Below are 57,163 nucleotides of genomic sequence, written 5' to 3'. Positions count from 1 at the left end.
AGCACGCGCGGCGCCCACTCGTGCGTGCGAAACACGCCGACGGGCTTGCCCGACTGCACGAGAAGAGTCTCGTCCGCCTCGAGATCTTCGAGCGTGCGGCAGATGGCGTCGAACGCCTCCCAGCTGCGCGCCGCCCGCCCGGTGCCGCCGTAGACGACGAGGTCGTCTGGCCGCTCGGCGACGTCGGGGTCGAGGTTGTTCATGAGCATTCGAAGCGGCGCCTCGGTCTGCCAGCTCTTGGCGGTGAGCGTCGTGCCCCGCGCCGCACGAACCACGCGTGGAGCGTGCTGTGCGTGCTGTGCGTGCTGGGTGTGCTGCGCGCTGTCTGCCGTGTCGTGCGTCATTGCAGTTCTCCTGTCTCGTTCTCGGCTGCGGCGACAATGCGGCCCGTGCGCACCAGTTCGACAACTGCCTCGATCTCGTCTGAAACCACGCGGTCGGGCCCCGGCCCGGAGGCGTGCTCGCGCACGCACGCGAGAACGGCGCCCGTCGCGGCACCCGGCTGCAGCGGCGTGCGAAGGTCGAGCGAGCGGCATCCGGTCATCACCTCGATGGCGAGCACCCTGGTGAGGCCGTCGACTGCGCGCCGCAGCTTTCGCGCGGCGGCCCAGCCCATCGACACGTGGTCTTCCTGCATCGCCGACGAGGGAATCGAATCGACGGATGCCGGAACAGCGAGTCGCTTCAGTTCGCTCACAATGCCCGCTGCGGTGTACTGCGCGATCATGAGCCCGGAGTCGACGCCGGCATCGTGCGCGAGAAAGGCCGGGAGCCCTCTGCTGCGGCTCGGGTCGAGGTGGCGGTCGGTGCGACGCTCCGACATCGAGGCGACATCGGCGGCGGCGATCGCGAGAAAGTCGAGAACGTAGCCGACGGGGGCGCCGTGGAAGTTTCCATTTGACTCGACGCGGCCGTCGAGCGTCACCACAGGGTTGTCGACGGCGCTCGCGAGCTCGGCCTCGGCGACGGATGCTGCGTGGGTGGCGGTGTCTCGGGCGGCGCCGTGCACCTGCGGCGCGCAGCGCAGCGAGTACGCGTCTTGCACACTGGGGTCGTCTGGGCCGCGGTGCGAGGCGACGATGGGTGAGCCGCCCAGCAGCGCGCGCAGATTTGCGGCAGAGCGCCCCTGCCCCTCCTGAGGGCGCAGCCGCTGCAGGTCGTCGGCGAACACGCGATCCGTGCCCAGCAGCGACTCGACGCTGAGCGCCGCCGCGATGTCTGCGGTGCGCAGCAGCATCCGGATGTCATGAAGTGCGAGCAGCAGCATCCCGAGCATGCCGTCCGTGCCGTTGATGAGCGCGAGGCCCTCCTTCTCGGCGAGAACGACGGGCTCGAGCCCAGCATCTTTGAGTGCGTCAGCAGCGTCGCGAAGCCGTCCCTCGGCATCGCGCACACGCCCTTCGCCCATCACGGCGAGGGCGCAGTGCGACAGCGGCGCAAGATCGCCCGAACATCCGAGTGAGCCGTATTCGCGCACAACGGGTGTGATGCCGGCGTTCAGAACGTTGGCGTAGGCCTGCGCGGTCTCGAGGCGAACGCCGGTGCGGCCGGTGGCGAGGGTCTTCAGCCGCAGAAGCATGAGCGCACGAATCACCTCGCGCTCCACCTCGGGGCCGGAACCCGCGGCGTGCGAGCGGATGAGGCCCTGCTGCAGCTGTGTGCGCTGTTCCGGGTCGATGAACGTGGTAGCCAGGGCGCCGAAGCCCGTGGAGATTCCATAGTGGGGCTCGCCGGTCTGCGCGAGATTCTCGATGGTGCGACGTGAGCTGGCGATGGCCTCTGCGGCGTCGGGCGAGAGTTCGACGCGAGCACCGTCGCGGGCGACCCGCACCACCTGTTCGGGAGCGAGTAGGGCGGAGATGTCAGGGTCGGCGCCGAGCGTGACGGCGCCATCGCGGGTGAGAGTTGTGCTCATATCTCGATTCCACATCACGGCGGGGCACGCGAGAACAGGAATCATTGCGGCACTGTCCGGTATGCCGGACACGTTCCCTGTATCGTGGTTAGCGCACGGAGTGGAGGATGCCGCATGAGCAAAGCTCCCGCAGCCGACCAGACGCTGCGCATTCTGACCTACCTTGCGAGGCAGCGTGGGCCCGTCGCCGCGGCCCGCATCGCGTCGAGTGTGGGGCTGCCGCGCTCCAGCGTCTACCAGCTGCTCGCCGAGATGCAGAGGCAGGGTTACGTCGTGCACCTTCCTGAAGAGCGTCGCTGGGGCCTCGGCGTCGCGGCATTCGAGTTGTCGAGCGGCTACGCACGGCACGAGCCGCTAAGTCGGCTCGGCCGGCCCTTGCTTGCGGCGCTCGTCGATGACATCGGCGAGAACGCACACCTCGCCGTGCTGCACGGCCGTGACGTGCTGTACATCGTGGAAGAGCGCGCGCCGCGCCGGCCGCACCTCGTGAGCGATGTCGGTGTGCGTCTTCCCGCTCATCTCGCGGCAACGGGTCGTGCCATGCTCGCTCAGCTGCCCAAGCACCAGGTGCGCGCTCTCTTTCCCGACGCGGCGGCGTTTGTCGATCGCACCGGGCTCGGCCCGCGCCGCTATTCGGAGCTGCGGCGGCTGCTCGACGAGACGCAGCGCAGCGGCTTTGCCTCCGAAGACGGTGAGATCACGCGCGGCCTTGCCTCGATCGGAGTGGTTGTCACAGACCACGTCGGCTGGCCAGCGGCATCCATCGCCGTTACCGTCGAGCGAGGCAGGGTCGAACCGCGAGACCACGTCGAGCGAATCGCAGCTGTTGCGCGAGAGCTGTCACGGCGCATCCGCGGGAACCCGGGCGGGCTCCCGCGCGGCGTCGAGCTCGGGTGAGAGCCCTCGCAGCTCACGGCGCTTGCGTCGAGCAGAGGCGACGCGGTCGATCACGAAGCCGATCAGCAGGGCAAGCACAATGCCGATCAGCGCACCGAGCAGCGGATTGTCCTTCACGAGATTGCCGGCGATCAGTCCGATGCACGCGGAGTACGCGGCCCACATCGCTCCGGCGACAACGCTCACGGGAATGAAGCGGCGACGCGGGTAGCGCAGCGCTCCCGCGGTCATGTTGACCGCAACCCGGCCGACCGGAATGTAGCGCGCGCCGAGGATCAGCCCGGCTCCCGACCGATCGAGCGTGCGGCTTGCCCAGTCGAACGAGGCAGCGATCCGTGGGCGGCGCATCCACCTGAAGCGACGAGTGCCGAGGCTCCGGCCGATCGCGAACGCGATATTGTCGCCGATCGCTGCGCCGATGGCGGCAACGGCACAGAGCAATACGAGATTCGTCCCGCCCGTCGACGCCGCGACGGCAGCCGCAGCGACAAGCACTGTCTCGCTTGGAATCGGCGGGAAGAAGCCGTCGATAACGGCTACAGCAAACATCACTGCATACAGCCATGGCGAGGAGATTGCCTGCATGATGAAGTCGTTCACGATGTCCACTCTTGAAAGCTATGCGGTTGGCAGGTGTGCGGGCATCACCCTCTGGTATCGCTCGCGTCCACCCAGAGGAGGGTTTGTGGCGTTGCTCAGCGCGACGCGCATCAGCAGCACGCTGACGATCGCCGTCACAACGGTGATGCCGCTGACCAGCAGAACAACAGCGCCGAGAACCCCGGCGATGCTTGCGACGACGGCACGACGAGTGGATGCTGTTGGAGTCGGCATTGCTCGTCGCTCCCAGCGCCCGGTGAGCTGCGAGACGATGGCCGTGACCGCGAAGGCAATCGCGATCCAGAGCGGTCGCGTGGCCCACCAGGCGCCCGTACCCGGGTCTGGGAGGGGGAGCACTCCATTGATAGCTCCAACGAGTCCGATCGCGGCGAGCACGATGAGCACGGGCATGTGCCAGAGATAGATCGTCATCGAGCGCCCGTTGATCCACGACGCCACCTCGCGTACGAGCTCGCGCTCGGCGACGCGTCGCAGCCATGGCCGTGCAAGCGACAGGGCGGCAAGCTGCGTGATGCCGAGCAGCACGAGTGCCGCAGACGGCGGGTTCAGGCCGGCGTACATGTTGGCCGGGTAGATTCCGGCCGCGGTGACGGCGAGCAGCACGGCGAGAGCGCCGATGCCGATGAATGCTCGAGCGCCAACGCTCAGCGAATCGATGCTGCCGTCGGCGAGCCAGAAGCCGAGCTGCTGTACGAGAAGCCAGACGAAGCCCAGGTTCAGAAGAGCAATCCCGCCGATGCCCGTCGTCGCCGCTGCGACGTCCACGCCGACGACGGAGAGCGCAAGGAGGCCGAGCATCAGGCGCGGTGCCCGCTCGTGCCCGGCGATCATCGCCGGAGCGAGCGCCTGGATGCCCAGGTACACGCCGAGGAACCACAGGGGCTGGCTGATGCGGAAGCCGGCTTCGGCGACCATGTCTGAGGGAATGCCGGCGATCGTCATGACGAGGAGAGAGGCGCCGACGACGGCTATCATGACGATGGCGGGTCCGAGCAGACGTTGTACGCGACCGGCGATGAATGCCGCGGGTCCCGTGCCACGCGACCGTGCCGAGCGGTAGGCGAGACGCGTTGAGAAGCCCCCAACGATGAAGAAGAGGGGCATCACCTGCACGAAGAAGGACACGGGAACGAACCACGCGTGCCCTTCGGCGGCGTTCTCGAAGACGGCACCGTTCGGCCCGAGGCTGATGCCGACCATCAGAGAATGCAGCGCAACAACGACGGCGAGGCTCGCGGCACGCACCAGGTCGATTCCGGCATCGCGAGACGATCGCTGGCGTCCGGTGCTGATGGCCTGGAGCGGTGCAAGCGTGGTCATGAGAGCCTCCTCGTAGATGAGCTACTGAGGAGACTATGGAGCAGATGCCCACGAGGGCATCGGACGGCGGGGTGAAAAACAACGCTGCCTCACCCCTACGAGGGGATGAGGCAGCGAGAAGTTCGAGAGACTCAGACGGTCTGCTGGTTGCCGATCGAGAAGCTCACGGCACCTTCGGCGTTGACTTCGGCGTCGAGTACCTTGTCATCAAGGGCGACGGCTGCGCCCTCCTCGAGGAAGACCCTCGCGCCAGCGGCCTCAACCACCTGATCGTCGGTTTCCGGAGACGCGGCCACGTCGACGGCGAAATCGCCGCTGCCTGGCTCCGTCTGGCTGCTGATTCGCAGTCCTGCATCGTCTTCGCCTGTCGCCTGAGAGGCAATCGTCTTGACGATGGTGCTTGCATTGTCGGTGAGGGTGAGCACAAGCTCTCCTTCCGGTTGCGGGTATGTCCGTGCCACGATTCCTCAGCGAGCGCCGCAGTTCAAGCCATGCCCAGCCATTGTCAGGCCATTCACACTCAGCTTGCGGGCGCGACCAATCCGGCGTCGTACGCGAAGATCACCGCGTGCACGCGATCACGCAGCTGGAGCTTCTGCAGAATCTTTCCGACGTGGGTTTTCACCGTCTGCTCTGAGATGAACAGATCGGCGGAAATCTCGCCGTTTGACCGCCCGGATCCGATGAGCGTGAGCACCTCGCGTTCGCGCGCCGTGAGGGCATTCAACTCGAGGTTCGCTCGCGGCGTCGTCGGTCGACTCTGCCCGAACTGCTCGATGAGCCGCCTGGTGATGCTCGGCGCGAGCAAGGCGTCACCTGCGGCGACGACGCGCACGGCCTGCACCAGCTCGTCTGGCAGCGAGTCTTTCAGCAGAAAGCCGCTCGCTCCCGACTGGAGAGCCTCGTAGACGTAGTCATCGATGTCGAAGGTCGTGAGCATGATCACACGCGGCACGTGGGGCAGAGGATGCGCAGGGGAGAGAATGCGCCGGGTCGCCTCGAGGCCGTCGAGCTCGGGCATCCTGACGTCCATGAGGACGACATCCGGCTTCTCGCGGCGGACAAGGTCGACGGCCTCCGCGCCGTCTGCTGCCTGGCCGACGACCTGAATGCCGTTTTGCGCGTCGAGAAGCGCGGCAAATCCTGCGCGCACCATTGTCTGGTCATCAGCGATGACAACGGAGATGGTCATGCGTTCCCTTCAGCACGGACAGAAGCACCTGCATCCGCGTCGAACGGTAGCACGGCGTGCACGATCCATCCTCCCTCAGGCGTCGCGTGAGTTTCGAGCTGACCGCCGAGCATCGACGTGCGTTCGCGCATCCCGATGATCCCGTGACCGCCTCCCGCGGCATCGACGGGGGTCGATTGTGGTGCGGAATTGATGACGGAGACGACGACGCCAGACGTGTTGCTCTGGGCGATCCCGACGCTCACACGAGAGCCGGGGGCGTGCCGCAATGCATTGCTGATCGCCTCCTGCACGATGCGGAAGACAGCTACCTGAGCCGAAAGCGGAGCTCCGCGCAGGTCATCATCGATGCTGAGATCGATGGGAACTCCCGCGCGTCTGGCGCTTTCGATGAGACCGGGAACATCGCCGATCGTTCGCTGCGGCATTCTCTCGGCCTCCTCGCCGTCCGGGCGGAGCGTGCCGAGCAATCGACGCATTTCGGCAAGGGCAGAGCGGGCGGATGCGGCGATGTCGTCGAACTCCGCGATGGCGGGGTCGCCGAGGTCGCTCACGCGGTACTTTGCCGTCGACGCCTGCACCTGAATGACCGACATGCTGTGAGCGACGACGTCGTGCAGCTCTCTGGCGATGCGCGAACGCTCCTCGATGAGCTGTCGGCGCGCTTGCTCCTCGGCGGACACCTCCTTTTCGCGAGCAAGTTCGTCTCTGATCTGGTTTCGGCCGACGACAAGAAAAGCGAACCCCAGTGCGGCGGCGGCAATCGAGAACGTCACGATCAGGTCGGCAAGAATCGCTCCGAATGACACGGCCGGAGTGCCGCCGGAGAGCGGGGGGATGGCGAGGGCGACGGCAAGCGCAAGCGACCAGGTGACCACACCGAGCATCCATCCTTGTCGATAGACGACGAGGGCAATCAGAAGAGCAAGCGTGATGATCTCGGTGACAGGGATCGGCCACGGCCAGAAGGGGTCGCGCCCGCTCCCGGCGAGAATTCCGTTGCCAAGCAAACCGACGAGGAAGAGTCCGATCGCCAGGCGCGGCTTGAGCAGCGCAAGAGGGAGCGCGCCGCAAATGAGTGCCGAGAAGGCGAAAGCGACGGCAACGGGCACCTGATAGAGAGCGGAGCTGACGGGAACGGCAATGGAATACAGCGCAACGGAGACGCTGCCAACTGTTATCCACAGCCAGAGGGGGAAAGTGCGCTGCTGAACCATGCAAGCATCCTGTCACGCGGCGTGTTCGCTCGACATCGCCCGGTGGTATGAACGTGACGACATAAAGCGACCCCCGGGTGTGAGCCCGGGGGTCGCAATCAGCGTGGGTGAGCGGGGATTATGCGGTTTTGCTCTTTCGGCCGAAGATGAGGCCCCAGATCAGCAGCACGATAATGGCGCCGCCGATGGCGAGCAGCCAGCTCGAGATGCTCCAGAACTCGTCAACGCCGACCCCGAAGATCACGTTGCCGAGCCAGCCTCCGAGGAAGGCACCAACAACCCCGAGGAGGAGGGTGACGATCCAGCCGCCGCCCTGCTTGCCGGGCAGGATCATCTTTGCGATGGCACCGGCGATGAGTCCGAGAATGAGAAATGCAATGAAATTCATGGTGACGCCCTTCTCTCAGGGGCAGACTTGTGACCCGCCCAACCTGTCTATAAGGACCGGTTGCGAGTCACCATACGCGTACATTCGGCGCGGAGGTAGTAGGCGCGTTCGATTTTTGTTTTTTGTGCCCGTTCTCAGGTCTTTCCCTCTAATGTTGAAAGGTCGGCTCTGGACACCGCGCTGTGTGCGGATGGGTTTGTAAGTCTGTTGGGCCGGATTGCTCTCGAGAACGAGATGCGAACACACACGATGTGAACGGTCCCGGCCACTGAACGCCCGGGTTATGAATGCCGCGCCTATGCAGCGCGCGGTTCTGTACGTTTCATGCATGAGAACAACCCGGAAAGCACACGATGCCGAAGAACAAGAAGCCCGCAGGCGGTCGCCCCGCCCGCAATTTCGACCCTGACTACATGGCAAACCGCCGCGCGCACCAGGCGAAGAAGGGCGGCCCGAGACCGGGCAGCCGCAGCCCGGGGCATCGCGGATACCGTGCGCCGGAAGAAGCCCCGAAGAAAAATCGTTGGGATGCCGCCGAGCGCGCCGAGCGCGCCGAACAGCGTCGAGCTGGTGACCGTCGTGACGAGCGTCGCTCATCCGAGCGCGACGACCGCCCGCAGCGTCGCTTCGATCGAGACGATCGGCCGCAGAAGCGTCAGTTCGACAGAGACGACCGCCCCCGCCGTGATGACCGGCCGCAGCGTCGGTTCGAGCGGGATGACCGGACCCAGCGTCGCAACGTCGCGCGTGACGATCGCCCGCAGCGTCGCAACCACAACCGTGACGAGCGGCCGCAGCGCCGCGATTCATTCGACTCGCACAAGGCACAGCAGCACTTCACCCCGCAGGATGACGTCGTGCTCGAGCGCCTCGAGGCTGACGCGATCCAAGCGTCAGACGTTGAGGGCGTGAGCTTCGGCGATCTCGGTCTCGGCCAGAACATTGTTCGCACGCTCGGCGAGCTGGGCGCAGCATCCCCGTTCCCGATTCAAGCAGCAACGATCCCCGACGTTCTCGCGGGCAAAGACGTTCTCGGCCGTGGACGCACAGGCAGCGGCAAGACAATCGCGTTCGGCGCCCCCCTTGTCGAGCGGCTGCTCGAGAACCGTGGTGGAACAAAGCGTGACATGGGCCGTAAGCCCCGCGCGCTCATTCTCGCCCCGACGCGAGAGCTTGCTCTGCAGCTCGATCGCACGGTGCAGCCGATCGCTCGCAGCGTCGGCCTGTTCACCACGCAGATCTACGGCGGCGTTCCCCAGGGCCGGCAGGTCGGCGCGCTGAAGCGCGGCGTCGACATTGTGATCGGCACACCGGGTCGCATCGAAGACCTTATCGAGCAGGGTCGCCTTGACCTCTCTGATGTGAAGGTCTCCGTTCTTGATGAGGCCGACCACATGTGCGACCTCGGGTTCCTCGAGCCCGTGCAGCGCATTCTGCGGCGCACGGCGCCCAAGGGGCAGAAGCTGCTGTTCTCGGCAACGCTCGACACCGGCGTCGCCGCGCTCGTGACCGAATTTCTCGTCAACCCGGTAGTGCACGAAGTCGCCGGCGAAGACCAGGACTCAGGCAGCATCGACCACCGCGTGCTCGTTGCCTTGCGCGAAGACAAGGTGCAGCTGCTCTCAGAACTCGCGAACCGCGACGAGAAGACACTGATCTTCACACGCACCCGCGCCTATGCCGAGCAGCTCGTCGACGAGCTCGAAGACACGGGAGTGCGAGCCGTCGCCCTTCACGGTGACCTCAGCCAGGGTCGCCGTCAGCGCAACCTCGAACGACTCACCTCTGGTCGGGTGAAGGTGCTCGTCGCCACGGACGTTGCCGCACGCGGCATCCATGTCGACGACATCACCCTCGTGATTCAGGCAGACATGCCCGATGAGTACAAGACGTACCTGCACCGCTCGGGCCGCACGGGGCGCGCGGGCAAGACCGGACGCGTGGTCACAGTGATCCCGCGTAACCGTCGTCGTCGTATGGAAGACCTGCTGAGCCGGGCTGAGATCGACGCCCCGATCGTCGATGCATTCCCCGGAGACGACGTGATCGACGAGATCGCCGGACGCCCGACGATCGCCGACCTGACCTCGTAGGACGGACACGACAGCGGCACCCGTCACCGCGACGGGTGCCGCTCTCGTGTCACACGAAGGCCAGCGTCGCGTTGTCGATGAGGCGCGTCGCGCCCACGCGGGCAGCGAGCACGAGAACGGCCTCGCCGCGAAAGTCGGGTGGGCACTCGGTGAACGTCGCCCGCTCGACGAGCGTCGCGTAATCGAGCGAGAACTCCGGATGCCGGTGCTCGGCGTCCGTGAGGGTTCGCCGCGCAGCATCCTGAGCCTGCTGCGCTGTGGGCTCTGCCCGAGCGGCGTCGAGGGCACGGGGGAGCAGGAGGGCGATCTCGCGTTCGGTGGTGCTGAGGTAGCGATTGCGGCTCGACAGGGCGAGGCCGTCGTCATCGCGCACGATGGGGACGCTCTCGATGCGCACCCCGAGGTCGAGGTCGGCGACGAGTCGCTCGACGAGGGCGAGCTGCTGAACATCTTTCTGCCCGAAGACCGCTACGTCTGGCTGCACGCGCTGAAACAGCTTGGCGACGACGGTGAGCACGCCGTCGAAGTGCCCGGGGCGGGCAGCGCCCTCGAAGACGGCGCCCATGCGCCCTGCGCTGACCGTCACCTCGGGCTCTCGCGGGTACATTTCGTGCAGCTCGGGCGCGAAAATGGCGTCGACGCCGTCTGCACGACAGATCGCACGATCCGCCTCGAGATCGCGCGGGTAGCGCTCGAAGTCCTCGCCCGGCCCGAACTGCAGCGGGTTGACGAAGATGCTTACCGCGACAGCATCCGCCATCTCATGCGCGCGGGCGATGAGCCGACGATGCCCGTCGTGCAGCGCGCCCATTGTCGGAACGAGCGCGACGGTTCCACGCTCGGCTGCCCGCCACGCGTCGATGCCGCGCGAATCGAGAACCTCGGTCACGAAAAGTCGCGCTCGGGCTCGGGGAAGGATCCGGATGCCACGTCGTCGACGTAGGCGCGCACGGCACCGCCGAGCACCTCGTCGAGGTTCGCGTAGCGCTTGACGAATCGCGGCACAGGCCCCGTGCGCAGCCCCGCCATGTCTTGCCACACGAGCACCTGCGCGTCGCAGCCGGAGCCCGCGCCGATGCCGACTGTGGGAATCTGCAGCTCGCGTGTGACCTCGGCGGCCAGCTCGGCTGGAACCATCTCGAGCACGACAGCGAACGCGCCGGCCTCGGCGACGGCGCGGGCATCATCGAGCAGCAGCTGCTGCGCCGCATCGCCTCTGCCCTGCACCTTGTAGCCGCCCAAAGCGTGCTCGCTCTGCGGGGTGAAGCCGATGTGTGCCATCACGGGGATGCCGGCGTCGACGACGGCCCGCACGCGGTCTGCCATACGTACTCCGCCTTCGAGTTTGACAGCGTGAACCCCGGCCTCTTTCATGAAGCGGATCGCCGTTGTCGCCGCCTGCTCGGCAGACACCTCGTAACTGCCAAACGGAAGGTCGGCGATGACGAGAGCGTGCGACGTCGCCGATGACACAGCGCGGGCGAGCGGAATCAGCTCGTCGACGGTGACCGGAAGGGTGGTCTCGTGCCCGTACACGTTGTTGGCGGCAGAGTCTCCAACGAGCAGCGCCTCGACACCGGACCGTTCGAAGAGCGCGGCCGTGTACTGGTCGTAGCTCGTGAGCATCGCCCAACGGCGGCCCTCGCTCTTCGCCTTCTGCAGGTCGAGCGTGCGAACGCGGCGTGCAGGACGTGCGGCGGGAGCATCCGGTGTCTCTGTGCGCTCAGACATGCGCTGCTGCTTCTGAGCGCACACTGCCCGGCGCGGGTTCAGACGCATCCGATCCGAGCCCCGTGATGCGGTTGAGCTCGTCGACGTGCACGATCTTCGGGCGGTGGCTCTGCAGCTCGGTATCGTTGACGAGGCCGTACGCGACGATGATCACGAGATCGCCTGGCTTCACGAGGTGGGCGGCGGCTCCGTTGATCTCGATGTCGCCTCCGCCCGGGCGCCCGGTGATGACGTAGGTCTCGAGGCGAGCACCATTGGTGATGTCGAGAACGGCTACCTTTTCGCCGTCGACGAGTCCCGCCGCATCCATGAGCTCGCTGTCGATCGTGATCGACCCCACATAGTCGAGGTCGGCCGCGGTGATGGTGGCGCGATGGATCTTCGAGGTAAGCATGGTTCGAAGCATGATTGCCATGGTACCGATGCAAACCGGGATGCTGCCGAGAGTGACGTGCGTAGGATGAACCACATGAGAATCGTCGTGGGAGTCTGCGGTGGCATCGCCGCGTACAAGGTCGTCGGAGTCATCCGCACACTCGTGCTGCAGGGGCACGATGTGCACGTGATCCCCACGGACGAGGCGCTGAGATTCATCGGCGCCCCGACGCTCGAAGCGATCAGCCGCAATCCGATCGCCACAGACCTGTTCGACGGCGTCGCCGAGGTGAAGCATGTTGCCCTCGGCCAGAGCGCCGACGTGATTCTCATCGCCCCCGCCACGGCAAACACCATCGCCAAGCTCGCGACGGGCCTGAGCGACAACCTGCTGACAAACAGTGTGCTCGCCTCGACGGCGCCGCTCGTGATCGCTCCTGCGATGCACACCGAGATGTGGCAGAACCCCGCAACGCAGCACAACGTTGCCACCCTCGTTGATCGTGGTGCACACATCGTCTGGCCCGAATCGGGTCAGCTGACGGGAAGCGACGTCGGCGTTGGCCGGCTCGCCGAACCCGAGGTCATCGTCGACGCGGTCACCGCGGCAACGGGGCCCAAGGACCTCGCGGGGAAGACCGTCGTCGTGACGGCGGGTGGAACACGCGAGCCGATCGATCCCGTGCGCTTTATCGGAAACCGCTCGAGCGGCAGGCAGGGCGTCGCGCTCGCCGAAGCAGCTCGCGACCGCGGAGCAGATGTCGTGCTCATCGGGGCGAACCTCGAGGTGCCGCCCCCGATTGGCATTGAGTTTGCGCCGGTGTCGACGGTGGCCGAACTTCGTGATGCTGTGGTTTCGCGCGCGACAGGCGCCGACATCATCGTGATGGCCGCAGCGGTGTCTGACTATCGGCCCGTGAACGTTGCCGAGACGAAGATGAAGAAGGACGCCGTCGGCGACGCCGTGTCGATCGACCTCACGGCCAACCCCGACATTCTCGCGGAACTGGGTGCGCAGCAGCATCCGAGACCCGTTCTCGTGGGCTTCGCCGCCGAGACCGAGGCGGATGCTGACGCGCTCGCCGCCCTCGGAGCGGGCAAACTCGAACGAAAGAATGCCGACCTCATCGCCGTGAACCGCGTGGATGAGGGGCGCGGGTTCGGCGCCGCCGACAATGAGGCGCTCATCGTTGCCTCCGGCGGGCGAATCGTCGCCACGGTCGACGGCTCGAAGCGCGTCGTCGCCGATGCGATTCTCGATGCGGCACTCGAGGTGCAGCGCTGACGACTCGCGTGCTGCGTGCCCCTAGCGTGCCTTCGCGGCGAGTTCGCGCGTTGCCTCGACGAGGGCGTCGAAGAGCGGGAGTCGGTGTGGAAGCGCGTCGGCAACCGCGGCGCGCTGCCGCTGCACCGTCGTGTTGTCTCCGCGCGCGATCGGTCCAGTGAGCGCGGCTTCAGCGCCGTGCTGCGCCCAGTTCTCGATCGTGGCACGAACGAGCGGGGTGAGTGCACGGCGATCCAGCCCGACTGTCTCGGCGAGCTCTTCTGCGAACCCTTCAATCGTCACGGCGAAGTTCGAGGCGATGGATGCCGCGGCGTGGTACGCGGCGCGGTCGGCATCGTCGACGGTGATCGGTGCCATTCCGAGTGTGACCGCCAGCTCTTGAGCACCATCGAGCGCTCGCTCCGTCGTTCCCGCTATTGCGGCGTGTGCCCCAGCGAAGCTGTCGCCCGCGCCGGTCACGGTGAGCAGCGGGTGCAGGCTGAACGACTCGTGCGGGGCCAGCGCAGCGAGAGTCGTCGCACCCGAGAGGTGCCCGACGAGACGCCCAGGTTGCACGCGCCCCGCGACGTCGGCGATGGCGGCATCCGACACAGCGAGAAGCACGATGTCGGCATCGATTCCGAGGGCACCGTCGTCGGCGGCATCCGCCTGACCATGAGTGAGCGGACCGCGCACATCGATGCCCTCGGCGCGCAGCGCAGCGGCAAGCGCCGTTCCCATTCTTCCGGCTCCCACGATCATCACTGCCGAGTGTGCGAGAGCATCCGGTGCCATCTCCGGTGTCATTGCCCCATTGAAGCACGCGGACCGCGGGAACACGTTGGAACGGTTCGCCCGCGAGAGCCAGATGCGCTTAGAACCAGTGGTCAGCAAGCAGCTGCATCGACCGGTTGCGAACCGCCGGATCATACGCGTACGTGGCGGTGATGAGTTCATCGGCATCGGTACGCTCCACAAACTCTCGGAGCTGCGCAATCGCTGTCTCTGGGGCCCCGACGGCTTTGATCCTCAGCATGGGGTTGCGCCCACCGTGCGTTTCGAGCTCGGCCGGATCGACAGGCGGCTGGAGCATGCGGCGCTCGCCCTTCAGCACGTCGAGAAACATCTGCTCGACGACGGTGAACTGGCGCGCCGCTTCGTCGTCGGTGTGGGCGATCATGACGTTGACGCCCGCCATCACGTAGGGTTCGGCGATCTGAGCGGTGGGCGCGTCGGGGGTGAAGGAGTCCCGGTACACGCGGATGGCGTCATCGAGCTGCTCCGGTGCGAAGTGCGACGCGACAGAGAACGGCAATCCCAGCTGGCCCGCGATCGAGGCGCCGTTCACCGTCGACCCGAGCACCCAGATCGGCACGTGGGTTCCCGCCGATACCGCCGAGAGAATCGGCGCACTGTGTGCGGTGCCGGCATCGCTGAACCAGCCCTGCATGTCGAAGATGCTGCGGGCAAATGCCTGGGGTTCCGCAGAGGAGCGGTTCAGCGCCTGCGCCGTCAATCCATCGGTGCCTGGCGCGCGACCAAGGCCAAGATCGATGCGGTCACCATGGATGTTGGCGAGGGTTCCGTACTGCTCGGCCACCATAAGCGGGGCGTGATTGGGAAGCATCACGCCACCGGCGCCCACTCGGATTCGCTCGGTGACCGAGGCAGCCTGCGAGATGAGAAGCGCGGTGGCACTCGCCGCGAAGTTGGGTGTGTTGTGATGTTCTGCGAACCACAGCCGACGGTACCCCAGCCGATCTGCGAGACGGGCCGACTCCATTGAGGCAGCGATGCTGTCTCGCACAGTGGACCTTTCGGGGATGGAGACCAGATCAAGGATGCTCAGCGGCACAGACCTCAGTGGCACAGACACAGTTCGTGGGTTCCTCACGTTTGTAGGGGAGAGTCAGCAACGAGCCTAGCTGTGGCCGATACAGTGGAGACACTGTGACGACCCGTGAGACCGCCGGCACGCCCGGAGCCGATGAGAAGCGCGCGCATTTCCCGCGCCTGCGAGTCGGGCGACGCTGGCTCAACCTCATCTGGACGATTCCCGCCGCGATCGTCGTGCTGCTGGCTCTCGTGGCGATCGGCATCGCCGTGCGGCAGCTTCCGGGCGTTGACGCTTTCATCGCGCGTTACCCGGGCACTGTCGACCGCGCGGAGCCTCAGGGGTTTCCCTGGTGGCTCCGCTGGCAGCACTTTCTCAACATCATCTTCCTGCTGCCGATCATGCGTTCGGGGCTGCAGATTCTGGCCGGTCGACCCCGGCTGTTCTGGAAGGTCGGGCAGCGCCCAGGCGGCGAGTGGCTGCGACTCAACGAGACTGTCGAGCCAGGCGCCCGGGTTTCGCCGCGGCACGATGCCGTCGGCCTGCCGACGCAGCTCGGTCTGCCGGGAACGCGACGCTCAACAGCATCCGCTCGCTGGTGGCATCTCACCGTCACGATGCTGTGGCTGCTGAACGGCGTCGTCTTCTACATCGTGCTGTTCGCGACGGGGCAGTGGGCGCGCGTCATCCCCACGAGCCTCGACGTCTTTCCGAACGCGCTGAGCGCTGTGCTGCAGTATGCATCGCTCGACTTTCCGGATCAGCGCTCATGGGTGGCGTACAACGGAATTCAACTGCTCACCTACTTTGTCACCGTGTTCATTGCCGCGCCGCTTGCCGTCATCACGGGGATGCTGCAGTCGCCACGCATCAGCAAAGCCGTCGGCGCCGCGCGATCGACAGTGTTCGGTGCGGAAGCAGCGCGGAGTGTGCACGCGATTGTTCTCGGTTGGTTCATCGTCTTCACGATCGTGCATGTTGCGCTGGTTCTCACGACCGGAGCGGCAGAGAACCTCAACCACATCACGCTCGGCCACACGGGAACGGGGCCGGCCGGGATCGTTCTCTTCGCGATCGGTGTCGTGGTGATCGCCGTGCTGTGGGTGGTCGCGTCTCCCGTGACAAATCGGTGGCCAGACGTCGTGCAGTCGGTCGCCGTGCGCATGCTCGGTCCGCTCGCCACATGGTTCTGAGACAGGGTCGCTGAGTCCTCGCGCGTTCCGCGGCTGCGGCGCCGGGCACGGACGGCGTGTCAGGCGATGCGGCGCGCGTGCTCCCTGCGGGTGAGCGTCACCCAGCATCCCTTTTCTGGATCTCGAGCGTGCAGATCGGATGCTTCGAGGGGGCCGTCGGTGAGGGTGAGCGCCGTTCCCAGCATGCCGAAGTGCACGTCGCACACGTGGGGATGCCTGCCAGCGAGATCGTAGTACGGGCAATGGTGCACGGTGATGCGCGTCGCGTCCGGGTCGTCGTCTCGCTCGACAATCGCATCGAATCCGCAGGTGTCAAGCTGGTCTTCCAAAACATCGAGCTGACGGTCGCTTGTTGAGGGCTGCGGGCTCACGCTCTTCGGGGCGACGATGCTGCGCACAAGATCGGCACGTTCGTAGGCGTCGCGCACGCGCTGCGCCGTCGCGCTGTCGGCCAGGGTGTCGGCGATGCTGTACAGCATGCGAGGCCGCCCGCGCGACGCGCGTCGGATCGACTCCGAACGCACGAACCCCGCGTCGATCAGACGATGCAGGTGCTCTCGCGTGGTGTTCGTGTGCAGGTCACAGATTTCAGCGAGTTGCTCAATGCTCTGCGAGCCTCGCGTCTGCAGCGCATAGAGCAGCTCGATGCGGCTCGGCGAGGCAAGAACTCGGTACTGCTCCGGCAGCGTACGTCCCATGGAATCATCATAGTTCTACAGTATGTAGAACTCTAGCTCTGACTTTTCGCCCACTCGGCAACGCGCTCCGCCGACTCTGCGGGTGAGAGGTCTTCGACGCGCGTCATGATCGTCCAGCGAACGCCGAACGGATCAAGAATCGAGCTGAAGCGGTCGCCGGAGACGAACGATGTCGGCTCTTCGCGAATCGTCGCTCCGGCCGCCTTCGCCGCAGCGGTCACCGCATCGACGTTCGGGCAGTACAGCGCCATGGAGTAATCGTGGCCGCGTTGCGGCTCGGGCGCCACGAGTGCGTTCGCCTCCATGGGATCGCTGAATGTCAGCATCCCGTTGCCGAAGTCGACGACCGCGTGCGCGACGATGTCGCCAAATCGTGTGACGTCGACGATGTGCGCGCCGAAGACGGACGCATAGAAGTTCACTGCCTGCTCTGCTGGTGAGACGACGATGTGCGGGGTCAGCGAGGTGCTTCCGTGCGGAATGCCGTTTGTCGTGTGTGTTCCGTGTGCGGCCTGCGTCTGTGTCGTTGAGCTCATGGGGCCAGAATATGAAGCGAATGTCTGCGGCGTCTTGTATTTTTGCGACATGACCGATGCTGCGCCGCGCTCTCGCGGTCATCTCACTCCCGGAGCCGTCGGAGTGCGCTTCGACAGGTTTGAACTGGGGCCCGGGCTGAGCCAGCTCGTACGCCACGTCTGGCTCGTCACGTGGTCGCTTGCCGACGGCGTTGTTGTGCCGCAGCGGGTGCTCAGCTACCCCGCCGTGAACATCGTGTTTGAGCCGCACGGCGTCGCACTGTACGGCCCCGACTCGCGCGTTGACACACGGGTGCTCCAGGGTGAGTCGTGGGCTGTCGGCATTCTGTTTCGACCCGCGGCCGGGGTGCTTCTTACTCAAACGACGCCGAGCGACCTTGCGAGAATGGCACCTGACGGCGAGTCCGTCGCCTGTGCCCCTCGCGACGCCGTGCGGGCGCAGCTTGCCGAAAGCGACAGTTCGCGTCTCGTGGGCACGCTGCGGTCGTGGCTCACCCCGGCCGCCGACGGCATCGACGAGAGCGGGCTGCTGCTGAACCGCGTGTGCGCGATCGCCGAGGGCGACGAGGCGATGCTGCGGGTCGACGAGCTCGCGGCATCCGTTGGCGTGTCTGTTCGAACGCTCGAGCGTCTCGTGCATTCGCGACTCGGTGTCTCACCCAAGTGGCTCATCGAATGCCGGCGCATGCAGAACGCGGCAACGCGGCTGTATTCGGAGAGCGACGTCGAGCTGTCTGCGCTCGCCGCAGAACTGGGTTTCGTCGACTACGCGCACCTGTCGCGCCGGTACGTGAGCATTCTGCACGAGACCCCAGACCAGACGCGCCGCGCGGGCGAGCGGGCGCGAGCGGCTGCCTCCGCGGTCTAAACGTGTGTCACTTTGTGCTATTTCTGCCCAGGGCAAAGCAGCACAAAGTGGCACACATTTGCGGCGGGCTGAGTGGGCAGGGCGGCGGGCCCCTGCTAGAAGAGCGGCAGCGCGGCGGTTGCGGACGACGCCGGCTGCGAGGTCGCGCGGGGCTCCGGCTCGAAGCGCACGGCGCGGCGACGCTCGAGCCCGTATGCGCGCAGCAGAGGTCGCACCCGCTCGGCGAGATCGGCCCGGTACTCGGCTGATGCATACGTGCCGCGCGCATACAGCCTGTTGTAGACGCTCAGCAGCTCGGGACGCTCGCGCTGAAGCCACATCATGAACCAGGGCTTCACTCCTGGCTTGAGGTGCAGGGAGGAGAACAGCGCATAGCTCGCGCCCGACGCCTTCACGCGACGAAGCGCGTCGTCGAGCTGTTCTGTGGAGTCGGTGAGGTAGGGGAGGATCGGCATGAGGAAGACGCCGCACTCGAGCCCCGCCTCGCGAACGGCCTTCACCGTGGCAAGGCGCGCCGTCGCCGTCGGAGTTCCCGGCTCGACGGATGCCTGCAGCTCGTCGTCGTAGACCGCGATGGACATCGCGACATCGACGCTCACGTGTCGTGCGGCATCCGCCAGCTTCGGAATGTCCCGCCGCAGCAGGGTGCCCTTCGTGAGCACCGAGAACGGAGTGCGTGACGCCGCGAGCGCCTCGATGATGCCGGGCATGAGCTGATAGCGTCCCTCGGCCCGCTGGTATGGATCGGTGTTCGTGCCGAGGGCAACGAGCTCGTGTTCCCACGACGGCCGCGCCAGCTCACGTGCGAGAACCTCGGCAACGTTCGTCTTCACAACGACCTGCTTATCAAAGTCCTCCCCGGCATTCAGCTCGAGGTACGCGTGCGTCGGCCGTGCGAAGCAATAGGTGCACGCGTGTGAACACCCGCGATACGGGTTGATCGTCCAGGTGAACGGCATGTCCGAGCTGGCATGAACGTGATTGAGCGCCGATTTGGCGAGCACTTCGTGAAACGTCATTCCCGCAAACTCGGGAGTCTGCACCGAGCGCACGAGCCCGGCGGGCTTGGCGAGCCCTGGCAGCGCGTTGCCGTCGCCCGCCGTCAGCTTCTGAGCATCCCATCGCATCCGTTAAGTAGAACATAGATGCGCATGTTTCTGAACAGCATACTCAGAAGATTCGAATACTCACGATGATGATCGCTGAGAGCAGCCAGAACGCGATGATGAACACCGTGTCGCGCGCGCGGAACGGCACATCGTGGCGCTCGGTTCGGGAGGGGTGCGCACCGAAAGCGCGGGCGTCCATCGAGAGCGAGACGCGCTCGGCGTGCCTGATTGCGCTCGCGAGCAGCGGCACAATGTAGCCGACGGTGCGTCGCACAGCGACGATCGGGCCGCGGCCGCCCCGTGTGCCGCGCACGCGGTGCGCCTTGCGGATCACGTCGAGCTCATAGCGAAAGCGCGGAACGAAACGGTACGACGCGAGGGCGGCATAACCCACTCGATACGGCACGCGCAGGTGCGCGACCGCGGAGCGAACCATGTCTGGCCCCGTCGAGGCGAGCCCGGTGAGCAGGGCAAGGGCGACGATGCTCATGAGACGCAGCGCCGTTGCGGCGCCCACCTCGACCGCACTGAGATACAGACTGTAGTCGCCGATGGTCAGCAGCACGGAACTGTGATCGAGGGCGCTGGCGTCGGTCCACAGGCTGAACCCGAGCCCGAGAACGACGGCGGCGAGCGGCAGAGCGAGAAGAAGCAAGATGAGGCGACGGGCAGTCAAACGGGCGCCCGTCAGCAGAAGCAGGTACGCGAGGGCGATGAACGCGGCGGGTGTCGCGATGTCGCGGGTGAAAACGAGAACGAGAATCGCGGGGATCGGCCCGGCGATCGTCGCCAGCGGATTGAGCGCGTGCAGAAAGTGGGGCGACGCAGCGCTCGCGTCGGCAGTCGCCGTCATGCGCGAACCCCCGGCAGATCGGCGAACCGTGTGACGCCGTTCCACGACGGGTCGTCAAGGCCTCTCATGACGCGGGCGAGCGGCGGCTGGCGCAGACTGTTGCGTCGCAGAAGGGCGTCATCAGAGAGGATGCTGGCGGCAGAGCCGTCTGCAGCGACGGTGCCGTCGGAGAGCACGACGACACGTGACGCGTACTCGGCGACAAGCTGCATGTCGTGCGAAACGACGATGATCGTCGTTCCCTCGGCACGCAGCAGCTGAAGCATGGCCATCAGCTCGTCGGCGCGTTCGCGATCTTGCCCGAATGTGGGCTCGTCGAGAGCGAGGATTGGTGCTCCGACGATGAGCGCTGTTCCCACAGACAACCGGCGCTTCTGCCCTCCGGACAGAAGAAACGGGTGCACGTCTCGGTGTGCCGAGAGCCCGAGCCGCGCGAGCATGCGGTCGACGCGGTCGCTGATCTCGTCTGGTTCGAGACGCCTGCCCGATGAATCGCCGTGCACACGCAGTCCAGAGGCGAGCTCGTCTGCCACCGAGTTTGCAACGAACTGATGCTCGGGGTTCTGAAAGACAAAGCCCACACGCTGGGCGAGTGCGTGGGCGTCGCGCGTTGCGGCATCCATTCCGGCGAGGGTGACGTGCCGTTTCGGCGGCCGTGCAACCCCCGTCATCGCCTGAATGAGCGTTGTCTTGCCCGCCCCGTTCGCGCCGACGATGGCGAGAAAATCGCCCTCGTGCACGTCGAGACTCACGCGATCGAGAAGAACAGCGTCTCCGCTGGCGATGGTGAGATCACGCACACGAATGAGCGGCTCGCCACGGGGCTGCTCTGTGACCGGCAGGTGCAGGGCAGGAAGCTGAACGTTCGTGAGCGCTTCGCTGAGATCTCTCGTTGAGAGGGGAGTCGGGTCGAGCTCGACGCCGACCGACGCGAGATGCTGCGCGACCATCGTCGCCGTCGGCAGCCAGATGCCGAGTGAGGCGATCTCCCGTGCATGGCCGGCGATCACCTCGCGGGGAGTGCCCGTGAACGCCGTGCGACCGTCGCGATCGAGAACGACAACGCGGTCGACGATGGGCAGAGCGGCATCCACGTCATGCTCAATGAGAACGACAGACCGGTCGCCCTCTGCAGTGACCCGGCGCAGCACGGCATAGACGTCGTCGCTTCCGCTCGGATCGAGATTTGCCGTTGGTTCGTCGAGAACGAGAATGGGGGTGTGCATGGCCAGCGCGCTCGCGATTGCCAACCTCTGCAGCGCACCTCCAGAGAGGATGTCGGGAGAGTCATGTCGGCGCTCCCACAGTCCCACCGTGCGCAGAGCATCCTTGGCGCGGCGCAGAATCTCGGCGACGGGGAGCAGCATGTTCTCGAGCGCGAAGCACACCTCATCGAGCACAGATGCGGTGACGATCTGCGCGTCGGGATCTTGAAAGACCATCGCCACGTGCTCCGAGAGCCGGGCCGTTGTCGACGTCGAGACGTCGATGCCGCAGGCGGTGACGGTACCCTCGAGCTCGGCGGGAATGGACTGCGGCACCAGGCCGTTGATGGCGAGCGCCGCCGTCGACTTTCCACATCCGCTTGGCCCCAGAAGCAGAACGACTTCCCCCGTGTCGACGCTGAGGGTCACCCCCGCGGGAACATGAGTGGCTCGATCCGCGTGGCGGACTCGGACGTCGTCGAGTGTGAGCGCTCGCGCCGGCATCGCGGCGTCAGGCTGCCGACATCGGCTGCGTATGCGCGTGCTTCGTCGCCGAACTGCGCGGTCTGCTGTCGATCTCGTGTTGGATGCCTCGCGCGACACCCGTCTTGTTGATTCCCGCGGCGATGACCCGACCGAGCCAGGTGAAGAGCACGGGGCTCACGGCGAAGAGGCCGAAGTAGACGAGGTTCGCCCAGCCGACGAAGTGCTCCATGCCGACGGCGATGAAAACCGCGCCGCCGAAAATCGTTCCCATGATCGCCGCCGCGACGTAGAACACCCACGGCTTCCAGTAGTGGTACCGACGAAGAGCGAAGGGAATCTCCTGCAACAGGCCGACGGCGAGCCCTGTCGCGAGGTAGCGCATGATGAATGCGGGGTTCACAGCCGAGCCGACGAGGCCGGCGATCAGGCTCGTGATGAGCGCGACGCCGGGGAGCCGCAGAAGCGACTGGGCGATGACGCCGGGAAGAAAATACACGCCGATCGCGAGGCCGTAGACGATGGGCGCTGCGGCAGCGACGATGCCGTTGACGAACCCCGCAACGGTGAAGATGATCCCGCTGCCAACGCCGATCGCGGCGCAGGTCATGAGGAGGCGGGTGCTGAACATGCGTATCCCTTGGGGACTCGGGTGTGTGGAGAACTCCACTCTCTCAAACTTAGCTGAGGCTTGCCTATATAGGCAATCACGGGAACCGTGACAAATGCGCTCAGCGGCGGCGCCGTCGCGGGGTGAGGGTGACCGTCGGCAGCGGTGGTGCGGGAATGCGCTCGGCCCCATGGCCCGGAACGTTCCCAAAGCGGGATGCTCGGGCCTCCCAGTCCTCGCGCGCTCTCACGATGTCGTCGTGCGCTCTGCCGACGAAGTTCCACCACATCACGAGATCTTCACCAAAGGGCTCGCCTCCAATGAAGATCACGTGCGCCGCGGCATCCGCAACGATCTCGACGGACGGGCACCCGTCGCCGATGTAGAGAAGCTGTCGCTCCGTCACCCGCACATCGTCGACGGTGACCTCGCCGTCGAGAACGAAGACGGCATGCTCAAACGTGCGGTCGACGGGGATCGATTCGGCTGTGCCTGCCGCGAGCCTCATCTCGGCGCCGAGCAGGGGTGTGAAGGTCGTGGCGGGGGATGTCGCAGAACCGAGCGTTCCGACGAACACGCGGGCGCTCACGCCGCCCTGCTGCCAGACCGGAAGGTCGGAATGCTGCTCGAAGAACGGCTCGTGATCGGCCGCGCCAGAGGGAAGCGCTACCCAGAGCTGCACACCGCGCAGCGCGGCAGACGCGGCGTCTGGCTCCGTCGAGAACTCTGAGTGAGCGATGCCGTAGCCGCTCGTCATGATGTTCAGCTGGCCCGGCTGAATCATGACGTCGCTCAGCACGGTGTCGCGGTGTCTGATCTCGCCATTGAGGGGCCACGTGACGGTTTGCAGCCCGATGTGCGGGTGCGGCAGAACCCGCATCGGAACGCCAGCCTCGTCAAAGTAGTCGAGAAAGCACCACGCGCCGACGGTCGGCAGCCCGCGCTGCGGAAGTGAGCGGTGCACCGTGATTCCGCGGATTCCGCCGAGCGGAACCTCGCGGGACTCGAGCAGCAGTGTCATCGGCCCGGGCGAGGCGACCTCCCGAACAAGCAGTTCCTCGGTTGGGGCATCGAATCGCGTCATGGCGCGCTCACTTCTTCTCGTGTTTGGGCGTCGGCCAGGCCACGTGCGCGTCGTATTCGTGGTGTCGCTTCAGATATGCCTGAATGAACGGGCAATACGGCACAATGATCTCGTCACGCTCAACGGTGTCGTCGAGGGCGAACTTGGCGAGTACGCTACCGAACCCGCGGCCCTCGTACGCCGTGTCGACGACGGTGTGCACGAACGCGGTTCCGCTCTCTTCGTACGCGAATTGGGCGTGCCCGACGAGGGTGTCATCGATCCACAGCTCATAGCGGTTCTCCGCGTCATTGCGCGTGACGTGCGGTGTGATGTCTGCCATGTCGTCCCCCTTGCGTCGTTTGCCATAACCGTACCCGCGACTCTCACGAGTGGCCAGGCACCGCCTATGCTTGAACCGGAGGGTGACGGTATGAATCAACGCGCGAGCCGCGCATTGCGCGGCACGGCAGCCGCTGTCATCTCCACGGTCATCGCTGCGACATCGCACGGTCTCGCCGATGGTCGCGCGCCGAGCGTCGTCGCTGTGAGCGTCGCGCTCACGGCATCCGTATTCGTCTGCATTGCGCTCGCCGGAAAGACGGTGTCTCGCGCACGTCTCGCCGTCGCCGTGGCATTCAGCCAGCTTGCCTACCACGGCATGTTCGCGTTCGCGCCGTCGGGCGGCAGCGTCTCGTCGACATCGCTCGGGGCCCACGCCCAGCACACGCTGGGATCGATAGACGTTCACGCGGGCGCCGTCGCGCACGGCCACAGCCCCGCGATGTGGTGTGCGCACATTCTCGCCGGCGTGGTCACTACGATTCTGCTTGCCACGGGCGAGAACGTCGTGCACGGCCTCTTCGTCACGGTGCGACTTGCCGTCTCCACGCTGTTCACGCATCCGGAGCCCGTGCCGATTCCGAGGTTGCAATCGCTGTTGCCGGATGCCGTCGCGCCACGTCGGGCGCCCGTCGTCGACTCGTCACGCTCTCAGCGCGGACCACCCGCGCTTTCCCTCGGCTAGCTCGCTGTCGCCTCTGCGCGGTCGAGCTGCCATGACGACCACGTGATTTTCCTGCCTCGGTGAGGCATGTGAAACGGGCGCCCGTCTGCGGGTTCTCCGCTGTGCCCGAACACAACGACAGAAAGACAGAAGAGATATGAAGAGAACAACACGACGACGTGCCGGTATCGGAGTAGTGGCGGGAGCTGCGCTCGCCCTCGCCCTGCCCGTCGCGGCCAGCGCCCACGTGCACGTCGTGCCAGACGAGGCGGCGGCAGGGTCAAGCACCGTGCTCACGTTCACCATCGGGCACGGCTGTGACGGCTCGTCAACGACGGCGGTCAGCATTCTGATGCCAGACGAGGTCATCTCGGCGAAACCCGTCGTCAACGCCGGATGGACGGCGAAGACGCAGACGGAGCCCGTCGACGGCGTCAGCGATCAGAACGGCGACCCCGTGAGCGAGCGCACGAGCGCCGTGGAGTTTACGGCGAAGACGCCACTTGCCGACTCCCAGATCGACACGCTCTCTGTGCAGGTTTCGCTCCCCGAAGAAACCGCGGGCGAGACCCTTGCGTTCCCCGTCGAGCAGACGTGCGAAGAGGGATCGACCTCGTGGGATCAGGTTGCCGAGTCCGAGGGCGATGAGCCCGAGCATCCGGCTCCGACGATTGCCGTCGGAGCTGTCGACGTCTCGGGCCACGGCCATGGAGGGGGAGAGGATGCTGCCGAGCACGGCACGGCAGACGCACAGGCCTCGTCGCAGACTGATAACGACAATGACCTGATCGCACGTATAATCGGAATTGCAGGGCTCGCTGTCGGTGCCGCCGGAATCGTCCTCGCGATCACGGCCCGTCGGCCTCGCGCGAAGGAGAGAAAGTGACACGCAGAGGGACTCGCACATCGATCACAGGAGCGCGAGCCCCTCGAGCGGTGGCTGTCGCGTTTGCCGTCGGGCTCGCCGCGGCCCTCGCTGTCGGAGCTCCCGCCTCGGCGCACACGCAGGTGGCGCCGGCCTCACCTGAACCCGGATCGACGGTGACGACGGGCCCCGTGACCGTCGCGCTGAACACAACGGAGCCGGTGCTCGAGAGCGGGCAGAAGAGCATTGTCGTGAGAGGGCCGGGCGACGAGGAGCGCTACTTCGGTGATGGCTGCGCCACGGTCTCGAACGGCATGACCCTCAGCGCCGACGTGACGCTCGGAGAGCCGGGCGAGTACACGGTGATCTGGACGCTCGTTGCCGAAGATGGGCACACGCAGAGCTCTGACGACTTTGAGCCGTTCACCTTCACATGGCAGCCCGAGGAAGGGCAGCAGGCCGCCGAGGGAGCGTCATCGGTTCCGACCTGCGGGGAGGAACTTCCCGCTGAGGCACCAGACGACAGCGGCAGCTCAAGCGACGAGCCCTCCGAGTCGAGCAGTCAGGGCAGTCAGGGCAGTCAGAATGGTCAGGACAACCAGGCAGCGGATGCGCCGGCGAGCGAGCCCGACAGCTCTGACATCGGCTGGCTGATTGCCGCGGGCGGAATCGTGTTCATCGCGGCCGCCGCCGTTGTGATGATTCTGGTGCGGCGCCGCATGCTGGCCGATGATGCCGAAGATGAGGATGCCGCCGCAAGCGACGCCCAGGGCGCCCAGGGCAACCACGGCAACCACGGCAACACGGACAGCTCGTCTGACGCGTCTGAGTCGTCTGGCTCGTCTGGCGGTTCGGCTGGCGACGGGCCGTCGACCTCGTCCTGACGCCGGCCTCAACGCGCGTGACGGTGCCACCGACTACGGTGGAGTCGATGACTTCTCCTGCCGGTGGCACCGCACTCGAGGTTCTGAGCCACGTCTTCGGATACGACGCCTTCCGCGGCGACCAGGGAGAGATCGTCGACCAGGTCACCGCGGGCGGAGACGCCGTCGTGCTCATGCCGACGGGCGGCGGAAAGAGCCTGTGCTACCAGATTCCGGCTCTGCTGCGCGAGGGAACGGGCGTCGTCGTGTCTCCGTTGATCGCCCTCATGCACGACCAGGTGCAGGCGCTCCAGGCCGTTGGCGTGCGGGCAGAGTTTCTCAATTCGACGCAGTCTGCTGCCGAACGCTCTCGCGTCGAACGCGACTATCGCGCGGGAGACCTCGACATTCTCTATGTCGCTCCCGAGCGCTTGAGCAACCAGGCGACGCGGTCACTGCTCGCGGAGGGCACCATCGCCCTCTTCGCGATCGACGAAGCCCACTGCGTGTCGCAGTGGGGGCACGACTTTCGGCCCGACTACCTCGCGCTGTCCGAGCTTGCCGAGCTGTGGCCCAACGTGCCGCGCATCGCCCTCACGGCCACAGCGACCGAGGCGACGCACGCCGAGATCACGCAGCGACTGAGCCTTGGCAACGCCCGGCATTTCGTTGCGAGCTTCGATCGCCCCAACATCCAGTACCGCATCGTGCCGAAGCGGGATCCCCGGGCGCAGCTTGTCGAGTTCATTCGTGCCGAAGGGCAGGATGCCGCGGGCATCGTGTATGCCCTGAGCCGAGTGAGCGTCGAGCGAACGGCCGACTACCTGCGCCAGCGCGGCATCACGGCGCTTGCCTACCATGCGGGGCTCGATGCAGACGTGCGTGCCGACGCCCAGTCGCGGTTTCTGCGCGAAGACGGCGTCGTCATTGTGGCGACGATCGCTTTTGGCATGGGCATCGACAAGCCAGACGTGCGATTCGTCGCCCACATTGATCTTCCCAAGTCCGTTGAGGGCTACTACCAAGAGACCGGGCGAGCAGGGCGTGATGGTGAGCCCGCTGTTGCCTGGCTCGCCTATGGGCTGCAGGACGTCGTGCAGCAGAGACGCATGATCGACGACGGCGCGGCCGACATCGCCCATAAGCGACGTTCGATGCAGCACCTCGACGCCATGCTCGCGCTGTGCGAGACAGTGCAGTGTCGACGCGTCAATCTGCTGCGGTACTTCGGCCAAGAGAGCTCGCCGTGCGGCAACTGCGACACTTGCCTGAACCCGCCGGCTGTCGTCGACGGCACCCTTGCGGCGCAGAAGCTGCTCTCGACAGTCGTTCGCCTCGACAGGGAACGCAATCAGCGCTTCGGCGCCGGCCAGGTGATCGACATTCTGCGAGGCAAAGAGACACCGCGCACGCGGCAGCATGGGCACGAGGCACTGAGCACATGGGGCATCGGCGCCGATCTCTCTGACCAGCGCTGGCGGGGCGTCGTGCGGCAGCTTCTCGCGCAGGGGCTGCTCGCCACACGTGGTGAGTACGGCGTGCTCGGGCTGACCGAGTCGAGCGGCGAGGTGCTGCGCGGTGACCGTGCGGTGCAGCTGCGCGACGAGCCCGAGAAGGCACAGCGCTCCCGGTCGGCACGCCGATCTGCGGCGCAGCAGCTTGAGCCGGCAGCAGCCGAGCTCTTCGAGAAGCTGCGCGAGTGGCGTGCGAGCGTAGCGAGGGAACAGGGAGCGCCGGCCTACATCGTGTTCGCCGACGCGACGCTGCGCGACATTGCGGCGGCGAAGCCGACAGACGAAGCGGCACTGGGAGCGATCAGCGGCGTTGGCGACAAGAAGCTCGCACGCTATGGCGCCGCTGTGATCGAGGTCGTTCGCGGCTAGGCGTGGCTCGGCGTGCCGTTCGTCTGCGGCCCGCTCTCGCACGCGGTCGACTCGGCAGGCGGCAGTGACCGATTCAGCCAGTCTTGCCACGTCGTCGAGCCGCGTCTCGAATCGGCAACGATGTTTGCCCCCGAGCGCAAGTACCGTCCGATTGCCGTAATGAGCGGAACGGGCACAAGAGCGGCTCGGCGTCCGGTGTGCGTCAGCCATTGCTGCGAAAACGAGCGGACGGAGGCGATCTCTGGCCCACCGTACGATTTAATCTCGTCAGGGCCGGTATCGGCTGTCGTGTCGACAATCACCTCGGCCATATCGGCGACGTCGATGGGCTGAATCTGGGCTCGACTAGACGTCGGCACAACGCGAAATCGGGAGGCCTTCTCGATGATCTGCAGCATCTGCTCGAACACGACGGTGAATCGCACGACGGTTGTGGCGACAGGCGAGTCGAGGTAGACCCCCTCTTGGTCGGTCTTCGCCTCGTAGTACGCGAAGTCGCTCTGGTCGCAGCCGACGTCAGACACGACGACGATGCGAGTGATGCCGACGCGGGCGGCAGCATCCGTGATCTGCACGGCACCAACGCGAAACACCGCCTGAGCAACGTGCGAAACGCCATTGAGGCAGTCGATCACAACATCGGCGCCCCGCAGATGCTCGTCGAGCTCTGCCTGAGTCGAATGGTAGAGATTGCAGACGCGGTAATCGACTCCGATGACGAAGTTCGCGGCATCAGGTGCCGGAATCTCGCGCGAGAGCGAACGCACGGCGTGCCCGCGAGCGCGCGCGGCAGCGGCAACGGCGCTTCCGACGAGCCCCGTCCCCCCGACGACGAGAATGGTGTCCATGCCCGTGACTTCCTTTTTTGAGAACCGCTCTGGCGACAAAAGATTCCCCACACAACAGTTGACCCTGTTTCCCCTGCGGGCGATAGGTCCCCATCCGGGGGAGATTTCTGTGTGAAACTGCAGTGAATTCCCGAGGATGCTGTGGAGCAGCCACAACTGCAGGCACGCACCTGCCCTCCGCTTTGTAGCCGGGTGACGGGAGCTTTCTGCCTGGCTGTGGCATCGACCTATGGTGAGCATAACGAAAGAACGAGTGAACGATCGTGAAGGGTGAGGGGCGAGAAGTGGCGCAAGATGTGGAAACTCCCGACGACGTGGCAGAGGTCGCAAACGTGCACGAGACCGTTGACACGGGGCCTGTGGGGATTGCGGGCTCTGCGTCTCTGAACACGGATGAGGTGCAGCGCGCGCTTTTGGGCCGCTGGAGTGAGATTCGCCGGAGGTCACGTGCGCTCGCCGCGCGACCCGAGATGCAGCGCATCGAGGGGCAGCCGATGGAGGAGCACCGCGCCCGCGTGCTCGAGCAGATGCATCTGCTCGTAGAAGACGGCCAAGTGCTGCGCGCGTTCCCCGAACGTCTCGGAGGAGACAACGATGCGGGCGGCAACATCGCCGGCTTCGAAGAGCTCGTGCTCGCCGACCCGTCGCTGCAGATCAAATCGGGAGTGCAGTGGGGGCTGTTCGGCTCTGCCGTGCTGCACCTCGGCACGCAGAAGCACCACGATCGCTTTCTTCCCGACATCATGACGCTCGACGTGCCTGGCGCATTCGCGATGACGGAGATCGGCCATGGTTCTGATGTCGCGTCGATCGGCACGACGGCGACATACGACGAGAGCACGCAGGAGTTTGTGATCCACACGCCGTTTAAGGGTGCGTGGAAGGAATTTCTCGGCAACGCCGCGCGCGACGGCGTCGCCGCCACCGTGTTCGCCCAGCTCATCACCAAGGGTGTGAACCACGGCGTGCACTGCTTCTACGTGCCCATCCGCGATGAGAACGGTGAGTTTCTTCCCGGCGTCGGGGGCGAAGATGACGGGCTCAAGGGCGGGCTCAACGGCATCGACAACGGTCGCCTTCACTTCACGAACGTGCGCATTCCGCGCGACAACCTGCTCAACCGGTACGGCGACGTCGCCGAAGACGGCAGCTACACGTCGTCGATCGCGAGCCCGGGGCGTCGTTTCTTCACGATGCTCGGAACGCTCGTTCAAGGAAGGGTCTCGCTCGACGGCGCCGCGACGACGGCATCCGCCCTCGCTCTCACCATCGCCATACGCTACGGCGACCAGCGCCGCCAGTTCAACGCAGCCTCGGACACGAACGAAGAGGTGCTGCTTGACTACCAGAAGCACCAGAGACGGCTGCTGCCGCGCTTGGCCGAGACCTACGCGCACACCTTCGCGCACGAAACGCTGCTTACCAAGTTTGACGAGGTATTCAGCGGCCGCGCCGACACAGATGACGACAGGCAAGATCTCGAGACCCTCGCCGCAGCACTCAAGCCGCTGTCGACCTGGCACGCGCTCGACACGCTGCAAGAGAGCCGCGAAGCATGCGGTGGCGCGGGCTTCATGAATGCAAACCGCTTCACGAGCCTGTATGCCGACCTCGACGTCTACGTCACGTTCGAGGGCGACAACAACGTGCTGCTTCAGCTGGTTGCCAAGCGGCTGCTCACGGACTTCTCGAGCAAGTTCCGCAAGGCCGATTCGGGAGCTCTCGCCCGCTACGTCGTCGCTCAGGCCGCCGATCGCGCCTACCACGGCAGCGGGCTGCGCACCCTCGGGCAGACCCTCGGTGACTTCGGTTCGACGGCGCGCTCCGTCGGCCAGCTGCGCGAGACGGCGGTTCAACGCGAGCTGCTCACAGACCGTGTCGAGACGATGATCGAGAACATTGCGGGGGAGCTGCGGCCCGCGTCGAAGCGGTCGAAGAAAGAGGCGGCCGATCTGTTCAATTCGCAGCAGACCGCGCTGATCGAGGCGGCACGGGCACACGGCGAGCTGCTGCAGTGGGAGGCATTCACCGCCGGCATCGAGAAGATTCAGGATGCCTCGACACGCACCGTTCTCACCTGGCTGCGCGACCTGTTCGGGCTCAGCCTCATCGAGAAGCATCTCGCCTGGTACCTCATGAACGGGCGGCTGTCGACGCAGCGCGCGGAGGCAGTGAGCGCCTACATCAACCGGCTCGTGGCGCGGCTGCGTCCCTATGCCGTGCAGCTTGTCGATGCGTTCGGCTTCGAGGAGGCTCACCTGCGGGCACCAATCGCCACGGACGGCGAGCGGACGCGGCAGGACGAAGCGCGCGCGTACTACGCGGCGCTGCGTGAATCAGGCGACGCGCCGATCGATGAGAAAGTGCTTCGTGCCCGAGAGAAGGCCGCGCAGAAGCAGAAGCGCTGACGCCCGAGAGACGAACTGACACGGCGGATGCTGCGACGGGCAGCATCCGCCGTGTTTCTGCGTGAGTGGGGTCAGCTCGTCACGCGGGACGTTCGGTCGGGGTGTCCGTCTTGGAGGGGTCGCGCTCGGCGATGTCGCCGACGACGGCGTCGATGCGATCGAGCACGTCCTGGTCGAGTGTGGTTCCCGACGCCACGACGTTATCAGCGATCTGTTCGGGGCGTGAGGCTCCGATGATCGCCGAGGCGATGTTGGGGTTGCTCAGAACCCACGCGATCGCCAGCTGCGGCATGGTGAGACCTGCCTCGTCGGCAATGGGCTTGAGGCCCTGCACGGCGGTCAGCACGTCGTCGCGCAGGTAACGGGCAACGGTCTTCGAACCGGTCTCGTCCGTCGCGCGGCTTCCCGCGGGAGCATCCTTTCCCGGCTCGTACTTGCCGGTCAGCACCCCCTGCGCGATCGGCGACCAGACGATCTGCGAGACACCGAGATCCTCGGACGCTGGAACGACCTCTTCTTCGATCACACGCCACAGCATGTTGTACTGCGGCTGGTTCGACACGAGGTGAATGCCGAGTTCGCTCGCGAGCGCGTGGCCCGCGCGCAGCTGGTCTGCCGTCCATTCGCTCACACCGATGTACAGCGCCTTTCCCTGGCGCACGACGTCGGCGAAGGCGAGCATTGTCTCTTCGAGGGGCGTCTCGGGGTCGTACCTGTGCGCCTGATAGAGATCGACGTAGTCGGTGCCGAGTCGCTGCAGCGAGCCGTTGATGGACTCCATGATGTGCTTGCGGCTGAGCCCCGAGTCATTGGGCCCTTTCGGGCCAGTCGGCCCCCACACCTTCGTGAAGATCTCGAGCGATTCGCGCCGCTGCCCGGCGAGGGCATCGCCCAGCACCTGCTCGGCAACGGTGTTCGCGTAGACATCTGCCGTGTCAAACGTTGTGATTCCGTGATCAAGCGCGGCGTGAACGCATTTCGTCGCCGTGTCGTTCTCAATCTGACCACCATGCGTCAGCCAGTTGCCGTACGTGATGTCAGAGATTTTCAGTCCGCTGCGTCCAAGATATCGATATGCCATAGACCAACGCTACGGGATGCGCGCCGCCATTCAACCTGAAGGGCGAAAACTCCGATGCAGAGTTGTTCCTGCCGATCCGGCGTCAGTTTCACGCTATCGTCGGTACATGCGAGAGATGTACCCGAACATCGAACCGTACATGACGGGCCTGCTTGACGTGGGGGACGGCCAGCGCGTCTTCTGGGAGACGAGCGGCAATCCAGACGGCAAGCCCGTCGTCTTTGTGCACGGCGGCCCAGGCGGCGCGACGAACCCCGAGCAGCGCCGCGTCTTCGATCCGGAGAAGTACCGCATCGTGCTGTTCGATCAGCGCGGCTGCGGCAAGAGCACGCCGCACATGAGTGAGCCCGAAGCCGATCTCACCCACAACACCACGTGGAAGCTCGTCTCTGACATGGAAGCGCTGCGAGACACGCTCGAGATCGAGAAATGGCAGGTCTTCGGCGGCTCGTGGGGGAGCACCCTTGCGCTCGCGTATGCCGAGACGCATCCGGACCGCGTCAGCGAGCTCGTTCTGCGCGGCATCTTCACGCTGCGGCGGCAGGAGATCGATTGGTTCTATGAAGGAGGGGCTGCGGCGATCTTCCCCGACCTGTGGGAGCAGTTCGTCGAGCCGGTTGCCCAGCAGGATCGCAACCACATGGTGCAGGCGTATGCCGAGCTGCTCGCCGACCCCGACCCCGAAGTGCACGTTCCGGCAGCGCAGGCGTGGTCAGAGTGGGAGTCGTCAACAATTACGCTGACGCGCGACGAGAGCACGATCGCCTTGTTCACCGAGCCGGCCTTCGCGACGGCCTTCGCACGGATCGAGAACCATTACTTCGTGAACCGAGGCTGGCTCGAGGAGGGGCAGCTGATTCGGGATGCCGTCAGACTGCGCGATATCCCCGGCGTCATCGTGCAGGGTCGCTACGATGTCTGCACGCCGCCCATGACGGCGTGGGATCTGCATAGGGCATGGCCGGAGGCCGACCTGCAGATCATTCCGGATGCCGGGCACGCGTTCGACGAGCCGGGCATTCTCTCGGCGCTGATCGAAGCGACAGACCGCTTCGCCCGGTAGCCACGACGTCGTGCATCGCCCCTAAACTGGGGTGAAGGCAAAACATGAGGATCCCTCTAGTATTAGAGAACTTGAGGGATGCTCAGATTTAACGATGCGTGCTGAAGCTCGTTCACGCGGGTGCTGACGGCGCGTATGACGGCACAGCGCTGAGCTCCGGAATTCTGACGAGACGGAGGGCAGGCGATGAGTCGAATCGATGCCAGGTTCACCGCCCCAGCGTCAGTATTTCGTCCGGCGTTCGATGTCGGCTCCGAGATTGCCCGCGCCGTCGCGCCCGCTGTCTCCTGGACGCGGCGACTCAAGATTCGACTGCTCGTGACCGACGCACTCGTCATCGCCCTCGCGATGGCGGTGGCCGTGGCTGTGGCGACAGAAGCAAGCTTCAGCGCAGCGGCACTCGTCGAAAGTCGCGTCGCAGGCCCGGTGCTCATGAGCGTTGGCTGGCTCCTCGCGCTCGCGGCCTTCCGCACGCGAAGCACACCGCTCCTGGGAATCGGCACGCGCGAGTACAAGCGAGTTCTGAACGCATCGGTGATGTACTTCGGCGCCGCCGCAACGGCCTTCGTTCTGGTTCCGGTCGCCCCACCGCGCGCCATGTTCCTCGTGGCCCTGCCCGCCGGAACCGTCGGACTGCTCGCCAGCCGGTGGAGTTGGCGACGCTGGCTCAACCATCAGCGCACATACGGAAACTACCTCTCTCGCACGATCGTTGTGGGGGATCGCGCCGATGTCTCCTACGTCGCTCGCGAGCTTGAACGGTCGAGCAGCGCAGCGTTCAGCGTGGTCGGCGCCGCGGTGTTCGATGATGCCGAGGTCCCTGTTTCCGGACTCAGCGGAACCGTGCCGATCGTGTCGCACCCCGATCGCGTTGCCGATGCGGTCGGGCGCCTTGATGCCGACTCGGTCATCGTGGCGAGCACGAGCAGAGACAACACCGATTACATGCGAGATCTGAGCTGGAAGCTGGAGGCGCAGGGCACATCGCTTGTCGTCGCCCCGAGATTGACGAACGTCGCCGGCAGCCGCATCCAATTTCGCCCCGTCGACGGGCTGCCCCTTCTTCACGTCGATCTCGCCCGGTACGCGGGTGTGCGCTTCGTCATGAAGCGGGCATTCGACATCGTGGTGTCCGCAGGTGCCGTTGCTGTGCTCGCACCGGTGATGCTCGTCATCGCGCTCGCCGTTCGCATGGACAGCGCCGGCCCGGCGTTCTTCAAACAAGAACGCGTCGGCAAAGACGGGCAGACCTTCTCAATGCTCAAGTTTCGCTCGATGGTGAACACAGCAGAGGAAGACCTCGAGAATCTGCTCGCACACAGCGAGGGAAACGGCGTGCTGTTCAAGCTGAAACAAGACCCGCGGGTGACGCGCGTCGGCGCGTTCCTTCGCGCGCACTCTCTCGACGAGCTTCCTCAGTTCATCAACGTCTTGCGCGGCGAGATGAGCGTTGTCGGGCCACGACCGCCGCTGCAGCGCGAGGTGCAGAAGTACGAGCGGCACGTTCACCGTCGACTGTACATTCGGCCGGGAATCACCGGGATGTGGCAAGTGAACGGTCGCTCCGATCTGGACTGGGACGAGAGCGTTCGCCTCGACCTCTATTACGTCGAGAACTGGACGCTGTACACAGACCTGTCGATTGTCTGGCGAACGATTCGAGTGCTGTTCCGGCCCGTCGGCGCCTACTGAGCCGACAGCCTGATGAACGGTACGACGAGACGCCAGCGAAAGCCGTCACGCAGACGTGCGGCATACATTGTCGGCGCGATCGTTCTGACACTTGCCGTGACGGGCGCGGTCGCTGTCGCCTTCGTCGACGACGAGCAGCCCGGCTCGCGCGCTGTCGCATCGCTTGACCTTGATCCCGCCGTCGAGGTCTGCGGCATGCCCGGCGACAAGCTGGCCGCCGTCGTCGCCGATCGTCCGAAATCGGATGATCCCGTTTCGATCGGAGTCGACGTGCGGGCGCCGTCACCGGAGTCGACGTATCTCGTCGGCCTGCATGCAATCGATGGCGGACTGCTCGTCGAGTCGCAGAAGCAGGATGGCACACGTGTTTTCACACGATTGAACGACAGCGGCGACACGAGCGGCGAGTTTGTCGTTGACGTCGACCGCGCGACGCGCGAACCGCACAACAACGGCTCTGTCGCTGTGTCGCCCGACGGGCTGATCTACGCGATTGACTCGTACAAGCACCGACGGGACATTGCGGTATTCGACGCAGAGGGCACGCAGATCTCGAGCTTTCCCGTGCCCGAGAGCTCAGTGACGCAAGGGCATCCACTCGACCTTCACGGAGTCACCTGGGTTCCCGATCTCGATGGTGAGCCCGCTCTGCTGGTTGGCGAGCGTGGGTCGGTGGTGCACGTCTTTCGAGAGGACGGCACGTCGCTCGGGGTGAATCGCGATCTGCCGAGCGTGATCTTCGGAGCATCCGGAAGCCTGGTGACGGGGTTGGAGCCGATTGACGATGCAACTGTTCGGCTGACGGTCGACGACCTCGCGTCGCAGAAGACGGTGATGAGCGTGCCGTATGCCATGGCCGAGAGCGACGGCGACAGCGCGGCGCAGACACCGGCGCTCACCCGACCGAGCACCGTGGTTCCCGCGCCAGGCGGCGATGGCTATCTCGTGTATGAGGCGGGCGAGGGGCTCACCTGGATCGATCAGATCGGGGTTCAACGGGGAGTCTGGCTCGGCGACAGTCAGGCGTCGCCAAGCATGACCGGCGCGATCGTCCATGACGACGGCAGCTACTGGCTCTCTGTCTCCGTTGATGGTGAGGAGCATGTGAGGAAGCTCACGGACGACGATATGGCCGCGATGCTGGCAATGCCGATCAGCTACAAGGCGCTGAACGATCCCGTCATCGCCCGGCTCGGCATCGGCGTTGGCGTTGTCAGTGATGCCGTGTTCAATCACGCTGACTGGGGCGAGACTCTTGGCGTGCACCTGCGCTTTGAATCCGGGTGGGGGATGCTTGACGGCGAACAGGCGGCAGAGGATGTTAGCGTGCGCTACAGCGTTCGGGGAGATCCTCTTCTCGCCGACCCCATTCGGCAGACCGAGCGCTCGGTCGAACCGAAGATCGGGGGAGGCGAGACGCCGTTGGAGGTTCCGACGAGCGTCCCCGGACCGTACGAAGTGAGCGTCAGACTTGTCGACAGCAGCAGCGGCGAGACTCTCTCTGCGACATGCTTTCGGTACAGCGTCGGGGCCGAGGGCGCCGACCTGAACCTCGATGACCTCGAGCCGGGAGCAGGGTGGGGCGGGCCGGAGCCAATGCGCGGCGTGCAGCTCGCTGACCGACTGGGAATCGGCAGCTTCCGTCTGCAGCTCGATGTTTCGCGGCTCATCGCCGACCCGAGCGGAAAACCGAGCAGCGACGCAATCGACTGGTCTGGCCTTCCGGGGGCGCCAGACGGCGAACCCACGCCGACCGAGGCGTTCGAGCAGGTGCGCGCGGCCGCCGAGTACGCGGCCGATCACGACGTGGATCTGATCGTTCAGGTGGGCCAGAACGGCGACGCCGAGCGCGCTGCAGTTGAGGCGGAGACCTGGGGCGGATGGGCACGATTCATCGTCGCGGAGTTTGCCGAGCAGGCATCGGCGATCACGCTGTGGTCGCCGTGGAATGAGCCGAACATCAGCTTCGACTCGGGGGCCGACTTCTCGAAACGCGTCGATATTCCCTTTGCGCATGCCGCTCATGAGGCAAATTCTCACGCCCGGGTGATTGCCGGAAACACCCTCGGCTTCGCCGAAGACTGGTGGGCGGATTCGGCGTCGACACAGCTCTGCGAGGCCGTCGACGCCCTCGGCGTTCACCCGTACACGGGGTGGAACCGGTCGTGGGAAGAGGAGGGCTTCGCTGCCTCCGGTTCCGGGTACGACAGCTTCAGAAACGTGGTCGGGCATGGATGCGGCGAGCTGCCGATCTGGGACACGGAGACGGGGTGGACGTCGGACGGGACTCTGCCGTATTGGTCGCAGGGGGCCAAAGTCGCGCGCAAGCTGCTCTGGTACCAGCACGAGCACATTGCCGGATGGACGTACTTCTTCAGCGAGGGCGGCTGGGGCGAGAACAATCTCAGTTGGTCGCTCATTCAATATCAGTCGCATGTGAAGCCCGGGGCCCTGGCGTTCGCCGTCGTTTCGCACAAACTGGCGGCTCTGGGCGAGCCGAGCGTCGTTGAAACCGGCATCCCCTTCACCTACGCTTTCCGCTTCGCAGACGATGCCGGCGTCACTGCGGCATGGACCGATGAGGCACGCGTGCGCGCGAATCTCTCAAGCGAGGCTCCCGCTGTGACGGTTACCGATCAGTACGGCGCGCAGAGCGTGATTGAGCTTGAGGACGGGCGCTCGGAGGTGACGATCACGGGAAGTCCCCAATTCTTCGCGTCATCGGAGGGTGAACCGGTGTCGATCACGCCGGTGGAGGCGTTCGGCGGTGACGTTCTCGCGGGAGCCGAGGTGACGGCAACCTCGACGGCGGAGGGTAGCGACGCGCAGATCATCACCTCGGGCACGGTAAACCCCTCTCTGCCCTGGCGCTCTGGCGTCGTTGACGGTGAGCTCGATGAGAAGCCGTCGGCAACGGTGACGCTCGCTGAGGCGACAACGATCAACCGCGTAGCGGTGGCAAGCGGCAGCATGGAATGCTGCGAGACCGCACTGCGCACCTATGAGGTCTCGGTGCGCACAGAGAGTGGCGAGTGGCACACAGTGGCGTCCGTGGAAGACCAGTTCTGGCACCGAGTGCGTTTCGTCGAGTTCGACGCGGTCTCCGTCACCGCTGTGCGCATCACCATTCCCTGGACGACCGTGCGCGGCACCCGGGTGCTCGACGTCAACTATTCGGGAATCGTCGGGGGGCTTCCGCCGCCGTTCATGGGCGTGCAGACGGCATCAGACGAGGTCGTTTCTGTCGCGGCGATATCGGCGTGGGCGCCTGAGTGACGCCGGGTGCCGCGACGACAACGACACCGATGAGGACAGTGAGGGAAAGAATGATGACACAGACGATTTCTCAGCAACGAACGATGCAGTTGGAGATCGCGACGATCGCGACATCCGTTCCGATGGGAGCCCAGGTATACCAGGAGGCTGTCACGTCGCGCGCGGCAGAGGCACTCGGGTCTATGTCCGATGTGCCGTGGGATGTCACACGGATCATCGCTCGCTCCCTGCGTTCGGAGCTCGACGGCAACAGGAGAATTCCGGTCGGCGCGCTCTCGCACATCGGGCCGACAGGTCGTCGGGTCGCAGGGCGTCTGCTTTACTCTCGGGACGCCCTCGTGCACCGCATGGATCTCACGCTTCCTCCGGCGCCGAACGAGGTGCTCACCATTCACGACACCGTTGCCTGGATGTATCCCGATGAGGGAAACCCCAACCCGGCGGTCGTCGATGAGATCAGGCGGGCGACGGCAGTGGTCTGCGTGTCGAGGAACACCGCAGAGGACGTCTTCGCTCTCACGGGGCGGAGCGATCTTCGGGTCGTTTCCCCCGGCGTTGATGAGCGCTTCTTCTCTCCCCGGCCGCTCTCAGCGGCCGAGCGGTCGCAACTCGGGCTCCCGCAGCGTTTCATTTTGCATGCGGGCGGAGCGAGCGCACGCAAGAACCTCGAAGGCCTTGCCGAGGCGTGGCGGCTCGTGAACCGCGAGTTTCCCGATGTGTCGCTGGCGATGTCGGGCCCCCAGCATGCTCGGCGCGACGAATTGTTCGGTGATCTGCCGCGCGTCGTGCGCCTCGGCCGCATCGGGAGCGAGCTTGTGCCGGGTCTCCTTGCCTCAGCCGAAGCTGTGGTCGTTCCGTCGCACTACGAGGGATTCGGGCTTCCAGTCATCGAAGCGATGGCTGCCGGTGTTCCCGTGATTGCTGCTCGCACGAGTTCGCTGCCGGAGGCGGCGGGAGATGCTGCCGTGCTCGTTGAGACAGACGGACGCTCGATCGCCGAGGGCATTGACTGCGTGCTTCGCGGGGACAGCGAGGTATCAGACCTGCGTGAGAAGGGCTTTCGACGGGCGCTGCACTTTACGTGGGGCGAGAGCGTTCGCAATCTCGCGAAGGTGTGGTCTGACGCTGCGTCGTGACGTCAACGGCAGGCGGCCGGATCGGCTACACCTTGCGGGCAACGAGCGCTTCCCACGACCGCAGGGGGCTTCGGCGCGTGTGCGCAAATCGCAGTCGCAGCTGAGCAACGGAGTTCTCGAGGTCTTCAATCGCTGCTGAGACGCGATCGGGGTCTGCGGATTCTGCCCTCTGCACGATCTGATCCGGCGTCATGTCTGGTGCGAAGGTGAACCGGCGTGTGCGACCAAGGCTGTTGACGACGGCTTCGTGATCGCGAAATTTGAAGTCGCCGCCAATGAGCACGGGCTCGATCATCGTCCAGCACGCAGGGATGCCATATGAGTCTGCGATGATCACGCCGTGCAGTGACGTCGACACGATGGCCGAGCAGGAGGCGATCTCGCGTATGACCGCGGCGGGGCTGCGGGTGACGTCGATGAGCGCCACCTCCCCGGGGTGTTTGGCAGCGAAATCAGCGATCGGCGAATTTTCGAAGTGGCTGCCGTGAGGGACGATCCCGAGACGGTGTTGCACCGGAGGTCGATTCAGCACGCGTGACGCAAGAAGCCCGGGGTCGCCCAACGCGACGCTGCCGCCTGCGGAAAGTGCGTCGCGGGTCAACGGGCCCCGAACCGCAAGAACCTCGACATCGGGGAGGTGGGTCGGTGAATCCGAGATCAGCCCGGAGCCCCAGATGAGACCGGCGAAGTCTGGCGGAATGAACTGAATGAGGCTTCCGACGCCAACGACCTTTGCGCGCTGAAACTCTGCGTGCACGGGGATGATTCCGCGATGCCGCAGAAGCCACGGGGTGAGCGCGTCGCCGAAGTTCGGGTGCCCGTCCCACCAGTACGCCTCAACGAGAGGAGCGTTCGGGTACAGGCGCGGATCGAACATTGACTGCGCTATCGACAGTGCGCTTCGCGTTCGTCGCCACGATGCGCGTGAATAGTTGCGGTCGATAAACTCCCGCACACGCGCTTCCTTGCGATTTCGCTCCGGACGTTCTGCCGCCGTGTCTCGGGGGAGGTCGCGCTCTCTGGCGGTCACGGCCGTCGTGTGCGCTGCGCGGGGACGGGCAGGAGCGATGAGTATCTCGGATACAGGCCCGCCGCGATACCGGCGATCGCCTCGTCGAGGTGCGCGATCATCGTCTTCCACCGTGCGGTGGTTCGTCCGGTCGGATCTTCGATGTCGTCGGCAGGGTTATCTCCGAGGAAGTCCAGAATCGATTGATCTGACTCGTCATCAAGCCATGTGCCGAGTGTTACGCCAGCGGGGCGTTCGTTTGCGTCGAGCCAACGCGTGAACTGTCTGATGGTGAACAGGCGCGGTGCGATATCGGGTGTCGTTGCAAGCAGCATGCGGGCGTGCTCCCGGGTGAGTGTCAAGATCAGATCATAGGTGTCAAGCGAAGCCGGATCTACCTGCGCGCTCACGTGGTCGCTCAAGTCGAGTCCCAGCTCTGACGCATGCGTGATGGCCGACTGTGATGCGGGGCGACCAGTAGTCGCCTCAACTCCGGCAGAGTCCACCTCAAGTGCATGCTCGTTCGCAGTGGCGAGGAGCAGCGCCGCGGCGAACGGAGAGCGACTTTCATTGGCTGTGCAGACGACGAGCACCCGATCTCGCCCCGGAGTCATAGCGCGGGGCGAACGCTCAATGTGGTCGACTCGTGATAATTTTCCCCCATCGACGGAACGATTCGACGAGCGTTCAAGCGCAGGCTGTGGTATTGACTCCGCGAGGTAGTACGCGGAGTAACTGCGGGGGAGCTTGTGCTTCGATCTATTCGCAACAGTGCCGATCACCGTCGCGCTGTTCGCTCTTAATGTCGCGACGACGTGCGAGAGCAGTGGCAACCGCGTGTGGTTCATCGTGGCGATCACTATCGTTCCATCGGCAAGCGAGGCTATGGCGGAGGCATCGGCGAGTGCGAGAGACGGTGGTGTGTCGACGATGACGATATCGGCACGGTCGCTCAGGGCACTGAGTACGCGCATCATGCGGGGAGTGGCAATTGCGTCTGCTGGGTCGTCCATAAGCGTGCCCGGTGGAAGCACACGCAAGCCGTCAATCGATGTCGGTTGAAGTGCGGCCTCGATGTCGCTGACCTCTGGAAAAGTGAGCAAGTCCCGCGGAGCCGCGAGAAGTCCGCCAAGGCCGGGGCCGGTGCAGCTATCAGGAAAATAGGTGTCAAGACCCGGGCGACGTAAGTCGCCCGCGACCAGCACAACGGAGCGTCCCGTACGTGCCCATGACGCCGCGAGGTTCGCCGAGACAAACGTCTTGCCATCTCCGGGCTCCACACTTGTGACAACGAGGACGCTCCCTTTGGCCGGAAGTGCGACTTGCAATGTCGTGCGAAGCGCCCGAAGACCTTCACTCAGCGGGGAAGACTCGCTGTTCTCGGCGGGAAGAAATCCAGTCACACGTTTCGCCCGCCTGTCGTTTGCGAGCTGCCCGAGCACGGGCAAATTTGTAGCCCGCTCCAGTTCGTCTGTGCGACGCACACGCGAATCGAGGTAGTCCCGCGCGAGAGCGAGACCAAGACCCGCGAGAAGGCCGGACGCAAGCGCAACACCTGCGACGGTCAGAGTGCTCGGATTCAACGTTGCTCCTGTGCCCGCCGGTGCAGTGACGGTCGCTGATGGTCCAGCCGTCTGCAACGACGTAATCGAAGCATTGATTCCATTTATCTGAGCGAGCGCCGCTGTCAGATTGGTCTGGGCGAGTTGATCGGCAGGGTCTTTGTCAACGTCGTTTTGGTAGCTCTTTGCTTCGTCCGATACCTCGCCTAGCTGTTCCGCAAGCGCCTTCTGCGTTGAGGCCACGACGGTGTCGAGGTAGGCCGAGTACGCGGCCGCAGCTGCAGCAGCGCTCTGTTGGGACGTCTTCGGGTCGCCAGCTTGCGCGGTGATCTTGAACGTTGCCGTCGTGTCTGACGGAGTCTCGACTGCTGCCTGCGAGACAGTGCCGGCCAACGATCCCTTCGGAGTTCCGAGCTGCTTTTCAGCCTCGCTGAGCACGACAGGGGTTGTCGCAACTGAGGGGTCTACGTCGACCGGGTGACCGGCGAGGATTCCTGTGTTGACGGCCTCGGTCATTAACGGGCTGATTCGCAGCGTCGTTGATGACTCGAAGTTTGGCGTCTGTCGTTGGAGGTAGGTGATGGCGATCGCTGATGCGAGGACCGTCACGATGATGATGATCCACTTGCGTCGCCAGATGACAGTGAGAATTTCGGTGAATGTCACGGGTTGTACTCCGATCTCGCATTTTCGTGCTGGTGGGGAGCGGTATGAGGGAACTGTGAGGCACGCTGCTCGAGGAGCATGTCGAGCACTTCTTCGAATTGACGAATGCGACAGCGCCAATCGGGGACGTCTTCGAGGTGTCCAGGCGTCGACGCGTGCAGAAGCGCACTGGTGACCGCGTCAGGGAAGTCCAACGGTGAGGCAATGTCGAGCGCGCCTTGGCGTTCATTGTCTCGGAAGCCCGCGACAGGGGTACTCACGACAGGGCGGGCAACCGACTGATACTCGTACAGCTTGATGGGGTCGAGGCTGTCGGTGAATTGCGTCACCACATGCGGGACGATGAGAACGTCGGAGTGTTGCAGGTATGCGGGGATTGACTCGTACGGTCGCACGCCGAGCATCAGCACTCCTGGTGCGAGTGCCAACCTCTGGGTGTTATCTGGTGAGAGCGCATTGGGGCCGACGAGAATGCAGGCGCCGCCAACCGCATTCACAGCGGCTCCCGTACGCACAACCAGATCAACGTCGATTCGGTCCTCGTGGAGTGTGCCCACATATACGGCGCACCGTGCGTTGGGAAGATCGGTCGGCCGCGGCATCGGTGTGCGATAACGCTCGACATCGACGGCATTGGGAATCGTTACAAGGTCGGGTCGTGCTTCGCGCCTGCTCGTGGCGAGGCCAACAGAGCACACGACGACGGCGGCGCACTCGTCCATGAGTAATGCTTCGCCGCGCATGAGCCTGTCGTGTTCGCGCTCATTGCGACTGGCTGCCAGCCAGTCATCGGTCATGTCGTAAAGTGCAGGGGCAGAGAATTCGGTGAGGGCCGCGGCCCACCTCGGATCGTTGAACCAGAGCACATCAGGCGTGTCACCGATGCGCTGAAGCGCCCGCCGAACGCTGCGTCGCAACATCCAGTCGGCGAGCGGACCGAGCACCCGCGGGAGCATTTTCGTCGGCTGCATGAGTGATAGCCGACCGTCGTAGCCAGGGGCCGAGCGTACTCCGGCACCGCGGCGAGGGCGGCGCCATGAGAGAACATCGTGCAGCACATCGGACGGCGGTTCAACGAAGAATAAGCGGATGCTGTCGTTGTCGCGCAGCAGGCCGTCTACGACATATTGGTTTCGGCGCCAAACGGTGTCCCACGGCTCGAGGGAGAACATGAGGATAGTGAGGCTTGCCGATGTCGCGTGACGAGGTGTTGAACGTGAGCTCCGACGGGCGCCGAGCGCGCGGGGTGCCGTTGTTGACTGTGGTGCGCTTAATGGATTGTTCATGACAGGCACCGTTCGTAGATTGCAAGTGTGGCTTTCGCCTGTGCACGCACGGTGAAACTGTCACGTTGCAGGCGTTGCGCTCTGATGCCATAGTTTCGTCGCTCATCGTCGTTGCTCAGTGCGACGTTGAGCTGACGGGCGGCGGCCTCCGCATCTCCGGGGGGGAAGAGCAGTGCCCCATCGACTTTCCCGATCGTCTCTACGTGACCACCGGACGCTGAAGCGATCACGGGAAGACCGCATGCCATCGCTTCTAACACCGATAATCCGAGGCCCTCTCTGGAAGTAGGAGCGAGGAACAACCCCGCCTTGGCCATGAGTCTCCGGACGTCGTGTTGGTGGCCGAGAAAGCGCACGGAAGCGGAGACGCCCAAGTCGCCGGCAAGCTGTTCCAGTCGTTCGCGCTCGCTTCCCTCTCCGGCGATGTGTAGTTCCCACCCTTTGAGAGATGCGCGAGAGGCAGCCCAGGCAGCAAGGGCCACGTGAGTTTCCTTCTCCGGTTCGAGACGCTGCGCGATGAGTACGGTGCGTTGTTCGCAGGTGCCCAACGCGGAGTCCGTTACCCCTGTGTGTACGACGCTGCTTGGTTCCCCGATTGTTGCGGCGACGAAGTTCGATATGGCGATCTGCGCTGCAAATTGGCGCCGAGCAAGGCGAAAAGCAGCACGCACGATTGGTGTGCGACCACGTGGCGCGGCAAAGTGCCGAGTGCTCACAATGCGAGAACGCGAGTTTGTCGATGCCATGATTCCCGCGAAGTCAGCGTTGGACATGTGCGTGTTTACGATGTCGGCCGACGGAACGGACCGAAGCGCAGACCGACCCGATCGGAGCGTGGTGGCGGGTACAAAGCGTACGTCAGAACCATCGAGCGCTTGTCGCATTTGTGCAGGAGCGCCCCCGATCACCGTCACACGCCAGCCTTGGTCCGCCTGATGCAGGCCGAGCATGCTCACGTAGCGTTCGACTCCGGCGAATGCATCCGAGCAGGTGAGATGCACTACGTGCCGGTAGCGTGTATTCATTCCAACTCCGTTCGCACGTGCCGTTGCAGTCCTGTGGCCGCCGAGACGGCTCGAGGGCTGGTCGTTGGCAAGGCTGAATCGGGATGCAGCTCGCGGGCTTTCACGAGGGTGCCGTATGCGACTCCCGCAATGATCCAGAGCAGCGAGGCCTGGCCAGCGACCCAGTAAAGGTCAAGCTGCGACTGCGTGAGGCGGGTGAGAACAACGGCAGCGCCCACGGTTCCATACGCGGGGTCGAGACGCCAAAGCGCAACGAGTGCGACGGCGAAGAGTGCGATAAAGGCGAGAAGGCCGACGACGCCAACTGATGTCAGTACTTCAAGCTCCGCGTTGGGCGGTTGAAATCCATCGCCGAAACGGGACGTGTACCACCAGCGCAGTCCGACGCCGAATATGGGCGAGGACAACCAGATATCGATGGAATCCTGATACCACGTCAGGCGCTGGTAAGCCGAGTTGAATTGATTATCGCTTTCCAGCTGTGTCTCAAGCATTGAGAGTGCGAAGACCAGCACGGGAATGGCGGCGATCCAGATGAGCTTCGGCCGTCGTCCTGTCTCGGGACGGCGTCGCAGGCTGATGAGTATGAGCCCAGCGACGGCAGCGATCATCCCCTGACGCGACTGCGAGACGGCAAGGCCAGCGGCAAGCACGGTGAGGGTCGACCAATAGGGCACTGGATTAAGCCGGAGCCAGGGTGGTCGCGCGTAGACGATCACGATTGCCGCGCTGACCATGCCTCCGATCGTGTTTTTGTGAAGCTGAGGAAGATAGATCTCCATGGCCTCGCCCGTCATGGCGAACAAGACAATGAACTTACCCACTGCCCAGACAGAGATCACCAGACATCCTGCGATGTAGCTGCCGATTGCAAACCCGGTGCGTCCCGTACGACCGATGGCGAAACCGACGATGATGCTGCCGAGCACGAGCACAAGTTCATGAGCCCACTCAATGGCGTTCTCCGAGTAGACATTCAAAATCAGCGTGGGTATCGATGCGGCGCTGTACGCTGCCCCCGCCCAGAGCAGCGACTGCATCGACGAAAGCCCGCGCGGACGAATCATTACGATAGCGACGGCCGTAGCGGCAGCGAGCACAAGATCAGACACGCTCAGAACGCCGCCGACACGCACAAGGACGAGAGTCGCCGGAACGGCGAGGGACACGATCACCATGGGGTCGTAGACGACAATGCCGCAGGCAAGCACCACACCGGCTGCGATCAGAGCCCACATTGGGTCCTGAGTGGCAAGGACGCCGATGACCGCTGCGACGAGCGCCGCCGGAATCGACACTGCCGCAACGCGCCCGAGTGCGACGTCGCGGGGCTTCAGCCATCGCAATTCTGGAACCGTCTTATGGTTCATGAGAGCTCCAACGCTCGAACCGGACCGTTCAGGTATAGGAGGAGTCGTGCAGCAGCCGAACGTCGTCGAGATGTGGAGAGGAGAATTGAGCGGGCGAACGCACCAGCGATCATCGCACTCCGATAGATCTGCCACCCCGCGTTTCCGAAGTGCTTCCGGATGTACAGTTCGGCGCTCGCGTGGAAGTACTGCTCGCGGAGGCTCCCATCTTCACTCGTGGCACCTCCGATGTGCATTGCGTCGACAGAGGAGACAGCAATTGACCAGCCGCTGTCGACCGCGCGCTTCTGCCAGTCAACTTCTTCGGCATAGAGGAAGAATCGCTCGTCAAAGCGACCGACGGCCTTTATTGCTTCGGCGCGCAGTAGGAGGATCGATCCAATGGCGAAACCGCGTGCACGATTGACCGAGCTGAGACCGATCGCCTCGAGCCACGCTCGGGCTGGATGCGGGAATGGCCACCATACTCGAGCCGTGTTTCCGTTTGCCGGGTCGACCTGCGTGGCACCGACTGCAGCAATCCGAGGGCGCGCATGCAGATCTGCGTGCATCGTTGCGATGCCCTTGGCGCTGATCTGTGCATCTGGATTCAGCAGGAGGACGTCGTTGGAGTCCATTCCGTTGTCAGCGAGCCAACGGAGGGCGACATTGACACCCGCGCCGAAGCCGAGATTCTTGCCCGGATCGAGGTACGTCGCGTGATGCGCGTTAGCGACGTGCTGGGTCTCTAAGGACGAAGAGTTGTCGACGATCGTGACGGGGAACGTGCCGCCGAGGTTTCGGAGCGCGACCTCGAGCAGATCGGGCGGCCCATATGCGACGATGATGATGTGGGGGACGATATCCCTGCCGATGTCGTTCTCACTCACGGCGTCGCGATAGAGGTCGCGGAGCTGCATGGCGATATGCGGCCAGGTAAGTGTCCGAGCTCGTTCGAGGCCGCGGATCCGCAGAGAGGTCCATGTCGACGGCTCGAGTGCGCGCGCAATGCCGTCGCTCAGCGCATCGGGGTCTCCTGGATCAGTGAGAATTCCGGCGTCCCCGACGACGTCAGGTAAAGCACCGCTCCGACTGGCGACGACCGGTACACCTGATGCCATCGACTCGACGGCGGAACGGCAGAACTGCTCACGCCAGCGAGGCGTCTCTAACGAAGGGACAGCGAGCACGTCAAGGTCTTGGAAGCGTGTGGCGAGCTGCGCGTCCTCTGCAAAGCCGAGAAACGACACTCGGTCGGCGATGCCCAGTGAGTCTGTCAGTGCGACGAGATCAGTGTAGGCGCTGCCCTCGCCTGTGATTCGGACATCCCACGAGGGATTCGCTCTCGCTGCGTGAAGCAGCACGTCGCACCCTTTGTGGGATTCGAGCCGTCCAACATATCCGATGACGGGGCGCGACGACGGCGTGGAGCGATCATCTGGGGCGAATCGCGTGGTGTCGACGCCGAGCGGAATCACCCGAGATATCCCCCGTAATCCCTTGCGGCTCAAAATCGCGGCCGCATCGCTGTTGCACGCATAGGCGCCGGCAGCATTCCTCAGAGCGTATGACTCGAACCATCGGAACGGGACAGGGTAGCGTTTCTCGATGTTCTGCGCCGAATAGAAAACGAATGGCGTCGTCATTCGCCGCATTGCCCGAAGCAGCAGAACCTCGGCTGTCGCAAGTGAGAACGGCTCCTCGTGCAGGTCGATGACGTCGGGGTTCTCCCTGAGTGCGCGCCAGAGCGGCACAGGATCGTAGAGAAATGCGTTCGGGTGTCGACCGAACGTCCGCACGCCCGTCACGAACGTGTCAGGCGTGGAATCAAGCGTGATCCGACGGCCGCCTTCGTTCCATCGTCGTGCCGAGAGCATCGTCACGTCGGAGCCGAGATCACGCAGCTGACGCTCGCGTTCGCGCCACGCCTGGACAACCCCGTGATGGGCGATTCTGAGGATCTTCATCGTTTTTCGCCGATCCGATTGTGCGCGGTGTTGCCGCACATCCGACGCGTCTTCGGAGTCGGCTGGTCGGGGTTGCTGGCCGCCATCATGTGGCGCTCAGCGCAGCGAGAGCGTTCACGAGTCACGGGAGCGGGCATATGCACATGCTACGGCTAAGCTGAGTAATGCTCACATGCCCCAGTTCGGGGTTATCTTTGAGCTTCCCACTGACGCCGCATGCCCTCAACGTGGGACACTGCCCATCATGACATGAGCATGTCTCAGTTGTGTGTTCTAGTACCTGCGGACAGGAGATTCGGTGGACGACAGCAACTCGCTTGGTCGCGGCGATATTCAGAGGCGCGCCGTGCAGGGGGTGAGCTGGACTCTCATCCACACAGTTGTATCGATTCCAGTGGCCTTCATCGGAACTCTCATCGTCGCGCGAGTGCTCGGTGTCGTGGATTTCGGACGCCTCGCGTATCTCACGACCGTGATGGAGATCGTGACGGCAGTGCTCACCGCCGGTCTGGGCACCGCGCTCGTGCAGTTCGGGGCCCGTCGGCATGCCACATCACGCTACGGGGAGGTGGAGCACCTCCTGGCAATCTCGCAGGGTTTCCGATTGGTGTTCTTTGCACCACTGCTCGTTATCGCCATGCTTTTCGTCGTCGACGTTCCAACGCCGCTCATGGTGATTGCCATTGTGTTCGGCGTTCTGCTCCCTGGCTACTTCGGTGAGGCATCCTCCGGGTTGGCAATCGAGAACAAGACGGCGTCCGATGCGAAGATTGCTATGGTGAGCAACCTCGCGATTCAGGTCGCCGTCGTCATCACCGTGCTGATCATGAGAGAGGCGGATGCAGTCTGGGCGACGCGCATAGCTGCCGCCGGCCTCGCTACTGGTCTTGCGCTGATTCCTCTGAGAGCAAGCTATCGTCGGGCGGTACTTCGACCCAAGCTTCCGCGGCGCTTCCCTTCAGGCTTCTGGGCATTTGCGATACCGACGGGAATCTCGCTGCTCATTGCCCAACTGGTTATCTCCCGCACCGAGGTTGTCCTCCTCCAGGCGCTGAGCACACCGGCTGCCGTCGGAATCTACGCCCTTGCGTTCGGAGTGGCGGGCAATGTCTTCGCACCAGCTCGAGCCTTCACCGGTCCACTCATCCCGGCGTTGTCGAGCCTGGCGGAAACAACCGATCGCGCGACGATGGGGCGCGCATTCACACGTACGCTTCGCGCATCATCCACAGTCAGCAGCATGCTCATTGCCGTCGGCATTCCCGCGATCGCCGTTCTCGTTCCCGTGCTCTACGGATCCGACTTCTCCAGCGCGGCTTTACCCGTTCTCGTGCTTGGCTGCGCCAGTGGTGTCGCCGTCGCGTCCACCCCGGTCATGGCGTTCACTCTGGCTCGGCAATCTGCGCGTCATCTTCTGGTCGTCAATGTCGGCGCTCTGGTAGTCAACGTTGCGGCGGCGTTCCTGCTGATACCGCCCCTGGGGGTTTGGGGTGCGGTGCTTGCGAACATCGCTGGTGTGCTCACGCGCATGATAGTTCTGCTGGCAGGCGAAGCTCGTGCTCTCGATATCCGCTATGGAGCAGTGTTGCGAACGTTGACCCCCGTCGCGTGCGGGATCGCTGCAGCGTGGGTCTCGTGGGGCATCGCCGTGTTTGCCCCGCTGCCAGCAATTGCCGCCGCCTTCGTCTGCGGCGCCGTTGGACTGGTGGCTGTGCTTGCGCTGCTGCGCCTGTGTCGCACAGGAATCGATGCGAACGACGCCCGCGTGATCCTTGACGGTGTGCCCCGCCTGCTCGTGTCCGTCGCACGCCCTTTCATTGCTCTGCTCACTCGCCGCTGAGCGGTCAGAATTGGGCGTAGAGCGCTTCGTACGCGCTCGCCGTGTGATCCCATGTAAAAGATTCAACCCGGCGCCGGCCGTTTTCCGCGAGAGTCCTGGCAAATGACGAGTTGTCGAGAACTGTGGCAATGAACGCGGCGAACGTGTCGATTGCAGTCGGGTCGCAGAGAAGACCGTCGACCTCGTGTGTGACGAATTCAGGCGGCCCGCCCCGGTTCGTCACGATGAGCGGTGTCTCGGCGCGCCATGTCTCGAGTGCGGCAATTCCGAATGCTTCGAACCGACTTGGTACGGCAACGGCTGCGGCGTTTCGCAGGAGTTCCGCAACCTGTCCGCGAGAAAGCTGCCCGGGCAACACGAGTTGGTGACCGATACCGTTCTGCACTGCCAGTTCTCGCAATCGTGTCCTCTCCGGGCCATCGCCGCCGATCACCAAGCTCACATCGGCGCCAAGCTGGGCGCGCGCAAACGCGTGAACGAGCAGATCGAAGCCCTTCACTCGCTGAAGACGTCCGACGGCCGCGACGTAGCGCCCCGTGACTCCGGGGAGCACTGAAGCGCTCGTATCGGCGGTGGTTGTTTCGTGCAGGTCAATGCCGTTGGGAACGACAAATCCTTTGTCAGAATCAAGACCGAAGCGTGCTTCCAAATCGGCGAGGACGACTCGTGAACAGCCGGTGACGATGGCGGAGCGGTGGACGGCCGAGCGCAAGCTCGTCTGCGCCAGACGTGAGTGCTCGAAGACCCCCGCATCGTCGGCAAGAGTCTCGCCGTGCGAACTGACCATCAGTGTCGTTTGGTGTCGTGCTGCAAGTGCGTTCGCATACGTTCCGTTTGGTCCAAAGCAATGTACGTGAATAACATCGGGTTTCAGCGCTCGGAATGCCCGATTCCACTGGCTCCACGCTCGGGGCGCAGCGGTGGCGAACTGCGCAACGTCCCGAAGGGTTCGGGCGGGAAGCGGGGCGGGAAGGTTCCAAACCTGAACGCCGTCGCGCTGCTGCTGAGAGAATTTGCCGTCACGAGCGACGGTCCAGACAGCGATCTCATGACCTCTTCGGCGCAAGACATCAGCGAGGTTGCGTACGTGCTCTTCGACCCCTCCCACGTGCGGCGCGTATGAGCTCGTCGCCAGTGCGATCCTCATTGGTGATGCCCTTCTTGGTGTGGGACATGCGCCCCGAATGGGGACAACCATAGTGCGTAGTCGATTGCTAGTGTGAGCCCACAAGGAGGGCACATGGGCCAGGGTCGCACACTTGTGCTGAGTCACACTGCGCAGGAAGGTGGCGCCGAGCTTGCGCTCGTCAGACTCGTGCGGAGACTCCGTGAACGTGGTGACGACGTTCACGTTTTGCTCTTCGCACACGGTCCTCTCGAAGATGCTCTCGCTGTCGCCGGAGTACCGACGACCGTTCGTCTCGCGTCCGCACGCATGGCGACAGCATCCCGTGGTCAACTTTCAGACGTGCGGCACGTGTTTTCACTTCTCACCGCTGCCGCCGACTTCATCGTGCGACTCCGCTCCGCTATTCGAGAAAGCGGGGCAGATCTCGTCGTCGCGAACTCGCTCAAGTCGGCAGCCCTTGCTGTAGTGGCCGCTCCGATCTCTGGGCGAGCCTGGGTGTGGAACCTACACGACAGGCTCACGTCGGACTACCTGCCGAGGGGACTTCTCATCATGATGCGAACCATCGCTGTCCTCGGGCCTCGCAAGATCATCGTGAATTCTCGATCGACCCTCGAAACGATTCCGCGGTGGGCACGGCGCCGGGCCGTTATCGCGTATCCAGGGATCGCAGATGATGCATTTGTCACCATGCTTCCAGACTCGCCACGCGTCGTCGGCATCGTCGGCCGCGTAAGCCCGACGAAGGGACAGCACATCTTCGTCGAAGCAGCAATTCGCGTTGCGCAGACGCATCCCGATGTCGCATACCGCGTGATCGGCACAGCGCTCTTTGGCGAGCAAAACTACGAGGCTGCGGTGCGTGAACGAGCCAGGGAATCGGCAGTCGCAGACCGGATGGAATTCACCGGCTGGGTGCGCGACGTGCCAGCCCAAATTGGGCGATTGAGCATCCTTGTGCACGCTTCTCCGATGCCAGAGCCGTTCGGTCAGATCGTCGTCGAAGCGATTGCCGCCTCGGTACCGGTCATCGCGACAGAGTCTGGCGGGGTCGTTGAGATCTTGGATGCCGGCTCGGTCACAACTGCCGAGCCGGACGTCGGATGGCGATTTACAGATCTCGGTGTGCTCGTGCGCCCCGACAACGCCGCGGCGTTAGCGTCGGCGATCGTCGCCGTTCTCGATGATCCAAAAGCGACGATACGGCGGGCTCAGCGAGCACGCGCCGACGTGAGTGATCGGTACGCGATCTCGCATACGGCCGATGTTGTGTCTCAGGCGTGGAGCGAAGCACGGCGACAGAGACCATCACAACGAACAAGGAGTAAACATGAAGTTGCGAACTGACGGAGTGACCTGGCAGGACGTTGACGGCGAGTTGGTGATTCTCGACATGGAGTCGTCCGTGTACCTGACCACCAACGTCTCAGGAGCGTTGCTGGCAAAGTCTTTACGTGAAGACCGCACAATGGCTGATCTCGTTAGCGCGCTCTCCGCGGAGTATGGGATCGACGCCATGATTGCCGAGCGCGATGCGCAGGCGTTCGTGCAACGACTTCGCGAGAAGAAGCTCCTGCTCGAGGACTGACGCGCTGGCGGTGCAGCGGGCTGGTTGAACCCAGGCCGACACTGTCCCCCTAAGTGAGGGTAGCTCATGTTCGAGTGCCCGGGTAGTGTTTCGCATACCGTGAGATTTGACGAACAGAGGGGGCGAGATGCCCGAGCAGGAACGGAGTTTTGCCCTGTCGAACCGCGCTCAGGCGTTCTTGCATGAGATGGTTCCCGGAGGCGCTCACACGAACGCTCGCGGTTCAGACCAATACCCCGAGCTGATGGCTCCCATCATCGCTCGCGGCGACGGAGCACGCGTTCTCGATGTCGACGGCAACTGGTTCGTCGAATACGGTGCAGGCCTCAAATCAGTCACGCTTGGGCACGGCTATGACCCCATCGTGCGTCGAGTGTGCGAGGCCGCCAGTTCCGGAGTGAACTTCACGCGGCCGTCCGTCTGGGAGCTGCGTGCAGCAGAACGTTTTCTGGACATGGTTCCGACGGCAGAGATGGTCAAGTTCGCCAAGAACGGTTCCGACGTGACGACCGCAGCGGTCAAGCTGGCCCGGGCGGCCACGGGTCGCGACCTGATCGCCGTCTGCCGCACGCAGCCATTCTTCTCCGTCGACGACTGGTTCATCGGGACGACGTCGATGCCCACTGGTATTCCTGACGCCGTACGCGAGCTGACTGTGTCGTTCGACTTCAATGATCTCGATTCGCTGAAGGATGTTTTGGCGAAGCACCCCGGTCAGATCGCCGGAATTATGCTGGAGCCAGCGACCGGAACGCGTGAGCCTCAGGCTGGGTTCCTCGAGGGAGTCCGCGAGCTGGCGGATGGCCACGGAGCTGTGCTGATTTTCGACGAGATGATCTGCGGCATGCGATGGTCTTCGGCTGGCGCGCAAGCCGTGTACGGCGTCACCCCTGACCTGTCGACCTGGGGTAAGGCCCTCGGCAACGGGTTTAGCATCTCAGCGCTCGCGGGTAAGCGTGATCTGATGGAACGCGGTGGGCTCAACACCGACGCGTCTCGCGTGTTTCTGCTCTCAAATACGCACGGAGCCGAGACGACGGGGCTCGCGGCCTACCTCGCTGTTGCCGACGTTTACACCGAGCGTGATGTGGTCGCCGAAATCGAGGCTGCGGGCCAGAAGCTGCAGATGGCACTTCTCGACGTCATCGAAAAGGCCGGCGTCAGCGATTACCTCAGTGTCTTTGGGCGGCCATCGGCACTCGTATTCGGAACCCTGGATGCCGCGGGCAAGCCATCTCAGCCGTACCGCACTCTGCTTTTGCAGGAGCTTCTTCGCCATGGTGTGCTCTGCCAATCGCTGGTGATCTCAGCAGCGCACAGCGATGACGACATTGCCGTCACTATTGAGGCATTTCGACGTGCGTCAGAAGTGTATGCACGCGCGATTGAATCGGGAACAACAGACGGCTATCTCTCAGGACGCCCGGTTGCACCGGCGATCCGCGAGTTCGCCGCCCCTCGAAGACTGGAGGTCTGACATGAAGGTCGTGCTGTTCTGCGGCGGCATGGGAATGCGCATCCGTGCTGACAACCAATCGGTGCCGAAGCCGATGACGATGATCGGTGACCGGCCAATGCTGTGGCACATCATGCGCTGGTACGCCTCGCACGGTCACACTGATTTTATTCTGTGTCTCGGGTACGGCGCCACGGCCATCAAAGACTTCTTCCTCTCCTACCGCGAAACCGCGTCGAATGATTTCCGATTGTCTGATGGCGGTCAGGCCATCGAGATGTTGGACACCGACATCTCTGACTGGACGATCACATTCGTTGACACGGGACAGTCAACGGCGATCGGAGAGAGGCTTCGGCGGGTTCGCCCATTTCTCGGTACAGACGAAATGTTCTTGGCGAACTACGGAGATGGGCTTTCGGACGTTGACTTGAACGGACTTATCCGTTCACTTCCTGAGTCGAGCGTCGGCAGCCTTCTCGCCGTACCGCCCCAGGACTCATTCCATGTGCTCGGCTTTGATCCGGGGGGAAAGATGACCGGAGTTGAAGCTGTCGCCGATATGGATATGTGGATCAACGGTGGCTTCTTTGTGCTGCGACAGGGAATCTTCGACTATTTAGAGCCCGGGGACGACCTCGTGATGAACGCGTGCATCAGAGCGGCAGCCGATGGCCGGTTCACCGCAAACCGGTATCGGGGATTCTGGGCGTGCATGGACACGCTCAAGGAGCGCGCGTATCTCGAAGAACTCCACATGAGCGGCGAGGCCCCGTGGGAAGTCTGGAAACAGCCGGTTGCCAGCATGCAATTGGTCTCGTAGTCGAGCAGACGTGAGCACACCCCTGCAGTTGCCGACTGGTCCGTTGGTGGTACTCGCCGTCGGGGCCCACCCGGACGACATCGAGATCGGATGTGGTGGGACGCTTCTAAGCCTGACCAAACGCGGGGGCGTCGATGTGCGCACGCTTGTGATGACGGGAACCGAAGAGCGCCGTGCCGAGGCGCGACACGGAGCGCGGCTTTTCGGCGCCTCGCAGGACCCTCTGCTGCCCGGGCTTGTCGACGCTCGGCTTCCCTCTATGTGGGGAGCGGTCAAGGATGCACTGCACGACTTCCGCGACAGCTCACCCGTTCCAGATATCGTTTTTGCGCCTCGAGCAGACGACGCCCACCAGGACCATGCTCTGATTGGGTCGCTGGCCTCCACGGTGTGGCGCGGTCCGCTTCTTCTGCACTACGAGATTCCCAAGTGGGACGGCGATCGAGGGCGCCCGAGCGTCTACCTTCCACTTTCGGATGACATCGCGGCAGAGAAAGTCGCACGGCTGAATGAGGCGTTCCCGAGCCAGAGCGGTCGTGACTGGTGGGATGACGAATTCTTTTTCAGCATGTTGCGGCTCCGAGGCTCCGAGGCCGCCACGCGCTATGCCGAGGCGTTCTCCGCAGCCAAGCTCACACTCCAGGTGTTGTCGTAATAGCGCGAGCAGCGTGGGTTACGCACTCGGGCCAGTTGCTCTGAGCGGCGACAAGCTCTGCGATGCGGCGGGAGTGGCAACCAGTACGTCGTGCAGATAGCCGCGGCGTGCTGCAGCATCCGGAATATTCTCGTCGAGAGGGTTGCCCCCGGCCCCCTTCCGGCGCTCACGGGCTTCGATGCGTCGCACGTCTGCCCACTGCCAGAAGGCAGACCCAAGAGAGGCAATCGCGCTGTCGCGTGCGCTCGAGAACTCGAGCCCTGAGATGGCGCGGTCATGGGGCAGACCAGGAAAGGGGTGCGATGTCTCGCGGTACCGCGCGGTGAGACCAGAAGGCGATGCCGAGGCGCAGCGGCGCAGTCGTTGCGTCAGGGCAAATGAGGCGCCGAACGTGCGCTCGGCCCGCTCGATGACCATCGCTACGGGCGTGGCTACGCGTGCGCGCCGTGCATCGTCAGTCAAGCGCGGCCAGTCGATTGCCGCACTCTGCGCGCAGTGAAAGACATCGGCGATCCACATCAGCCGGTTCGCCCCGTTCTGCGCTGCATGGAACGCGACGTGGAGGAGAAGATCGGTCGGATCGAAGACCGGCACGGTGACTCCGGAACCGAGAGCGAGGTGGCGTGTGCGAGACAGCATGGTCGGCAGATCGATGTGGAAGGTGCTGCGCGCTCGCGGCGTCACAGAGATGTCCCAGTGCAGGTCGAGGGGCAGCCCAGAGGGCCCGGCCAGTGCGACCTCGGCGCGAGCGAGCCGTCGAATCTCTGGCCAGTTGCGATCGACAAGCGAGAACCCGGATGCTTCGAGCACGGTCAGTGCGGCAGCGAAGTGAGCGGGATGCACGAATACGTCAACGTCGGTGAACTCGCGCATATCCGCGTGCGGCCAAACTGCGTCGCTGAGAACGGGCCCCTTCGACACGGCCCAGAGAATTCCGGCATCTGCAAAACCCCGGGCGACATGCCGCAGGTCGTTGCCGGCCTGCATCTGCCGCATCAGCTGCTGGTGGCGAACGGCGTCGAGAGTGCGCAACCAGTCCGCTGCTTCGGGGAGGCCGAGAACCCGCCGGCGCAGGGCGGGAAGAATGCGGTGCATACGCCCCGCGGTCATCAGCTCACGTCCGTCGAGGTGCGCGCGTATCGGCGCTCCGGAGTTGGTTCCCGCGGCGCTCTCGACGAGCAACGCTGCCAGAGCGAGACGGTTGACGCTCATGCGTCCACCG

General features: G+C 64.4%; 52 protein-coding genes (2 of these 52 only partly in view). 20 read left to right on the top strand and 32 right to left on the bottom strand.

Annotated elements, in window-relative coordinates:
* Together hutU and hutH are read right to left on the bottom strand one after the other, a co-directional pair.
* Window positions 1-344, bottom strand: the start of a protein-coding gene (gene hutU / locus HCR84_RS13480) for a urocanate hydratase (RefSeq protein WP_166980217.1). It extends 1,390 nt beyond the left edge of the window; the window shows 344 of its 1,734 coding nt (coding positions 1-344); its start codon is at window positions 342-344; the stop codon falls past the left edge of the window.
* Window positions 341-1,915, bottom strand: a complete 1,575-nt coding sequence (gene hutH / locus HCR84_RS13475; protein WP_166980219.1) for a histidine ammonia-lyase — start codon at window positions 1,913-1,915, stop codon at window positions 341-343. Before hutH ends, hutU begins: the two co-directional genes overlap by 4 nt.
* A gap of 114 nt (window positions 1,916-2,029) precedes the next feature.
* Here hutH and HCR84_RS13470 point away from each other — a divergent pair, with 114 nt between their 5' ends.
* Window positions 2,030-2,812, top strand: coding sequence for an IclR family transcriptional regulator (locus tag HCR84_RS13470; RefSeq protein WP_166980221.1), 783 nt, complete (start codon window positions 2,030-2,032; stop codon window positions 2,810-2,812).
* Here the strand turns inward: HCR84_RS13470 and HCR84_RS13465 are convergent.
* The 6 genes from HCR84_RS13465 to HCR84_RS13440 form a co-directional block, all read right to left on the bottom strand.
* Window positions 2,756-3,421, bottom strand: a complete 666-nt coding sequence (locus tag HCR84_RS13465) for a DedA family protein (RefSeq protein WP_166980223.1) — start codon at window positions 3,419-3,421, stop codon at window positions 2,756-2,758. The genes HCR84_RS13470 and HCR84_RS13465 overlap by 57 nt on opposite strands.
* A 9-nt stretch (window positions 3,422-3,430) precedes the next feature.
* Window positions 3,431-4,753 (bottom strand): acyltransferase family protein, encoded by a 1,323-nt coding sequence (locus HCR84_RS13460; RefSeq protein ID WP_166980225.1) that lies wholly within the window; start codon window positions 4,751-4,753, stop codon window positions 3,431-3,433.
* Between the two features lie 131 nt (window positions 4,754-4,884).
* Window positions 4,885-5,214: a hypothetical protein gene (locus tag HCR84_RS13455; RefSeq protein WP_235940695.1), complete on the bottom strand. Its 330-nt coding sequence runs from the start codon at window positions 5,212-5,214 to the stop codon at window positions 4,885-4,887.
* 59 nt (window positions 5,215-5,273) lie between these two features.
* The gene (locus HCR84_RS13450; RefSeq protein ID WP_166980227.1) at window positions 5,274-5,945 is read right to left on the bottom strand and encodes a response regulator; all 672 of its coding nucleotides are present in this window, start codon (window positions 5,943-5,945) and stop codon (window positions 5,274-5,276) included.
* Window positions 5,942-7,162, bottom strand: a complete 1,221-nt coding sequence (locus tag HCR84_RS13445; protein ID WP_166980229.1) for a histidine kinase — start codon at window positions 7,160-7,162, stop codon at window positions 5,942-5,944. The genes HCR84_RS13450 and HCR84_RS13445 overlap by 4 nt, the downstream gene beginning before the upstream one ends.
* Window positions 7,163-7,280: 118 nt before the next feature.
* On the bottom strand, window positions 7,281-7,550 hold the full coding sequence (locus HCR84_RS13440; RefSeq protein ID WP_166980231.1) for a GlsB/YeaQ/YmgE family stress response membrane protein: 270 nt from the start codon (window positions 7,548-7,550) through the stop codon (window positions 7,281-7,283).
* Between the two features lie 353 nt (window positions 7,551-7,903).
* Between HCR84_RS13440 and HCR84_RS13435 the strand changes: the two genes are divergently transcribed.
* Window positions 7,904-9,643 (top strand): DEAD/DEAH box helicase, encoded by a 1,740-nt coding sequence (locus tag HCR84_RS13435; RefSeq protein ID WP_166980234.1) that lies wholly within the window; start codon window positions 7,904-7,906, stop codon window positions 9,641-9,643.
* Window positions 9,644-9,692: 49 nt separating this feature from the next.
* On the opposite strand, the gene panC is transcribed toward HCR84_RS13435, so the two are convergent.
* From panC to panD, 3 genes are read right to left on the bottom strand one after another with little or no spacing between them, the layout of a single operon-like run.
* The gene (gene panC / locus HCR84_RS13430; RefSeq protein WP_195706646.1) at window positions 9,693-10,532 is read right to left on the bottom strand and encodes a pantoate--beta-alanine ligase; all 840 of its coding nucleotides are present in this window, start codon (window positions 10,530-10,532) and stop codon (window positions 9,693-9,695) included.
* Window positions 10,529-11,374 (bottom strand): 3-methyl-2-oxobutanoate hydroxymethyltransferase, encoded by an 846-nt coding sequence (panB, locus tag HCR84_RS13425; protein ID WP_166980236.1) that lies wholly within the window; start codon window positions 11,372-11,374, stop codon window positions 10,529-10,531. The genes panC and panB overlap by 4 nt, the downstream gene beginning before the upstream one ends.
* Window positions 11,367-11,780, bottom strand: coding sequence for an aspartate 1-decarboxylase (panD, locus tag HCR84_RS13420; RefSeq protein WP_166980238.1), 414 nt, complete (start codon window positions 11,778-11,780; stop codon window positions 11,367-11,369). Before panD ends, panB begins: the two co-directional genes overlap by 8 nt.
* 54 nt (window positions 11,781-11,834) lie before the next feature.
* Between panD and coaBC the strand changes: the two genes are divergently transcribed.
* A complete protein-coding gene (gene coaBC, locus HCR84_RS13415; protein ID WP_491562675.1) occupies window positions 11,835-13,034 on the top strand; it encodes a bifunctional phosphopantothenoylcysteine decarboxylase/phosphopantothenate--cysteine ligase CoaBC in 1,200 nt (399 codons plus the stop codon).
* Between the two features lie 21 nt (window positions 13,035-13,055).
* Here the strand turns inward: coaBC and HCR84_RS13410 are convergent, their stop codons facing one another.
* Complete coding sequence (locus HCR84_RS13410; RefSeq protein WP_166980242.1) at window positions 13,056-13,820, bottom strand: Rossmann-like and DUF2520 domain-containing protein; 765 nt, start codon at window positions 13,818-13,820, stop codon at window positions 13,056-13,058.
* Between the two features lie 67 nt (window positions 13,821-13,887).
* Window positions 13,888-14,889 (bottom strand): LLM class flavin-dependent oxidoreductase, encoded by a 1,002-nt coding sequence (locus HCR84_RS13405; protein ID WP_244972490.1) that lies wholly within the window; start codon window positions 14,887-14,889, stop codon window positions 13,888-13,890.
* 74 nt (window positions 14,890-14,963) lie between these two features.
* Here HCR84_RS13405 and HCR84_RS13400 point away from each other — a divergent pair, with 74 nt between their 5' ends.
* Complete coding sequence (locus HCR84_RS13400) at window positions 14,964-16,040, top strand: cytochrome b/b6 domain-containing protein (RefSeq protein WP_166980244.1); 1,077 nt, start codon at window positions 14,964-14,966, stop codon at window positions 16,038-16,040.
* Window positions 16,041-16,099: 59 nt separating this feature from the next.
* Here HCR84_RS13400 and HCR84_RS13395 read toward each other — a convergent pair whose 3' ends face one another.
* Window positions 16,100-16,738 (bottom strand): helix-turn-helix transcriptional regulator, encoded by a 639-nt coding sequence (locus HCR84_RS13395; protein ID WP_166980246.1) that lies wholly within the window; start codon window positions 16,736-16,738, stop codon window positions 16,100-16,102.
* A gap of 32 nt (window positions 16,739-16,770) precedes the next feature.
* Window positions 16,771-17,274 (bottom strand): VOC family protein, encoded by a 504-nt coding sequence (locus tag HCR84_RS13390; RefSeq protein WP_166980248.1) that lies wholly within the window; start codon window positions 17,272-17,274, stop codon window positions 16,771-16,773.
* Between the two features lie 49 nt (window positions 17,275-17,323).
* Between HCR84_RS13390 and HCR84_RS13385 the strand changes: the two genes are divergently transcribed.
* Entirely contained in the window at window positions 17,324-18,142 is an 819-nt protein-coding gene (locus HCR84_RS13385) for an AraC family transcriptional regulator (RefSeq protein WP_166980250.1), read from the top strand.
* A 95-nt stretch (window positions 18,143-18,237) separates the two neighbouring features.
* Here HCR84_RS13385 and HCR84_RS13380 read toward each other — a convergent pair whose 3' ends face one another.
* The 6 genes from HCR84_RS13380 to HCR84_RS13355 form a co-directional block, all read right to left on the bottom strand.
* The gene (locus HCR84_RS13380) at window positions 18,238-19,269 is read right to left on the bottom strand and encodes an Rv2578c family radical SAM protein (protein ID WP_166980252.1); all 1,032 of its coding nucleotides are present in this window, start codon (window positions 19,267-19,269) and stop codon (window positions 18,238-18,240) included.
* A 43-nt stretch (window positions 19,270-19,312) separates the two neighbouring features.
* On the bottom strand, window positions 19,313-20,104 hold the full coding sequence (locus tag HCR84_RS13375; RefSeq protein ID WP_166980254.1) for an energy-coupling factor transporter transmembrane component T family protein: 792 nt from the start codon (window positions 20,102-20,104) through the stop codon (window positions 19,313-19,315).
* Window positions 20,101-21,813, bottom strand: a complete 1,713-nt coding sequence (locus tag HCR84_RS13370) for an ABC transporter ATP-binding protein (protein ID WP_166980256.1) — start codon at window positions 21,811-21,813, stop codon at window positions 20,101-20,103. Before HCR84_RS13370 ends, HCR84_RS13375 begins: the two co-directional genes overlap by 4 nt.
* A 7-nt stretch (window positions 21,814-21,820) precedes the next feature.
* Window positions 21,821-22,423: an ECF transporter S component gene (locus tag HCR84_RS13365; RefSeq protein WP_166980258.1), complete on the bottom strand. Its 603-nt coding sequence runs from the start codon at window positions 22,421-22,423 to the stop codon at window positions 21,821-21,823.
* A 100-nt stretch (window positions 22,424-22,523) separates the two neighbouring features.
* Window positions 22,524-23,486: a pirin family protein gene (locus HCR84_RS13360; RefSeq protein ID WP_166980260.1), complete on the bottom strand. Its 963-nt coding sequence runs from the start codon at window positions 23,484-23,486 to the stop codon at window positions 22,524-22,526.
* Window positions 23,487-23,493: 7 nt separating this feature from the next.
* Window positions 23,494-23,808, bottom strand: coding sequence for a GNAT family N-acetyltransferase (locus HCR84_RS13355; protein ID WP_166980262.1), 315 nt, complete (start codon window positions 23,806-23,808; stop codon window positions 23,494-23,496).
* Window positions 23,809-23,898: 90 nt separating this feature from the next.
* Between HCR84_RS13355 and HCR84_RS13350 the strand changes: the two genes are divergently transcribed.
* The 4 genes from HCR84_RS13350 (at window position 23,899) to recQ (ending at window position 28,082) form a co-directional block, all read left to right on the top strand.
* Complete coding sequence (locus HCR84_RS13350) at window positions 23,899-24,492, top strand: hypothetical protein (RefSeq protein ID WP_166980264.1); 594 nt, start codon at window positions 23,899-23,901, stop codon at window positions 24,490-24,492.
* A gap of 136 nt (window positions 24,493-24,628) precedes the next feature.
* On the top strand, window positions 24,629-25,357 hold the full coding sequence (locus HCR84_RS13345) for a YcnI family copper-binding membrane protein (protein ID WP_166980266.1): 729 nt from the start codon (window positions 24,629-24,631) through the stop codon (window positions 25,355-25,357).
* Window positions 25,354-26,220, top strand: a complete 867-nt coding sequence (locus HCR84_RS13340; protein WP_166980268.1) for a copper resistance CopC family protein — start codon at window positions 25,354-25,356, stop codon at window positions 26,218-26,220. The genes HCR84_RS13345 and HCR84_RS13340 overlap by 4 nt, the downstream gene beginning before the upstream one ends.
* 47 nt (window positions 26,221-26,267) lie before the next feature.
* Window positions 26,268-28,082, top strand: coding sequence for a DNA helicase RecQ (gene recQ, locus HCR84_RS13335; protein ID WP_166980270.1), 1,815 nt, complete (start codon window positions 26,268-26,270; stop codon window positions 28,080-28,082).
* On the opposite strand, the gene HCR84_RS13330 is transcribed toward recQ, so the two are convergent.
* Window positions 28,079-28,930: an SDR family oxidoreductase gene (locus HCR84_RS13330; protein ID WP_166980272.1), complete on the bottom strand. Its 852-nt coding sequence runs from the start codon at window positions 28,928-28,930 to the stop codon at window positions 28,079-28,081. The genes recQ and HCR84_RS13330 overlap by 4 nt on opposite strands.
* 284 nt (window positions 28,931-29,214) lie before the next feature.
* On the opposite strand from HCR84_RS13330, the gene HCR84_RS13325 reads away from it, so the two are divergent.
* Window positions 29,215-31,338 carry an acyl-CoA dehydrogenase family protein gene (locus HCR84_RS13325; protein ID WP_434063542.1) on the top strand — a complete coding sequence of 708 codons (2,124 nt, stop codon included), beginning with the start codon at window positions 29,215-29,217 and terminating at the stop codon, window positions 31,336-31,338.
* A 79-nt stretch (window positions 31,339-31,417) separates the two neighbouring features.
* Here the strand turns inward: HCR84_RS13325 and HCR84_RS13320 are convergent, their stop codons facing one another.
* A complete protein-coding gene (locus tag HCR84_RS13320; protein WP_166980274.1) occupies window positions 31,418-32,419 on the bottom strand; it encodes an aldo/keto reductase family protein in 1,002 nt (333 codons plus the stop codon).
* A 106-nt stretch (window positions 32,420-32,525) separates the two neighbouring features.
* Between HCR84_RS13320 and pip the strand changes: the two genes are divergently transcribed.
* The 4 genes from pip to HCR84_RS13300 all read left to right on the top strand — a co-directional run bounded on the left by pip (window position 32,526) and on the right by HCR84_RS13300 (window position 39,586).
* Complete coding sequence (gene pip / locus HCR84_RS13315; protein ID WP_166980276.1) at window positions 32,526-33,482, top strand: prolyl aminopeptidase; 957 nt, start codon at window positions 32,526-32,528, stop codon at window positions 33,480-33,482.
* Window positions 33,483-33,668: 186 nt separating this feature from the next.
* On the top strand, window positions 33,669-35,174 hold the full coding sequence (locus HCR84_RS13310; protein ID WP_166980278.1) for a sugar transferase: 1,506 nt from the start codon (window positions 33,669-33,671) through the stop codon (window positions 35,172-35,174).
* A gap of 12 nt (window positions 35,175-35,186) precedes the next feature.
* Window positions 35,187-38,450 carry a galactose-binding domain-containing protein gene (locus HCR84_RS13305; protein ID WP_166980279.1) on the top strand — a complete coding sequence of 1,088 codons (3,264 nt, stop codon included), beginning with the start codon at window positions 35,187-35,189 and terminating at the stop codon, window positions 38,448-38,450.
* 50 nt (window positions 38,451-38,500) lie between these two features.
* Window positions 38,501-39,586: a glycosyltransferase family 4 protein gene (locus HCR84_RS13300; RefSeq protein WP_244972489.1), complete on the top strand. Its 1,086-nt coding sequence runs from the start codon at window positions 38,501-38,503 to the stop codon at window positions 39,584-39,586.
* A gap of 25 nt (window positions 39,587-39,611) precedes the next feature.
* Here the strand turns inward: HCR84_RS13300 and HCR84_RS13295 are convergent, their stop codons facing one another.
* The 6 genes from HCR84_RS13295 to HCR84_RS13270 all read right to left on the bottom strand — a co-directional run bounded on the left by HCR84_RS13295 (window position 39,612) and on the right by HCR84_RS13270 (window position 48,450).
* A complete protein-coding gene (locus tag HCR84_RS13295) occupies window positions 39,612-40,616 on the bottom strand; it encodes a polysaccharide pyruvyl transferase family protein (protein WP_166980281.1) in 1,005 nt (334 codons plus the stop codon).
* Window positions 40,613-42,823, bottom strand: coding sequence for an arsenate reductase/protein-tyrosine-phosphatase family protein (locus HCR84_RS13290; protein WP_166980282.1), 2,211 nt, complete (start codon window positions 42,821-42,823; stop codon window positions 40,613-40,615). Before HCR84_RS13290 ends, HCR84_RS13295 begins: the two co-directional genes overlap by 4 nt.
* A complete protein-coding gene (locus HCR84_RS13285; protein WP_244972488.1) occupies window positions 42,820-43,995 on the bottom strand; it encodes a glycosyltransferase in 1,176 nt (391 codons plus the stop codon). The genes HCR84_RS13290 and HCR84_RS13285 overlap by 4 nt, the downstream gene beginning before the upstream one ends.
* A gap of 110 nt (window positions 43,996-44,105) precedes the next feature.
* On the bottom strand, window positions 44,106-45,134 hold the full coding sequence (locus HCR84_RS17760) for a glycosyltransferase family 4 protein (protein ID WP_166980285.1): 1,029 nt from the start codon (window positions 45,132-45,134) through the stop codon (window positions 44,106-44,108).
* The gene (locus tag HCR84_RS13275; protein WP_166980287.1) at window positions 45,131-46,504 is read right to left on the bottom strand and encodes an O-antigen ligase family protein; all 1,374 of its coding nucleotides are present in this window, start codon (window positions 46,502-46,504) and stop codon (window positions 45,131-45,133) included. Before HCR84_RS13275 ends, HCR84_RS17760 begins: the two co-directional genes overlap by 4 nt.
* A complete protein-coding gene (locus HCR84_RS13270) occupies window positions 46,501-48,450 on the bottom strand; it encodes a glycosyltransferase (protein WP_244972487.1) in 1,950 nt (649 codons plus the stop codon). Before HCR84_RS13270 ends, HCR84_RS13275 begins: the two co-directional genes overlap by 4 nt.
* A gap of 298 nt (window positions 48,451-48,748) precedes the next feature.
* On the opposite strand from HCR84_RS13270, the gene HCR84_RS13265 reads away from it, so the two are divergent.
* The gene (locus tag HCR84_RS13265; RefSeq protein WP_166980289.1) at window positions 48,749-50,290 is read left to right on the top strand and encodes a lipopolysaccharide biosynthesis protein; all 1,542 of its coding nucleotides are present in this window, start codon (window positions 48,749-48,751) and stop codon (window positions 50,288-50,290) included.
* Window positions 50,291-50,294: 4 nt separating this feature from the next.
* Here HCR84_RS13265 and HCR84_RS13260 read toward each other — a convergent pair whose 3' ends face one another.
* On the bottom strand, window positions 50,295-51,437 hold the full coding sequence (locus tag HCR84_RS13260; RefSeq protein WP_166980290.1) for a glycosyltransferase family 4 protein: 1,143 nt from the start codon (window positions 51,435-51,437) through the stop codon (window positions 50,295-50,297).
* A 93-nt stretch (window positions 51,438-51,530) separates the two neighbouring features.
* Here HCR84_RS13260 and HCR84_RS13255 point away from each other — a divergent pair, with 93 nt between their 5' ends.
* From HCR84_RS13255 to HCR84_RS13235, 5 genes are all read left to right on the top strand, one after another.
* Window positions 51,531-52,766 carry a glycosyltransferase family 4 protein gene (locus tag HCR84_RS13255; protein WP_166980292.1) on the top strand — a complete coding sequence of 412 codons (1,236 nt, stop codon included), beginning with the start codon at window positions 51,531-51,533 and terminating at the stop codon, window positions 52,764-52,766.
* Window positions 52,750-53,007, top strand: coding sequence for a PqqD family protein (locus tag HCR84_RS13250; protein ID WP_166980294.1), 258 nt, complete (start codon window positions 52,750-52,752; stop codon window positions 53,005-53,007). Before HCR84_RS13255 ends, HCR84_RS13250 begins: the two co-directional genes overlap by 17 nt.
* A gap of 127 nt (window positions 53,008-53,134) precedes the next feature.
* Window positions 53,135-54,484, top strand: a complete 1,350-nt coding sequence (locus HCR84_RS13245) for a glutamate-1-semialdehyde 2,1-aminomutase (RefSeq protein WP_166980296.1) — start codon at window positions 53,135-53,137, stop codon at window positions 54,482-54,484.
* A gap of 1 nt (window position 54,485) precedes the next feature.
* Complete coding sequence (locus tag HCR84_RS13240) at window positions 54,486-55,286, top strand: glycosyltransferase family protein (RefSeq protein WP_166980297.1); 801 nt, start codon at window positions 54,486-54,488, stop codon at window positions 55,284-55,286.
* Window positions 55,287-55,296: 10 nt separating this feature from the next.
* The gene (locus HCR84_RS13235; protein WP_235940690.1) at window positions 55,297-55,941 is read left to right on the top strand and encodes a PIG-L deacetylase family protein; all 645 of its coding nucleotides are present in this window, start codon (window positions 55,297-55,299) and stop codon (window positions 55,939-55,941) included.
* A gap of 18 nt (window positions 55,942-55,959) precedes the next feature.
* Here HCR84_RS13235 and HCR84_RS13230 read toward each other — a convergent pair whose 3' ends face one another.
* Together HCR84_RS13230 and HCR84_RS13225 are read right to left on the bottom strand one after the other, a co-directional pair.
* Entirely contained in the window at window positions 55,960-57,153 is a 1,194-nt protein-coding gene (locus tag HCR84_RS13230) for a nucleotidyltransferase domain-containing protein (protein WP_166980299.1), read from the bottom strand.
* A protein-coding gene (locus HCR84_RS13225) for a hypothetical protein (RefSeq protein ID WP_166980301.1) crosses the window boundary here: on the bottom strand, window positions 57,150-57,163 show its 3' end. The gene runs 916 nt beyond the window's last position; only the last 14 of its 930 coding nucleotides appear in the window; the start codon falls outside the window, past its right edge; it ends in the stop codon at window positions 57,150-57,152. The genes HCR84_RS13230 and HCR84_RS13225 overlap by 4 nt, the downstream gene beginning before the upstream one ends.

The sequence above is a fragment of the Paramicrobacterium fandaimingii genome, assembly GCF_011751745.2.
In the GTDB taxonomy this organism is placed as follows: domain Bacteria; phylum Actinomycetota; class Actinomycetes; order Actinomycetales; family Microbacteriaceae; genus Paramicrobacterium; species Paramicrobacterium fandaimingii.
Note: the sequence above shows the minus strand (reverse complement) of the source record. Positions and strands in the feature narration are given on the sequence as shown.

Coding starts and splice junctions, on each gene's coding strand:
- HCR84_RS13445 (WP_166980229.1), bottom strand. CDS start 7,162: ATGGTTCAGCAGCGCACTTTCCCCCTCTGGCTGTGGATAACAGTTGGC.
- HCR84_RS13365 (WP_166980258.1), bottom strand. CDS start 22,423: ATGTTCAGCACCCGCCTCCTCATGACCTGCGCCGCGATCGGCGTTGGC.
- HCR84_RS13385 (WP_166980250.1), top strand. CDS start 17,324: ATGACCGATGCTGCGCCGCGCTCTCGCGGTCATCTCACTCCCGGAGCC.
- HCR84_RS13395 (WP_166980246.1), bottom strand. CDS start 16,738: ATGGGACGTACGCTGCCGGAGCAGTACCGAGTTCTTGCCTCGCCGAGC.
- HCR84_RS13355 (WP_166980262.1), bottom strand. CDS start 23,808: ATGGCAGACATCACACCGCACGTCACGCGCAATGACGCGGAGAACCGC.
- HCR84_RS13310 (WP_166980278.1), top strand. CDS start 33,669: ATGAGTCGAATCGATGCCAGGTTCACCGCCCCAGCGTCAGTATTTCGT.
- HCR84_RS13360 (WP_166980260.1), bottom strand. CDS start 23,486: ATGACGCGATTCGATGCCCCAACCGAGGAACTGCTTGTTCGGGAGGTC.
- HCR84_RS17760 (WP_166980285.1), bottom strand. CDS start 45,134: ATGAATACACGCTACCGGCACGTAGTGCATCTCACCTGCTCGGATGCA.
- HCR84_RS13250 (WP_166980294.1), top strand. CDS start 52,750: ATGAAGTTGCGAACTGACGGAGTGACCTGGCAGGACGTTGACGGCGAG.
- panD (WP_166980238.1), bottom strand. CDS start 11,780: ATGCTTCGAACCATGCTTACCTCGAAGATCCATCGCGCCACCATCACC.
- HCR84_RS13240 (WP_166980297.1), top strand. CDS start 54,486: ATGAAGGTCGTGCTGTTCTGCGGCGGCATGGGAATGCGCATCCGTGCT.
- coaBC (WP_491562675.1), top strand. CDS start 11,835: ATGAACCACATGAGAATCGTCGTGGGAGTCTGCGGTGGCATCGCCGCG.
- pip (WP_166980276.1), top strand. CDS start 32,526: ATGCGAGAGATGTACCCGAACATCGAACCGTACATGACGGGCCTGCTT.
- HCR84_RS13370 (WP_166980256.1), bottom strand. CDS start 21,813: ATGCCGGCGCGAGCGCTCACACTCGACGACGTCCGAGTCCGCCACGCG.
- HCR84_RS13320 (WP_166980274.1), bottom strand. CDS start 32,419: ATGGCATATCGATATCTTGGACGCAGCGGACTGAAAATCTCTGACATC.
- HCR84_RS13410 (WP_166980242.1), bottom strand. CDS start 13,820: ATGACACCGGAGATGGCACCGGATGCTCTCGCACACTCGGCAGTGATG.
- HCR84_RS13345 (WP_166980266.1), top strand. CDS start 24,629: ATGAAGAGAACAACACGACGACGTGCCGGTATCGGAGTAGTGGCGGGA.
- recQ (WP_166980270.1), top strand. CDS start 26,268: ATGACTTCTCCTGCCGGTGGCACCGCACTCGAGGTTCTGAGCCACGTC.
- HCR84_RS13245 (WP_166980296.1), top strand. CDS start 53,135: ATGCCCGAGCAGGAACGGAGTTTTGCCCTGTCGAACCGCGCTCAGGCG.
- HCR84_RS13470 (WP_166980221.1), top strand. CDS start 2,030: ATGAGCAAAGCTCCCGCAGCCGACCAGACGCTGCGCATTCTGACCTAC.
- HCR84_RS13460 (WP_166980225.1), bottom strand. CDS start 4,753: ATGACCACGCTTGCACCGCTCCAGGCCATCAGCACCGGACGCCAGCGA.
- HCR84_RS13255 (WP_166980292.1), top strand. CDS start 51,531: ATGGGCCAGGGTCGCACACTTGTGCTGAGTCACACTGCGCAGGAAGGT.
- HCR84_RS13300 (WP_244972489.1), top strand. CDS start 38,501: ATGATGACACAGACGATTTCTCAGCAACGAACGATGCAGTTGGAGATC.
- HCR84_RS13380 (WP_166980252.1), bottom strand. CDS start 19,269: ATGCGATGGGATGCTCAGAAGCTGACGGCGGGCGACGGCAACGCGCTG.
- HCR84_RS13330 (WP_166980272.1), bottom strand. CDS start 28,930: ATGGACACCATTCTCGTCGTCGGGGGGACGGGGCTCGTCGGAAGCGCC.
- HCR84_RS13450 (WP_166980227.1), bottom strand. CDS start 5,945: ATGACCATCTCCGTTGTCATCGCTGATGACCAGACAATGGTGCGCGCA.
- HCR84_RS13270 (WP_244972487.1), bottom strand. CDS start 48,450: ATGAAGATCCTCAGAATCGCCCATCACGGGGTTGTCCAGGCGTGGCGC.
- panB (WP_166980236.1), bottom strand. CDS start 11,374: ATGTCTGAGCGCACAGAGACACCGGATGCTCCCGCCGCACGTCCTGCA.
- HCR84_RS13260 (WP_166980290.1), bottom strand. CDS start 51,437: ATGAGGATCGCACTGGCGACGAGCTCATACGCGCCGCACGTGGGAGGG.
- HCR84_RS13435 (WP_166980234.1), top strand. CDS start 7,904: ATGCCGAAGAACAAGAAGCCCGCAGGCGGTCGCCCCGCCCGCAATTTC.
- HCR84_RS13375 (WP_166980254.1), bottom strand. CDS start 20,104: ATGACGGCGACTGCCGACGCGAGCGCTGCGTCGCCCCACTTTCTGCAC.
- HCR84_RS13285 (WP_244972488.1), bottom strand. CDS start 43,995: ATGTTCTCCCTCGAGCCGTGGGACACCGTTTGGCGCCGAAACCAATAT.
- HCR84_RS13275 (WP_166980287.1), bottom strand. CDS start 46,504: ATGAACCATAAGACGGTTCCAGAATTGCGATGGCTGAAGCCCCGCGAC.
- HCR84_RS13230 (WP_166980299.1), bottom strand. CDS start 57,153: ATGAGCGTCAACCGTCTCGCTCTGGCAGCGTTGCTCGTCGAGAGCGCC.
- HCR84_RS13440 (WP_166980231.1), bottom strand. CDS start 7,550: ATGAATTTCATTGCATTTCTCATTCTCGGACTCATCGCCGGTGCCATC.
- HCR84_RS13390 (WP_166980248.1), bottom strand. CDS start 17,274: ATGAGCTCAACGACACAGACGCAGGCCGCACACGGAACACACACGACA.
- hutH (WP_166980219.1), bottom strand. CDS start 1,915: ATGAGCACAACTCTCACCCGCGATGGCGCCGTCACGCTCGGCGCCGAC.
- HCR84_RS13350 (WP_166980264.1), top strand. CDS start 23,899: ATGAATCAACGCGCGAGCCGCGCATTGCGCGGCACGGCAGCCGCTGTC.
- HCR84_RS13305 (WP_166980279.1), top strand. CDS start 35,187: ATGAACGGTACGACGAGACGCCAGCGAAAGCCGTCACGCAGACGTGCG.